The 56,607-nt window shown below is 60.2% G+C and carries 52 protein-coding genes and 1 riboswitch (2 of these 53 running past the window's edge); of the genes, 24 read left to right on the top strand and 28 right to left on the bottom strand.

Annotated features, from left to right (window positions below):
* The 3 genes from AGR13A_RS16490 to AGR13A_RS16500 all read right to left on the bottom strand — a co-directional run.
* Positions 1-443: the 5' portion of a FecCD family ABC transporter permease gene (locus AGR13A_RS16490; RefSeq protein WP_080837628.1), read on the bottom strand. The gene continues 625 nt to the left of window position 1, outside the view; the window shows 443 of its 1,068 coding nt (coding positions 1-443); its start codon is at positions 441-443; the stop codon falls past the left edge of the window.
* Entirely contained in the window at positions 440-1,579 is a 1,140-nt protein-coding gene (locus tag AGR13A_RS16495; RefSeq protein WP_080840250.1) for an ABC transporter substrate-binding protein, read from the bottom strand. The genes AGR13A_RS16490 and AGR13A_RS16495 overlap by 4 nt, the downstream gene beginning before the upstream one ends.
* A 94-nt stretch (positions 1,580-1,673) precedes the next feature.
* Positions 1,674-2,807, bottom strand: a complete 1,134-nt coding sequence (locus tag AGR13A_RS16500) for an ABC transporter substrate-binding protein (protein WP_080837630.1) — start codon at positions 2,805-2,807, stop codon at positions 1,674-1,676.
* 113 nt (positions 2,808-2,920) lie between these two features.
* Here AGR13A_RS16500 and AGR13A_RS16505 point away from each other — a divergent pair, with 113 nt between their 5' ends.
* Positions 2,921-3,745: a class I SAM-dependent methyltransferase gene (locus AGR13A_RS16505; RefSeq protein ID WP_080837633.1), complete on the top strand. Its 825-nt coding sequence runs from the start codon at positions 2,921-2,923 to the stop codon at positions 3,743-3,745.
* Positions 3,746-3,943: 198 nt separating this feature from the next.
* Here the strand turns inward: AGR13A_RS16505 and AGR13A_RS16510 are convergent, their stop codons facing one another.
* The 5 genes from AGR13A_RS16510 to AGR13A_RS16530 form a co-directional block, all read right to left on the bottom strand.
* Positions 3,944-4,438: a pseudoazurin gene (locus AGR13A_RS16510; protein ID WP_139786081.1), complete on the bottom strand. Its 495-nt coding sequence runs from the start codon at positions 4,436-4,438 to the stop codon at positions 3,944-3,946.
* Entirely contained in the window at positions 4,435-5,235 is an 801-nt protein-coding gene (locus tag AGR13A_RS16515; protein WP_035221116.1) for an ABC transporter ATP-binding protein, read from the bottom strand. The genes AGR13A_RS16510 and AGR13A_RS16515 overlap by 4 nt, the downstream gene beginning before the upstream one ends.
* On the bottom strand, positions 5,232-6,260 hold the full coding sequence (locus tag AGR13A_RS16520; protein WP_080837636.1) for a FecCD family ABC transporter permease: 1,029 nt from the start codon (positions 6,258-6,260) through the stop codon (positions 5,232-5,234). The genes AGR13A_RS16515 and AGR13A_RS16520 overlap by 4 nt, the downstream gene beginning before the upstream one ends.
* A complete protein-coding gene (locus tag AGR13A_RS16525; protein WP_080837640.1) occupies positions 6,257-7,285 on the bottom strand; it encodes an ABC transporter substrate-binding protein in 1,029 nt (342 codons plus the stop codon). The genes AGR13A_RS16520 and AGR13A_RS16525 overlap by 4 nt, the downstream gene beginning before the upstream one ends.
* A gap of 160 nt (positions 7,286-7,445) precedes the next feature.
* Positions 7,446-7,680, bottom strand: a riboswitch (cobalamin riboswitch).
* Positions 7,681-7,799: 119 nt separating this feature from the next.
* On the bottom strand, positions 7,800-8,678 hold the full coding sequence (locus tag AGR13A_RS16530; RefSeq protein ID WP_080837645.1) for a GNAT family N-acetyltransferase: 879 nt from the start codon (positions 8,676-8,678) through the stop codon (positions 7,800-7,802).
* 226 nt (positions 8,679-8,904) lie between these two features.
* Between AGR13A_RS16530 and argE the strand changes: the two genes are divergently transcribed.
* The 6 genes from argE to AGR13A_RS16560 all read left to right on the top strand — a co-directional run bounded on the left by argE (position 8,905) and on the right by AGR13A_RS16560 (position 15,613).
* Positions 8,905-10,029, top strand: coding sequence for an acetylornithine deacetylase (gene argE, locus AGR13A_RS16535; RefSeq protein ID WP_080837648.1), 1,125 nt, complete (start codon positions 8,905-8,907; stop codon positions 10,027-10,029).
* Positions 10,030-10,053: 24 nt separating this feature from the next.
* The gene (locus AGR13A_RS16540) at positions 10,054-10,977 is read left to right on the top strand and encodes a 2-hydroxyacid dehydrogenase (protein ID WP_080837650.1); all 924 of its coding nucleotides are present in this window, start codon (positions 10,054-10,056) and stop codon (positions 10,975-10,977) included.
* 26 nt (positions 10,978-11,003) lie between these two features.
* Positions 11,004-11,360 carry a cupin domain-containing protein gene (locus AGR13A_RS16545; protein WP_035221138.1) on the top strand — a complete coding sequence of 119 codons (357 nt, stop codon included), beginning with the start codon at positions 11,004-11,006 and terminating at the stop codon, positions 11,358-11,360.
* Positions 11,361-11,619: 259 nt separating this feature from the next.
* Complete coding sequence (locus AGR13A_RS16550) at positions 11,620-13,083, top strand: aldehyde dehydrogenase family protein (RefSeq protein ID WP_080837652.1); 1,464 nt, start codon at positions 11,620-11,622, stop codon at positions 13,081-13,083.
* Positions 13,084-13,096: 13 nt separating this feature from the next.
* Positions 13,097-14,140: a tartrate dehydrogenase gene (locus AGR13A_RS16555; protein WP_080837654.1), complete on the top strand. Its 1,044-nt coding sequence runs from the start codon at positions 13,097-13,099 to the stop codon at positions 14,138-14,140.
* A 15-nt stretch (positions 14,141-14,155) separates the two neighbouring features.
* Positions 14,156-15,613 carry an NAD-dependent succinate-semialdehyde dehydrogenase gene (locus AGR13A_RS16560; protein WP_080837656.1) on the top strand — a complete coding sequence of 486 codons (1,458 nt, stop codon included), beginning with the start codon at positions 14,156-14,158 and terminating at the stop codon, positions 15,611-15,613.
* A 224-nt stretch (positions 15,614-15,837) separates the two neighbouring features.
* Here AGR13A_RS16560 and AGR13A_RS16565 read toward each other — a convergent pair whose 3' ends face one another.
* A complete protein-coding gene (locus tag AGR13A_RS16565; RefSeq protein ID WP_080837659.1) occupies positions 15,838-17,112 on the bottom strand; it encodes an NAD(P)/FAD-dependent oxidoreductase in 1,275 nt (424 codons plus the stop codon).
* A gap of 15 nt (positions 17,113-17,127) precedes the next feature.
* Complete coding sequence (locus AGR13A_RS16570; protein WP_035221404.1) at positions 17,128-17,796, bottom strand: haloacid dehalogenase type II; 669 nt, start codon at positions 17,794-17,796, stop codon at positions 17,128-17,130.
* 322 nt (positions 17,797-18,118) lie between these two features.
* Here AGR13A_RS16570 and AGR13A_RS16575 point away from each other — a divergent pair, with 322 nt between their 5' ends.
* From AGR13A_RS16575 to AGR13A_RS16605, 7 genes are all read left to right on the top strand, one after another.
* Positions 18,119-18,955 carry a GNAT family N-acetyltransferase gene (locus tag AGR13A_RS16575; RefSeq protein WP_080837662.1) on the top strand — a complete coding sequence of 279 codons (837 nt, stop codon included), beginning with the start codon at positions 18,119-18,121 and terminating at the stop codon, positions 18,953-18,955.
* Positions 18,956-18,982: 27 nt separating this feature from the next.
* Positions 18,983-20,356, top strand: coding sequence for an aspartate aminotransferase family protein (locus AGR13A_RS16580; RefSeq protein ID WP_080837665.1), 1,374 nt, complete (start codon positions 18,983-18,985; stop codon positions 20,354-20,356).
* Positions 20,357-20,611: 255 nt separating this feature from the next.
* Positions 20,612-21,325, top strand: coding sequence for an HAD-IA family hydrolase (locus AGR13A_RS16585; protein WP_080837668.1), 714 nt, complete (start codon positions 20,612-20,614; stop codon positions 21,323-21,325).
* A gap of 94 nt (positions 21,326-21,419) precedes the next feature.
* Complete coding sequence (locus AGR13A_RS16590; RefSeq protein ID WP_080837672.1) at positions 21,420-23,030, top strand: ABC transporter substrate-binding protein; 1,611 nt, start codon at positions 21,420-21,422, stop codon at positions 23,028-23,030.
* A gap of 92 nt (positions 23,031-23,122) precedes the next feature.
* Complete coding sequence (locus tag AGR13A_RS16595; RefSeq protein ID WP_035221158.1) at positions 23,123-24,073, top strand: ABC transporter permease; 951 nt, start codon at positions 23,123-23,125, stop codon at positions 24,071-24,073.
* Complete coding sequence (locus AGR13A_RS16600; protein ID WP_035221160.1) at positions 24,073-24,924, top strand: ABC transporter permease; 852 nt, start codon at positions 24,073-24,075, stop codon at positions 24,922-24,924. The genes AGR13A_RS16595 and AGR13A_RS16600 overlap by 1 nt, the downstream gene beginning before the upstream one ends.
* On the top strand, positions 24,924-26,579 hold the full coding sequence (locus AGR13A_RS16605) for an ABC transporter ATP-binding protein (protein ID WP_080837674.1): 1,656 nt from the start codon (positions 24,924-24,926) through the stop codon (positions 26,577-26,579). The genes AGR13A_RS16600 and AGR13A_RS16605 overlap by 1 nt, the downstream gene beginning before the upstream one ends.
* A gap of 171 nt (positions 26,580-26,750) precedes the next feature.
* Here the strand turns inward: AGR13A_RS16605 and AGR13A_RS16610 are convergent, their stop codons facing one another.
* A complete protein-coding gene (locus tag AGR13A_RS16610) occupies positions 26,751-27,227 on the bottom strand; it encodes an Lrp/AsnC family transcriptional regulator (protein WP_035221162.1) in 477 nt (158 codons plus the stop codon).
* Positions 27,228-27,454: 227 nt separating this feature from the next.
* Between AGR13A_RS16610 and AGR13A_RS16615 the strand changes: the two genes are divergently transcribed.
* Entirely contained in the window at positions 27,455-28,780 is a 1,326-nt protein-coding gene (locus AGR13A_RS16615) for an NAD(P)/FAD-dependent oxidoreductase (protein ID WP_080837676.1), read from the top strand.
* A gap of 89 nt (positions 28,781-28,869) precedes the next feature.
* On the opposite strand, the gene AGR13A_RS16620 is transcribed toward AGR13A_RS16615, so the two are convergent.
* The 7 genes from AGR13A_RS16620 to AGR13A_RS16650 form a co-directional block, all read right to left on the bottom strand.
* Complete coding sequence (locus AGR13A_RS16620) at positions 28,870-29,805, bottom strand: ABC transporter substrate-binding protein (RefSeq protein ID WP_080837679.1); 936 nt, start codon at positions 29,803-29,805, stop codon at positions 28,870-28,872.
* Positions 29,806-29,949: 144 nt separating this feature from the next.
* Complete coding sequence (locus AGR13A_RS16625; protein WP_035221167.1) at positions 29,950-30,888, bottom strand: ABC transporter substrate-binding protein; 939 nt, start codon at positions 30,886-30,888, stop codon at positions 29,950-29,952.
* Between the two features lie 24 nt (positions 30,889-30,912).
* Positions 30,913-32,718 carry an amino acid ABC transporter permease/ATP-binding protein gene (locus AGR13A_RS16630; RefSeq protein ID WP_080837681.1) on the bottom strand — a complete coding sequence of 602 codons (1,806 nt, stop codon included), beginning with the start codon at positions 32,716-32,718 and terminating at the stop codon, positions 30,913-30,915.
* Between the two features lie 13 nt (positions 32,719-32,731).
* Positions 32,732-33,289: a GNAT family N-acetyltransferase gene (locus AGR13A_RS16635; protein ID WP_080837684.1), complete on the bottom strand. Its 558-nt coding sequence runs from the start codon at positions 33,287-33,289 to the stop codon at positions 32,732-32,734.
* Between the two features lie 23 nt (positions 33,290-33,312).
* Positions 33,313-34,500 carry a M20 aminoacylase family protein gene (locus tag AGR13A_RS16640; RefSeq protein WP_080837687.1) on the bottom strand — a complete coding sequence of 396 codons (1,188 nt, stop codon included), beginning with the start codon at positions 34,498-34,500 and terminating at the stop codon, positions 33,313-33,315.
* Positions 34,501-34,584: 84 nt separating this feature from the next.
* Positions 34,585-35,925 carry an LLM class flavin-dependent oxidoreductase gene (locus tag AGR13A_RS16645; protein ID WP_035221172.1) on the bottom strand — a complete coding sequence of 447 codons (1,341 nt, stop codon included), beginning with the start codon at positions 35,923-35,925 and terminating at the stop codon, positions 34,585-34,587.
* A 23-nt stretch (positions 35,926-35,948) separates the two neighbouring features.
* On the bottom strand, positions 35,949-36,953 hold the full coding sequence (locus AGR13A_RS16650) for an LLM class flavin-dependent oxidoreductase (RefSeq protein WP_035221175.1): 1,005 nt from the start codon (positions 36,951-36,953) through the stop codon (positions 35,949-35,951).
* A 305-nt stretch (positions 36,954-37,258) separates the two neighbouring features.
* Here AGR13A_RS16650 and AGR13A_RS16655 point away from each other — a divergent pair, with 305 nt between their 5' ends.
* Entirely contained in the window at positions 37,259-37,708 is a 450-nt protein-coding gene (locus AGR13A_RS16655) for an RrF2 family transcriptional regulator (RefSeq protein WP_003506886.1), read from the top strand.
* Between the two features lie 7 nt (positions 37,709-37,715).
* On the opposite strand, the gene AGR13A_RS16660 is transcribed toward AGR13A_RS16655, so the two are convergent.
* The 7 genes from AGR13A_RS16660 to AGR13A_RS16690 form a co-directional block, all read right to left on the bottom strand.
* A complete protein-coding gene (locus tag AGR13A_RS16660) occupies positions 37,716-38,660 on the bottom strand; it encodes an acyl-CoA dehydrogenase family protein (RefSeq protein ID WP_035221176.1) in 945 nt (314 codons plus the stop codon).
* 51 nt (positions 38,661-38,711) lie between these two features.
* Positions 38,712-39,257, bottom strand: coding sequence for a flavin reductase family protein (locus AGR13A_RS16665; protein ID WP_035221177.1), 546 nt, complete (start codon positions 39,255-39,257; stop codon positions 38,712-38,714).
* A 203-nt stretch (positions 39,258-39,460) separates the two neighbouring features.
* Positions 39,461-40,630 (bottom strand): FMNH2-dependent alkanesulfonate monooxygenase, encoded by a 1,170-nt coding sequence (gene ssuD, locus AGR13A_RS16670; RefSeq protein ID WP_035221178.1) that lies wholly within the window; start codon positions 40,628-40,630, stop codon positions 39,461-39,463.
* Positions 40,631-40,799: 169 nt separating this feature from the next.
* The gene (locus AGR13A_RS16675; RefSeq protein WP_035221180.1) at positions 40,800-40,997 is read right to left on the bottom strand and encodes a hypothetical protein; all 198 of its coding nucleotides are present in this window, start codon (positions 40,995-40,997) and stop codon (positions 40,800-40,802) included.
* A gap of 207 nt (positions 40,998-41,204) precedes the next feature.
* On the bottom strand, positions 41,205-42,386 hold the full coding sequence (locus tag AGR13A_RS16680) for a YeeE/YedE family protein (protein WP_080837691.1): 1,182 nt from the start codon (positions 42,384-42,386) through the stop codon (positions 41,205-41,207).
* 78 nt (positions 42,387-42,464) lie between these two features.
* Complete coding sequence (locus AGR13A_RS16685) at positions 42,465-43,394, bottom strand: sulfurtransferase (RefSeq protein WP_080837694.1); 930 nt, start codon at positions 43,392-43,394, stop codon at positions 42,465-42,467.
* 231 nt (positions 43,395-43,625) lie between these two features.
* Positions 43,626-44,243, bottom strand: a complete 618-nt coding sequence (locus tag AGR13A_RS16690; RefSeq protein WP_080837699.1) for an alpha/beta hydrolase — start codon at positions 44,241-44,243, stop codon at positions 43,626-43,628.
* Positions 44,244-44,641: 398 nt separating this feature from the next.
* Between AGR13A_RS16690 and AGR13A_RS16695 the strand changes: the two genes are divergently transcribed.
* Positions 44,642-45,712: an LLM class flavin-dependent oxidoreductase gene (locus AGR13A_RS16695; RefSeq protein WP_080837703.1), complete on the top strand. Its 1,071-nt coding sequence runs from the start codon at positions 44,642-44,644 to the stop codon at positions 45,710-45,712.
* A gap of 56 nt (positions 45,713-45,768) precedes the next feature.
* Here AGR13A_RS16695 and AGR13A_RS16700 read toward each other — a convergent pair whose 3' ends face one another.
* The 3 genes from AGR13A_RS16700 to AGR13A_RS16710 all read right to left on the bottom strand — a co-directional run bounded on the left by AGR13A_RS16700 (position 45,769) and on the right by AGR13A_RS16710 (position 49,648).
* Positions 45,769-46,944, bottom strand: coding sequence for an acyl-CoA dehydrogenase family protein (locus AGR13A_RS16700; protein ID WP_080837707.1), 1,176 nt, complete (start codon positions 46,942-46,944; stop codon positions 45,769-45,771).
* Positions 46,941-47,972: an ABC transporter substrate-binding protein gene (locus AGR13A_RS16705; RefSeq protein ID WP_080837710.1), complete on the bottom strand. Its 1,032-nt coding sequence runs from the start codon at positions 47,970-47,972 to the stop codon at positions 46,941-46,943. Before AGR13A_RS16705 ends, AGR13A_RS16700 begins: the two co-directional genes overlap by 4 nt.
* A 68-nt stretch (positions 47,973-48,040) precedes the next feature.
* Positions 48,041-49,648, bottom strand: coding sequence for an ABC transporter substrate-binding protein (locus AGR13A_RS16710; RefSeq protein ID WP_080837713.1), 1,608 nt, complete (start codon positions 49,646-49,648; stop codon positions 48,041-48,043).
* A 269-nt stretch (positions 49,649-49,917) separates the two neighbouring features.
* Here AGR13A_RS16710 and AGR13A_RS16715 point away from each other — a divergent pair, with 269 nt between their 5' ends.
* The 7 genes from AGR13A_RS16715 to AGR13A_RS16745 form a co-directional block, all read left to right on the top strand.
* Positions 49,918-50,907 carry an ABC transporter permease gene (locus tag AGR13A_RS16715; protein ID WP_080837719.1) on the top strand — a complete coding sequence of 330 codons (990 nt, stop codon included), beginning with the start codon at positions 49,918-49,920 and terminating at the stop codon, positions 50,905-50,907.
* Positions 50,904-51,899 (top strand): ABC transporter permease, encoded by a 996-nt coding sequence (locus AGR13A_RS16720; RefSeq protein WP_080837722.1) that lies wholly within the window; start codon positions 50,904-50,906, stop codon positions 51,897-51,899. The genes AGR13A_RS16715 and AGR13A_RS16720 overlap by 4 nt, the downstream gene beginning before the upstream one ends.
* Entirely contained in the window at positions 51,896-52,894 is a 999-nt protein-coding gene (locus AGR13A_RS16725; protein ID WP_080837727.1) for an ABC transporter ATP-binding protein, read from the top strand. Before AGR13A_RS16720 ends, AGR13A_RS16725 begins: the two co-directional genes overlap by 4 nt.
* Positions 52,872-53,807 carry an ABC transporter ATP-binding protein gene (locus AGR13A_RS16730; protein ID WP_080837731.1) on the top strand — a complete coding sequence of 312 codons (936 nt, stop codon included), beginning with the start codon at positions 52,872-52,874 and terminating at the stop codon, positions 53,805-53,807. Before AGR13A_RS16725 ends, AGR13A_RS16730 begins: the two co-directional genes overlap by 23 nt.
* Before the next feature lie 18 nt (positions 53,808-53,825).
* Positions 53,826-54,881 carry an aldo/keto reductase gene (locus AGR13A_RS16735; protein WP_080837734.1) on the top strand — a complete coding sequence of 352 codons (1,056 nt, stop codon included), beginning with the start codon at positions 53,826-53,828 and terminating at the stop codon, positions 54,879-54,881.
* Between the two features lie 68 nt (positions 54,882-54,949).
* Positions 54,950-56,188 carry an acyl-CoA dehydrogenase family protein gene (locus AGR13A_RS16740; RefSeq protein WP_080837737.1) on the top strand — a complete coding sequence of 413 codons (1,239 nt, stop codon included), beginning with the start codon at positions 54,950-54,952 and terminating at the stop codon, positions 56,186-56,188.
* A 37-nt stretch (positions 56,189-56,225) separates the two neighbouring features.
* A protein-coding gene (locus AGR13A_RS16745) for a LysR substrate-binding domain-containing protein (RefSeq protein ID WP_080837740.1) crosses the window boundary here: on the top strand, positions 56,226-56,607 show its 5' end (the start). The gene runs 590 nt beyond the window's last position; 382 of the gene's 972 nt are visible here — the first part of the coding sequence; the start codon lies at positions 56,226-56,228; its stop codon lies beyond the right edge, outside the window.

The following is a 56,607-nucleotide window of genomic DNA, read 5'->3' on the forward strand; positions in this document are numbered from 1 at the left end:
ATGATGAAGGCGTTGATCGGCACCATGTAATGCACGGCGCCTGGAAAGATCGCCACGCCGCCGACAAGGGCAAGTGCGGCACCGAAACTTGCCGCCGCCGAAATGCCAAGCGTGAAAGGGCTCGCAAGCGGGTTGGACAGGATGGTCTGCATCTGCGCGCCCGCAACCGACAGGGATGCACCGACGGTGACCGCCATCAGCGCGATGGGCATGCGGATATCCCAGATCACCACCCGCAGCTGGTTTGCGGCAGCAGCCGGATCGGCAATGGTGGCCAGAACGTCGGAGATCGTATAGCGCGCCGGGCCGAGCGCCATGTCGGCGGCCATGCTGAAACACAGGGCGATAAAAAGCCCGAAGAGAATGATGATCCTGCGAGCGGCAAGGGCGCGATATTGATCGCGCCCACTCACGCCAACGGCGCTTTCATTCAACGAACTCATTGGCTCGAACCTTTTTCGAGAGAGGCAAAATAGCCCGGTCTGTAGGTGACGGGGAGGAATTTCCGGTAAAATTCCTCAAAGTTCTTTTCCGGGTCGAGATCGGCAAAAAGATCGGGATGGAACCACTTGGCGAATTGCTGGATCGGCAGGAACTCGTAGGGAGCGCCATAGAACTGGTGCCAGACGGCGTGGACATTGCCCTGCTTTACAGCCTTCAGTTCCGGAAACGGCGTGCGCGTCATGAGACCGGCCAGCCGCTCGCGCGAGAGCGCCATATCTGCGCCTAGCCCAAGGGGGACGAACTGGTTGATGTCGGATTCCGCCGCCCAGTTGGAACCGGTCACGATGACATGATCGGGATCGGCGACAACCAGCTGCTCGGGATTGAGATCGCCGAAGGTCGTCTTGATGATGCCATCAGCAATATTGTGACCGCCGGCGAGATCGACCATGGCGCCGAAATTGGCCGGGCCGAAGGTGCGGCAGCAATTGTTCTCACCGGAAATGCCGGGCGAGCGCTCGATGAAGACATTCGGACGCTTCAAATCCTTGACGCTCGTTATCCGGTCGGTCACGCGGGCGATTTCCGCGCGGCGATAGGCGATGAATTCCCTGGCGCGCTCTTCAGCGCCGAACAGTTTTCCAAGGATTTCAATCGAAGCTTCGCTGTTCTTGTCGGGATCGATGCGGAAATCGAGATAGACGATCTTGATGCCGGCGGCGGCGGCCTTTTCTTCGAAACCGCTTTCCTTGGCGGTTTTTTCCGTTTCCAGATTGAGGGTAATGACATCAGGCGAAAGGGTGATCGCCGTTTCCAGGCTGAAGTCGCCCTGCGGCAGATAACCGAAACGCGGCAGTTTTTCGATCTGCGGAAAACGTTTCACATAGGCCGTGTAGCTGTCGGGGTCTTTCTTCAGAAGATCGTCACGCCAGCCGACGATATTGTCGAAAGTCTGGTCGCCCTTGAGGGCTGCAATGACATGAATCTGGCGTGCCTCGCCGACGAGGACACGTTTGGCCGGCAGATCCAGCTCGATCTTGCGTCCAGTGACGTCAGTGATCTCCGCTGCCAGGGCGGGCACGGCGAGAAGAGAGAAAACCAGCATCGCAAGATGCCTGAGAGCGTTGAGCCGCATGAGAAGTCCTCTTGGTTCCAAAAGAAAATGATGAAGCCGCATGGCTGCGGCTTCACCCATGGATCAGACGGCGCTCCTCTTCACCGTCCCTGTCTTATTTCGCGTCTTTCAGCGAAACGAAGTAGCCGGGCTTGTAATCGAGCGGCAGGAAGCGGGCATGCAATTCCTTGAAAGTTGCCTCGGGATCGAGATCCTTAAACAGGTCCGGATGCAGCCACTTGGCAATTTCCTGAATGGCCACGAACTGGTAGGGATTGTTGTAGAACTGGTGCCAGATGGCATGGACATTGCCGTCCTTCACCGCCTGCACGCCGGTAAAGGCCGGGCGCTTGGTCAGGTTTTCCAGCTTCCGGTGTGCTTCCTTCACATCCGCGCCATAACCGACGCCAACCCAGTTGCCGCCCGGAACATAACCGTTCCAGTTACCGCCGGTGATGATGATCTGCTCCGGATTGGACGCGATGATCTGTTCCGGATTAACGGTGCCGAAGGTGCCGGGAATGATGCCCTTGGCCATGTTGACGCCACCGGCAAGTTCCACCATCTTGCCGAAATTCTCATTGCCGAAGGACATGCAGCAATCGTCGGAATAACCGCCGGCGCGCTCGATGAACACGACAGTTTTCTTCGGATTGGCCTTTTCAAGCGTATCGGTAACTCTTGCGATGGAATCGGCGCGGAACTTGATGAAGTCCTCGGCAACCTTTTCCTTGCCGGTCAGCTTGCCCATCAGGCGCATGCTCGGCTCGGTATTTTCCATCGGCTTTTCACGGAAATCGACATAGACCAACGGAATGCCGACCTTGGCGAGCTTTTCAATGTATCCCGCCTCTTCCGTCGCCGTCTTGGCGTCGATATTCATCAGGATTACGTCCGGCTTCAGCGAAACCGCCTGTTCGATGTCGAAAGTGCCATCCTTCATGCCGCCGAAGGTCGGCAGCTTGGCGATTTCTGGATATTTGGAGATATAGGCGTCATAGGTTTCCGGATCGGCTTTCGCCAGATCGTCCCGCCAGCCGACCACGTGCTGGAAAGGGTTGTCCTTGTCGAGCGCCGCCAGGAAATAGATCTGCCGACCTTCGCCGAGGATAATATGCGAAACAGGGACGTTGACTTCGACATCCCGGCCCGTCACATCCTTGACGGTGACCTTTTCGGCAAATGCCGGCCAGGCGGCGGAGACGAGAAGGCCAAGGGCAAGTGCCGCAGATTTGGCTGAGATGCGCATCGGATATTGCTCTCCAGTGTTGACTGGCGCGGCTGTATTATTTTCTGACTATACTAGTCAAGTTTTATGTTTTAGAGCCGTTCTCAACTGACCGGCGCATGAGTTGAAGTCTAATGATCGACACTATCCAGTATGGCAAAAACGACAGCCTGAGAGACGAAATCAAGGCTTATTGGTCCGGCCGCGCCGCAACCTTCGACCTTTCGCCAGGGCATGAAATTTTCTCGGAAGAGGAGCGCGCCGCCTGGCACGCGCTGGTTTTGAAGCATCTGGGACAGGGTGAAGGCCGCAAGGCACTCGATCTCGCCAGCGGAACCGGCGTCATCTCGCATCTGATGGACGATCTCGGTTTTCAGGTCACCGGCATGGACTGGTCGGAAACCATGCTGGCGCTTGCAAGGGAAAAAGCGAAAAGCCGTGGACGCAACATTCGCTTTTTCGTCGGAGATGCCGAAAACACGATGGAGCCGGACGAAAGCGCCGACGTCATCATCACGCGCCATCTGGTGTGGACGCTGGTGGACCCGCAGGCGAGTTTTGCTGAATGGTTCCGCGTATTGAAACCGGGCGGGCGGCTTCTGATCGTCGACGGTGATTTCGTCAATACCGGCTGGCGCGAAAAACTGGTCAAGAAACTGGCTGCCGGTCTGGAAAATATCGGCCTTGTGAAACCCGACCAGCCGCACAGGCCGGCGGATCCGGACAATACATTCAACAGTATTCTCTCGCGGGTCTATTTTTCAAAGGGCGCAAGAGCCGGCGATGTCGCAGCACTTCTGCGCAAAACGGGATTCGAGCCCGTCGCAATCGATCAGGAGCTTCAGGCGATTCATCGCGCCCAGGCGAAGAATTTCACCCTGCTGAAGGGCATCCTGCGCGGGCTGCAGCACCGTTATGCGGTCTGTGCGGTGAAGCCGGATGTTTCCGAAAAGATCTGAGGAACGCCGCAGCCACCTTCACTATCCGCGTGCACGACGTCATCCTCGGGCCTGTCCCGAGGATCCAAGCACCTATCGCAAAATCAATGCATTGCAGATGCTCGGGACAGGCCCGAGCATGACGGAGGAGAGGTTTTCGGACTTTGCCTGCACCCTCCCGGACGATCCAAACCGCCATTCAAGACTTCCGCCCGCGCCTCATTTTTCCGCCCGTTCGAAGAATTCCTCGAAGCGGGGCTTCGCGCGACCGGGCACATCCACCGTCTTATAGCTGTCCGGCAAGGTGGCCTCACCCACCTTGATCAGCATGACCATGCCCATGCCGTAATGCGGTGAGCATTTGATGCCATAAAAGCCCGGCTGCTCGAAGCCGGTCTCGAATTCTTCATTGATCCGGCTTTTGAACCCCTCGACACCTTCGGGAACCATGCCCTCGATGGTCGCGGCATTGTGGCTCTTGTGGGTCGGCACGAAGCGAACGCGATCACCGGGAGCGATCTCGAGGAAATCGGGTTCGAACACCATCGGGCCTTTTTCGCCCCGGTTCAGCATCTTCACCTCGAAAGTTTCCGCCATGGCGTGAAGGGGAAAACCAGTGATCGCAGCAAAGGCAATTCCAGCAACAACGCGAAGCGTTTTCATGTTTGGAATTACGCCAAAACCAATATTTTCGAGCGTCATCAATTTCATCATCGTGCCAGTACTTTCCTTGCGTGATCGGCTGCCCCGTGGGCCGGCAGAAAACGAATGTGGGAAAAGCCACCCTCATCCGTGGTGACAACCGCCTGCACCCCGAAAACGGAAGCGATGGTCGCCGAAGTCAGAACCTCCTGCGGTGAACCGACCGCGATCAATTCGCCCCGGTGCAAGATGGCGACACGGTCGCAGAACATGGCGGCATGGTTGAGATCGTGCAGCGCCGCCACGACGGTCAGGCCCTGCCTGCGCACCAGATCGAGCAGGCCGATCTGGTGGCCGATGTCGAGATGGTTGGTCGGCTCGTCCAGAAGCAGGATATGCGGCTCCTGCGCCAGCGCCCGGGCGATGTGCAGCCTCTGGCGTTCGCCGCCGGAAAGGTGATGCCAGCTGCGATCCGCCTTGTCCGCCATGTCGACATTTTCAAGCGCCGCATCGACAATGGCATCATCCTTTGACGACCATGCGGAAAGCGGGCCGAGATAGGGTGTGCGTCCAAGTTCGACAGCCTGTCGCGCGCTGATACGTTCGGTGGTTTCGGCCTGCTGCTCCACAAAGGCGAGCCTGCGGGCAAGCTCGCGCCGCCCGAATGAGGCAAGCGGCTCCTCGCCAAGCGTGACGTGACCTCTGCGCGGTTTGCGGATGCCGGCCAGCATGGAAAGAAGCGTGCTTTTACCCGAACCGTTCGGCCCGATAATGCCGAGGAACTCGCCGGAACCGACATCCAGTGAAACGCCGCGCACGATTTCGATGTTGCCGGCATGGAAATGCAGATCTTGGGCGGACAATCTCATGACCGACCCCTTTTCTGCCCGAGGATGAAGGCAAAGGCGGGCGCACCGACGAGCGCGGTGATGACCCCGATGGGCAGGACCTGCCCGGGAATGACGATGCGGGAGAGAATATCGGCGACGATCATGAAAATCGCCCCGGTCAGCGCCGTCACCGGCAGCAACAGCCCATGGCGAACGCCGACAAAGATACGTGCCGCATGGGGGATTACGAGGCCGACGAAGCCGATGGAACCGACCAGCGACACCATGACCGCCGTCATGATCGCCGAAACCGAGATCAGCACCGCATAGACCCAGCGCACGGGGATGCCGAGCGAGGCTGCGGCCTGGCCACCGAAGGCGAAGGCATCCAGCGCGCGGGCATACCAGAGGCATACCGCAAGACCGGCGAGGCAGACCGGCAGGGCCTGCCAGACATCCGGCCAGCGCACGCCCGAAAGATTGCCCAGAAGCCAGAACATGATGCCGCGCGCCTGTTCGGCATTGGCGGATTTTGTGACAATAAACGAGGTCATGGCGTTGAAGAGCTGCGAACCGGCGACCCCCGCCAGAATGATGGCGCTGTTGCCGTGCCCGGCCCTGACCGCCAGAAGGCTGACCAGCGAAAAAGCAACAAAAGCCCCGATCAGGGCGCCCGCCGGCATCGTCAGGAACCCGGCACCGAAGCCCAGAAGCGCCACGGCGACTGCCCCCGTTGAGGCGCCTGCGGAAATGCCGAGAATATACGGATCGGCAAGCGGATTGCGCAAAAGCGATTGCAACACCGCACCGGCGAGCGCCAGCGAGGCGCCGCAACAGGCGGCGACGACGGCGCGGCTGAGACGGTAGCTCCACACGATGCCCTCATCCAGCGGCTCCAGCGGATAACCCGCGTGGAAGACACGGTTGGCGATGGTTTTCGCCACCACATCGAAGGGAATGGCAGTCTCACCGATGGCCGCTCCGGCCATCAGCGCGACGAGCAGCAGGGCGAGCGCGGCAAAAGCCAGACCAGCCCTGCCGAGATGGACGGAAAAACCGTTCACTTGGCGAGGCCGGCGGCGGAAATCGCCTCGGCCAGCGTTTCGATGCCCTCAATCGTGCGGATTGTCGGGTTCATCGCCTGTGCGTCCATGTCAAAGACGTGTTTGTCCTTGACCGCGGGCATGATGCTGGCAACCGGATCGCTCGCGAGGAACTTGTGTTTGACGGCAACATCGTCAGCGGGGAAACGGCGACGGTCCATCTTGCCGGCGACGATCACGGTCGGATTGGCCTTGGCGATGGTTTCCCAGCCGACGGTTGGCCATTCCTCATCGCTTTCAATGACATTTTTCAGCCCGAGCGCAGACATGATGTAACCCGGCGCACCCTTGCGGCCGGCTACATAGGGATCGATATCGAGTTCGGCGCTGGAGAACCAGAAGACGGCGGAAAGCTTGCCATTCACCGAGGCAATCTTGGCGCGGGCCGCCTCTTCGCGCTTCTTCAGGTCAGCAACGACGTCTTCGCCGCGCTCCTGTACGTTGAAGATCTTGGCGAGATCGCGGACCTCCTGATAGATCAGGTCCATGGTAAAAACGGTGTTGCGCACGCCATCGCCACCGCCGGAATTGTCCTTGCCCAGGCAATCGGCGGGCGATGTATAAACGGGAATACCGAGCTCGGCGAATTGCGCCGGCGTTCCGACAACACCCTCAGGGCCGATCTGCCACTGGAACTGCGTCGTTACAAGGTCCGGCTTCTTGCCGACCACGGCCTCAAAACTCGGATCGTTGTCGGCCAGCCGCTCCACCTTGGCATTGGCCTCCTCGTAACCCTTCAGAACCGGACCGATCCACAGCGCCGTGCCCACCACCCTGTCGGCAACGCCGAGCAGATAAAGAACCTCGGTCGTGCTCTGCCCCACGGATACGGTGCGGGCAGGCGCCTGTTTGAAGGTGATCTCCTGACCGCAGCTGTTGATCGTCAGGGGATAGACCGTTTCGGCAGCCTTGGCGGAAACGGGCAAAGCCGCAAGGGCAGCGGCCAGAAAGCCGGCATAGGCCGGCAGGCGTCTAGAATGCAACATATGTTCTCCAGTCGAAATTAGATCGCTTGTTCCAGAGCAGCAGGCGTTAAAACGCGCAGCAACAGCGGAACGTCTTGTACGGAGAACAACGACGGGACGCAAACCAAATGTTATGAAATAACATTACAATCTCCTCCTCCGGGCTTCCCCGCCCGTAACGATGGTTCATATTTTGACGGCAGGTCTCCTGGCTCACGAATTTGCGCCGTTCATCTGCCTTCCCGCATTCCGCAGAACACAGTGGCATGACGCGTTGAGGCGTCACGAGGATGAGCGGCAATCCGCTTACAGTTGCGGGGGCAGCCACGGCATTGGGTCATAATAATCACCCGCACCATGTTCCCTATTAATCCCTTCGCCTTTCGGCCTCAGGAACCGTCGCTTTCTCACATAAGGGGCAAGAGGCGGGGCGTCAATTGCCAAAGCATGTATCCCGAAAGTGTGAGGGCGGACCTGGGGCAAAGACGTGGATCGAACAAATCCTGAAGCGCAACGCGTGCGTCGGCGCCGCCGTTCAACACAATGAAGGGCCTGCCAGCGCGAAAACTCTGGCAGCACCGGTGCTCACCGGTTGCGGCACGTTTTTCGACATGGTGGTGAGCGTCTCGATCACGACAAGCCCGGATTGCGTTAGAAAATCGGTGAAGGGGCCACCGCTACAGCTATTATCGAGGCGCACCAGCTGATCCTCCAGATCGGCAAAATGCCGTCTCACAAGAGCTATGGCATCCGTCTCTTCACTCGCGACCACCGGGCCAACGATGTGCCCCCGCCCCGCAGCACGGCGCAGCGCAAAAGCGATGAGACGGTCCGCCTCGAACAGACCATAGCCCGTATTCTCCCGCAGAAGTCGCTGCAAGACGCCATGGCGGGAAACACCGAAGGCCGCCCGGTCCATCGCCGCCACCGCCGGCAGATGTTCTTCCGACAGCGACTCTATCCTTCGTTTTTTGCCAGATGGCGGCGTCTCGGCAAGGCACCGTGCCTTTCCGCGAAAAAGATGCACCTTTTCCGTATCGCCGGCAAAACCAAGTCTGGAAAACAGCCGCCGCGACACATCCGTGGCGTTCAACCGAAGGGAGATGGCGGGAAACTTTCCGATCAGTTGCCGCACCAGCCACGGCGCAACGCCCTGCCCCTGCAAGCGTGGAGAGACAATGACCATGCCGAGCGTCGCAAAGCCCTGATCATAGGGAAACAGCATGGCGGTTGCGACAACGCGGTCGATCTCGTCCAGCGCCGCAAGGCCAACGCCGCACTGGCGCAGAAAACACCATTCATTGGCGTGATATCGCCACCCGACAGCCATGGAGAGCGCATGCAGATGATCGGCATCCACATCGGCAATATCTACCGTCCGCAACTCGAAACTATCGACTTTGAGCAGGTCCATGACAAGCGGCCCTCATCCCCTCCGATACGGAACCTCCGGCCCTGCAGCCCGGTCCACGACATCCGAAGATAACCAGCCACACCAGCAGGAATTTTCTGAAAGCACTGGAAGGACACAACAATCTACCGAAATCACCCGCATTTCAGCAGATAAAGGCCGCAGACCATTTTAAGCTTTTGCGATGACAATCCGGTCAAGCGCAAGCGGCCGGCCAGCGGAGACGGCCATGAACGCAATCGAAATCCTTGAGCGTCTTGTCGGTTTCCCGTCGGTGGTCGGAACCGCCAATGGCGACATTGCCGGATGGATCGCCGATTATCTGGAGAGCCACGGCGCGAAAGTATCGCTGCTTCCGGGACCGGAGGGTGACCGGGCCAATCTGTTCGCCACTTTCGGCCCGGCCGATGTCGCCGGCTATATCCTGTCCGGCCATATGGACGTCGTCCCTGCGGCAGAACCTGAATGGTCTTCCGACCCCTTTACGCTGAGAACCGAAGGCGACCGTCTTTACGGACGCGGCAGCACCGATATGAAGGGCTTTCTGGCCACGGTTCTCGCTGCCGCACCGGCATTTTCGCGTCTGGCGTTGAAACGGCCCATACACATCGCCTTTTCCTATGACGAGGAAGCGGGCTGCCGTGGCGTTCCCCACCTCATTGCCAGATTGCCGGCGCTGTGCGCACCACCGGCGGGCGCCATCATCGGTGAGCCAAGCAATATGCGGGCGGTTCGCGCACATAAAGGCAAGGCTGCGGCACGCATCACCATCCACGGACGGTCCGGCCATTCGTCGCGTCCCGATCAGGGCGTAAACGCCATCCACCTGATGACCGGCATCATGGCGAGAGCGGTTGAAACAGCGGATGCGCTGATGCAGGGGCCATTCGAAGCGACATTTGAACCGCCCTACTCCTCGTTGCAGGTGGGCACCGTCAAAGGCGGACAGGCGATCAACATCATTCCCGACCTCTGCGCAATCGAACTGGAAGCGCGGGCGATTTCAGGCGTCTCGCCGCTCGAACTTTTAGAACCGGTGCGCGGGAGCGTCGAAGCGCTTGCCACAAAGGGCGTCGATATAGAATGGACGCCGATGAGCGATTATCCGGCGCTTTCACTGGAAGCCGACGCGCCGCTCGTTCTGCTTCTGGAGGAACTGACCGGTACTCCCTGCCTTGCAGCCGTCAGCTACGGTACGGAGGCAGGCTTGTTCCAGGCGGCGGGCATTGACGCCATCATCTGTGGCCCGGGCGATATCGGCCGCGCCCACAAGCCGGACGAGTTCATAACGGCAGGCGAACTTTCGGCTTGCCAGTCGATGCTGGAAACGCTTGGTCGCCGCTGCGCGGAATAAACCTTCGGGAAGTATGGATTTCAGATGACGTTTCTCTTCAATTCCGACGCAAAACGCGGCGAGATTTTCCGACAGGCCCTGGTCGCAGAGCTGCCTGATCTGCCCTTTTCGATGGATGCGTCCAGTGTCGACCCAGATGCAGTCCGCTATCTGATTACCTGGACGGTTCCGCAGGATATCGACCGGTATCGCAATCTAGAAGTGCTGTTTTCGATCGGTGCGGGCGTCGACCAGTTTCATATCGAAGCCATCCCTCAAACGGTGAAGGTCGTGCGCATGGTGGATGAGGGCATCATTCGCATGATGCAGGAGTATGTCTGCCTCGGCGTACTTGCCCTTCACCGCAACCTGCCGGTCTATCTGAAGCAGCAGCGCCAGCAACTGTGGAAAGCCCTGCCCCAGCGGCAGGCGGAAGAGTGCCGGGTGGGCGTTCTCGGCCTTGGCATGCTGGGCATCGCGGCGCTGGAGCGACTGAAACCCTTCGGTTTCCCGCTGTCCGGCTGGAGCCGCTCGCCACGCGAGATCGAAGGCGTCACCTGCCACCATGGTGACGACGGGCTGACCACCATCCTCTCCACCAGCGATATTCTCGTCTGCCTGCTGCCGCTGACCGGCGAGACCACGGGCCTTCTGAATGCCGGGCGTCTGGCGATGCTTCCCGAAGGCGCCGCTCTGGTTCACGCCGGGCGCGGCAGGCAGCTCGACCATGACGCCCTCATCGATGCGCTGGATGGCGGCAGGCTTTCAGGCGCTGTCGTCGATGTCACCGATCCGGAGCCCCTGCCGGAAAACCATCGTTTCTGGACACACCCGAAAATTCTCCTGACGCCGCATATCGCCAGCGTCACCCAGCCCCATTCCGCCGCCCGCACCGTTGTCGAAAACATCAAACGATACCAATCCGGCCTCGACCCGCTCGGCCTCGTCGACCGCAGCCGTGGATATTGATCACACCGTTCCAAGAAAGGACACCCATGCCGCTCCTCAAGACAATCGACACTCACCCCGCCTTCGAACCGAAGACTGCCAAGGTCGCGCCTGAACGCCTTGTCTCCGGCGATCCGACAACCAGGGTCTGGGCGCTGGACGAAGCCCGCGACGGTACCGTGCGCACCGGCATCTTCGAAGCAACCCCCGGTGAAAACCGCTCGATCAAGGGCGAGACCTTCGAGTTCTGCCATATCGTTGAAGGCGTTATCGAAATCACCCCGGAAGGTGGCGAACCGCAGCGTTATACCGCAGGCGACAGCTTCGTCATGAAGCCCGGTTTCGTCGGCGTCTGGAAGACCATCGAAACGGTTCGCAAGATCTACGTTACCGTTAACGGATGATCCGGAACTCGGCCGTTTTCGAAAGGCTGTGATCTTCCGCGCAAGTCGTGCGGAAATTGAGCACCGGGTGTTTGAAACGGTCGATTTCGAGCGGACAAGCACCCGTTACTGCCTGTGACCGGCGACCCAAATCCGCCGCCGAAGATTGCGCTGTCTGCCGCCTGTAAAACAGGATTTTCGTTCACCACCCCCATCGCAGTCGGTCGATGCTGCTTGCCTTCAGGGGGTAGCGTTAAGGCATATCCAAAGAGGATTCCCCATGACGCTCAGCTTCGATCCAGACAGCCTGTCCCTGCCGATCGGCCACTTCATCGGCAACCGGCTGATCCCGGCTAAAAACGGCATCGACATGCACCGCCCTTCGGACGGCATCGAATATGCCGGTTGCCCCAAGGCGGATGCGGCGTTGGTCGATGAAGCGGTGCAAACCGCCAAGGCCGCATTGAAGAGCAGCAACTGGGGCGGCGTGCGGCCGCGCGAGCGCACAAAGGTCTTGCAACGCTGGGCCGACCTGATCGAGCAGGAAGCCGAGACGCTGGCGAAGATCGAGGCGCTGTCCTCGACGCGGCCGGTGGGCCAGCTGATTTCAGGCGATATCGCCGTTACCGCCGAACAGATCCGTTTCTTTGCCGAGTTTGCCGACAAGGAAGGCGGCGATCTGGTGCCGACCGACGATGCGAGCCTCGGCATGATCATGACCGAGCCCTATGGCGTCGTCGGCGCCATCACACCGTGGAATTTCCCCGTCTCCATGGCCGGCTGGAAGCTCGGCCCGGCGCTCGCGGCAGGCAATGCCGTCGTGCTGAAACCATCGGAAATGACGCCTTTCTCCAGCATCTTCATGGCGCAGCTGGCGATCAAGGCAGGACTGCCCGCCGGCCTCATCAACATCGTACTGGGCGACGGGCCCGTGACCGGTAATGCCATCACCGGACACCCTGACATCTCCAAGGTCAGCTTCACCGGCTCCACCGCCGCGGGCGCCGCCATCATGGCCAATATCGCCCGCACCGGCATCAAGCCCATGACGCTGGAACTCGGCGGCAAGAGCCCGCAACTGGTCTTTGCCGATGCCGATATAGAGAAGGCGGCAGCGGCCATCGCCGGCAATATCCTCTCCAATGCCGGGCAGGCCTGCGTTGCGGGCTCGCGCATCATCGTCGAGGAAAGTGCGGCGGATGCCCTTTCCACGGCCATCATCGCCCGCATGAAGGCAGTGAAACCCGGCCCGACCTGGGACGAGACGACGCAATATTCGCCGATCATCTCCGAGGTGCAGCGCAAGCGCATCGACGGCATCGTGCAGGCAGCGGTCGCCCATGGCGGCGAATGCCTGACGGGCGGCGCAGTGATGGATGGTCCCGGCTATTTCTATCAGCCGACGCTGATCGCCAATGTCGACCAGACCTCCCCTGCCGTCACCGAGGAAATCTTTGGCCCGGTGCTGACGCTGCAGACCTTCCGCACGGAAGAAGAGGCTCTGGCGCTTTCCGACCATCCGACCTACGGTTTGGCGGCCGGGCTTTTCAGCCGGGATATCTCGCGTGTCATGCGCCTGTCGCGCGCCATTCAGGCAGGCACGATCTGGGTCAACCGTTATGGCCGTTCGCGCGACCATATATTGCCGACCGGCGGTTACAAACGTTCCGGTATCGGCAAGGATCTCGGACGGGAGGCCTATCTCGCCAACCGCAAGAGCAAAAGCGTCCTTATCGGACTGTAACAGGGGTAATGTCTTGAAAACGCATCGCATCGCACTCATTCCCGGAGACGGCATCGGCAAAAGCGTGACGGACGCCGCATGGCAGGTGCTCAACGCCGCTGCCGAAGGCTCCGGTTTTGCGCTCGAAGGAACGGAATTCCCCTGGTCCTGCGCCTTCTACAAGGAAACCGGCGCGATGATGCCGAAGGACGGCATCGAAACCCTGCGCGGCTTCGACGCCATTCTGCTCGGCGCCGTCGGCTGGCCGGCGGAAGTGCCGGACTCCGTCTCGCTGCACGGCCTGCTGCTGCCGATCCGCAAGGCCTTCGTGCAATATGCCAACATCCGCCCGCACCGGCTTCTGCCCGGTGTGCAGGGACCTTTGAAGGCCGATGGCTTCGACATTCTCTGCATCCGTGAAAATACCGAGGGCGAATATTCCGGCGCCGGCGGCCGCGTGCACCAGGGCACCGACGATGAAGTTGCCGTCGAAACCTCGATCTTCACCCGCAAGGGTGTGGAGCGCATCCTGCGTTTCGGCTTCGAACAGGCGCAGAAACGTCGCGGCAAGCTCGCCTCCATCACCAAGTCCAATGCCCAGAAATATTCGATGGTGTTCTGGGACGAGGTGACCCACAAGCTCACCGCTGAATATCCCGATGTCGAGGTTTCCAGCTATCATATCGACGCCATGGCGGCCCGCATGGTTATGGCCCCGGAAAGCCTCGATGTCGTGGTCGCCTCCAACCTCTTCGGCGATATTCTGACCGATCTCGGCGCAGCCATTCAGGGCGGCCTCGGCTTTGCCGCCTCCGCCAATATCAATCCCGACCGCAGCGCGCCTTCCATGTTCGAGCCGGTGCACGGTTCGGCCCCGGATATCGCCCATCTCGGCATCGCCAACCCCATCGCCGCCATCTGGTCCGGCGCGATGATGTTAGAGCATCTCGGCGAAAAGGACGCGGCCGTCAGGATCATGGCAGCGCTGGAAAAGGCGACCGGCCGGGGTATCGGCACCGTGCCGGGCAAGGACAAGACGGACGCCATTACCGCTGCGGTTCTCGCGGCGCTCGACTGATTTCGGAGAATTATGATGCAGGGCTTGAAGGACAAGGAACTTTTTCGCCAGACGGGCTTGATCGGCGGCGCGTGGAAGGCCGCGGCATCGGGCAAGGCGGTCGACGTGATCGACCCGGCGACGCAGGCGGTGATTGGCACCGTGCCGGATATGGACGGCGGGGAAACCCGCGCGGCAATCGAAGCCGCCAATGCCGCCTTCGGTTCGTGGAAAAAGAAAACCCACGCGGAGCGCGCAGCGCTTCTCGAAAAATGGTTCGCGCTGATGATCGACAATGTCGACGATCTCGGCCTGATCCTGACCACCGAACAGGGCAAGCCGCTCGATGAGGCAAAGGGCGAAATCCGCTATGGCGCGTCCTTCGTCAAATGGTTTGCTGAAGAGGCCCGGCGTATCAGTGGCGGCACCATCCCCTCACCGACGCCGGATCGCCGCATCGTGGTGCTGAAAGAAGCAGTCGGCGTCTGCGGCATCATCACGCCGTGGAACTTCCCGAACGCCATGATCACCCGAAAGGTCGCGCCCGCACTTGCGGCCGGCTGCACCGTGGTGATCAAACCTTCGGAATTCACGCCCTATTCGGCCCTGGCGCTCGGCGTGCTCGCCGAACGGGCCGGCATTCCCGCGGGCGTCATCAACATCGTCACCGGTATGCCAACGGAAATCGGCAACGAAATCATGGCCAACGAGACGGTTCGGAAAATTTCCTTCACCGGCTCCACCCGTGTCGGCTCGCTTTTGATGCGGGGGGCTGCCGACAGCGTCAAGCGCCTGTCGCTGGAACTGGGCGGCAATGCGCCCTTCATCGTGTTCGACGATGCCGATCTCGATCTCGCCATCGAAGGCGCTCTGGTTTCGAAATTCCGCAACGGCGGCCAGACCTGCGTCTGCGCCAACCGTATTCTCGTGCAGTCGAGCGTTTATGACGCGTTTGCGAAAAAACTGGCGGATCGCGTCGATGCCATGCGGGTCGGACCCGGAACGGAAGCAGGCGTTTCCATCGGCCCGATGATCAACGAGCCGGCCATCGCCAAGATCCGCGCCCATATCGATGACGCCGTTTCCAAGGGCGCAAAGATCATCACGAGGCCGCACGATCTGCCGGAAGGTCCGCAATATACCGCCCCCGTGGTGCTGACCGGCGCCACGACCGGGATGCGGCTGGCAAGCGAAGAAACCTTCGGACCGGTGGCACCGCTCTTCCGTTTCGAGACGGAAGAAGAAGCCATCGCCATCGCCAACGGCACGCCCTTCGGCCTCGCCGCTTATTTCTATACCGAAAGCCTGAAACGCGCCTGGCGTGTGGGCGAGGCGCTGGAATTCGGCATGGTCGGCCTCAACACCGGCGCGATCTCCACCGAAGTCGCCCCCTTTGGCGGCGTCAAGCAATCCGGCCTCGGCCGTGAGGGCGCACAGGTCGGCATCGAGGAATATCTGGAGATCAAGACGTTTCATATTGGCGGGCTTGCCTGACGCCTGTTTTTCTCCCCGCCTAAAGGGCCGCTCCGCGGCCCTTCTTTTTGTGTGGAGGCAACAAAAAAGCGGCCTGGAGGCCGCTGGAATATGGAGATGCCCCTCTCCTCCGTCATCCTCGGGCTTGACCCGAGGATCCATTCTTCCGCGGCCGTGGATCCTCGGGTCAAGCCCGAGGATGACGTCGAGTGTGGAAGCGGCCTCTCAGCGTCGACCCCCGACTTCTACTGAATCTTGTCCAGCATCTTGTAATAGAGGCCCACGATCGGCAGGAACCACGGCTTGCCGAAATGACCCGGCACCGCTGGCCATTCCAGCCCCTTCAGGGGATTGTTATCCGGCCGTCCGAGAATGGCGTCGGCCATGATCATGCCGAGATGGGTGGAAAGCTGCGCACCGTGGCCGGAATAGCCCATGGCGTACCAGACGCCGTCATGGAAACCGGCGCGCGGATAACGGTCCTTGGTCATGTCCACCAGACCGCCCCAGCAATAATCGATCGGCACATGCGAAAGCTGCGGGAAGATGCGATGCAGGCTTTCCGTCAGGATCGCACCGCTTTTGGCGTCCGAACGCTGGTCCGACGTGGCGGAAAAGCGTGCACGGCCGCCGAAGATCAGCCGGTTATCCGGCGCGAGCCGGAAATAATTGCCGATATTCATGGAGTTGACATAGGTGCGGTTGCCCGGAACCGAGGCCTGAACCTCGGCATCCGTCAGCGGCCGCGTGGCGATGATGAAGCTACCGACGGCGATGATGCGGCGACGGAAATAGCTAAAACCAGAGGGTGTGTAGGCGCCGGTCGCCACAAGAACATTGTTGGCCGTCACCTTGCCGCGCGGGGTTTCCAGTTCATGGGTCCTGCCGTTCTGGATGTGCTTCGTCACCGCCGCATTTTCGAAGATCACCGCGCCATGACGGCTGGCGGCTTCGGCAAGGCCGGCCACATAGCGGCCCATATGCATCATCGCGCTCTTCTTCGAGAGCATCGCGCCATAAAAGGGCGAGCCTATCTCCGCCTTGAGATCGGCGGCGGACAGAAGCGCCGTATCGGGATCGACCTCGGCATGCAGCGCCTCGAAATTCTTCGCCAGACCTTCGAAATGCTGCGGTTTGGAGGCGAGCTTCAGCTTGCCCGAGCGGCGGAAGTTGCAATCGATGCCTTCCTCCGCGATCAGCGCCTCCAGCGTATCGATGGAGGAATCGAGCGCCCTGTAGAGGGCGATCGCGCGTTCCTTGCCGAGTTCGGCCTTGGCGGAGAGATAGGAATGGGCGAGACCATTGTTGAGATGCCCGCCATTGCGGCCGGAAGCGCCCCAGCCGACCCGCTCCCCTTCAAGAACGACCACCCGCGCGCCGGCCTTGGCCAGCTGGCGCGCGGCCCCGAGACCGGTGAAACCTCCACCGATGACGGCGACATCATAGTGACCTTCGACGGGACCTTGCGCGGCACCTGAAAATTGCGGCGCGGTATCGTGCCAATAGGAGACGAACTTCATGGTCCCGACCTTTCCTTACAATCCAACCACGCCTGCCAGGCCGGAAATATCGGCGATTTCGACATAACCGTAATAGGGATTGGCGGGCTCGTGACCACGATTGACCCAGACCTTGTTCTTGATACCGAGATCATGGGCCGACATCAGATCGTAACGGAACGAGGAGGAAACATGCAGCATGTCTTCCGGACCGCAACCCAGCATGTCGAACATGTATTCGAAAGCCTTGAAGCGCGGCTTGTAGGCCTGCGCCTGCTCGGCGGTGTAAACCGCGTGGAAGGGCGCGCCAAGCTTTTCGACATTCGACATGATCTGCGAATTCATGGCGTTGGACAGGATGACGAGAGGAATTTCCTTCGCAACCTTGGCAAGCCCGGCCGGAACATCGGCATGCGGGCCCCAGGTCGGAACGCGCTCGTAAACGAAGGTGGCATCTTCATCCTTGAAGGCCACGCCATTGCGCTTGCAGCTGCGCGAAAGCGAATTGTGAACCACCTGGGCATAGGGCTTCCAGTCGCCCATGATCTCATCCAGACGATAGGCCGCAAAATTCTTGATGAACTGTTGCATCTGCGCTTCGTCGAGACGATCGCCATAAAGATCGCGGGCGGCCTCTGCCATCTGGAAATTGATCAGCGTGCCGTAGCAATCGAAGGAGATGTATTTCGGGCGGAAGATGGTCATGTCGTCGTCATCCTTGCTTGGGGATCGGCCGTGCCGGAATGAATTGATCATAGAAAGCCTTTACCCGGTCGGCGCACCGCAATTGCCATCAGCGGAAGCAGATTGTTGCGTATGCAGCCGCCAGTTTGGCAGAGAGTTGCGTTGAGGCAAACCGGAAGTAATCGTCGGTCCCCGGTTTAAGCCCGGATGCGGATAAGATGCGGCATAAGATGCGGCGGCGGATAAAAGTAACAGCGAAACATATCGAACCTTCCCATTTGTCGGGACAATCTTCTTCCCGCCTCGGTCTATCAATGAATAAGCAGAAAAATGGAGTTCCGGCATGCAAGCGAGCCTGATCGATATCCAAACATTTCAACCGGACCACCTCGATGCGGCCGTTGAACTTTCCCGTCAGGCCGGCTGGCCGCACCGGAAGGAAGACTGGGCGCTGGTTCTTTCCCTGAGCAAGGGTTTTATCGCCGTGGAAAATGGACGCGTCGTCGGAACCGCCATGGCGACGATGCTCGGGGATACCTGCGCCACCGTCAATATGGTGATCGTGGACGAGAGCATGCGCGGCCGCGGTCTCGGGCGTCAGCTGATGAAAGCTGCGATGGATGCAGCAGAAAATCGCGAGTGCCGTCTGGTGGCCACGGCTGATGGCCTGCCTCTCTACGAAAAAATGGGCTTCGCCGCCTGCGGTGAAGTACTTCAGCATCAGGGCACTCCCGTAGAGACAAACAGGCCGCAGGGTGTGGCCTGGGCGGAAACCATTGATCCCGCCGAACTTGCCGCACTCGATGCGCAGGCTTTTGGCGCGGACCGCACCGCGCTCTTTGCAGTGCTTGCCGAAAGGGCGCGTTTCGCACTTGTGCAGGAACAGGGCGTCATCAGGGGCTTTGCCGCCCTTCGCGCTTTCGGGCGTGGCGAAGTCATCGGCCCGGTAGTGGCGGAAAATGCTGAAATCGCTAAAAAACTGATCGCATTCGTGTTTTCGCAACGTCCCGGCGCTTTTCTTCGTGTGGACACCACGGCCGACACGGGCCTTGCCCCCTGGCTTACCGAACACGGTCTTGGCCATGTCGGCGGCGGCATCGCCATGCGCCGGCCGAAGGCCGAAATCTCCGCTGACAAAAAACTGAAAACATTCGCATTGACCAGCCAGGCGCTGGGCTGACCTGCAGGGCTGAATCTGGAGAGACCCATGTTAAGCAATTCACTGATCGAACTGGACCGCGCCCATCTGGTGCACCCCGTCTCCTCCTTCCGCGGCCATGAAAAGCTGGGCGTGCGGGTGCTGCAATCGGCAAAGGGCGCCACGGTCACCGACATGACTGGCCACCAGCTCATCGACGGTTTTGCCGGCCTCTGGTGCGTCAATGCCGGTTATGGCCATGACAGTATTGTCGAAGCGGCGGCAAAGCAGATGCGGGAACTGCCCTATGCGACTGCCTATTTCGACATTGGCAGCGAACCGGCGATCCGGCTGGCCTCCGAGCTTGCGGACCGCGCGCCAGGCGATCTCAACCACGTTTATTTCACCCTTGGCGGTTCCGATGCGGTCGATAGCACCATTCGCTTCATCCGCTATTACTGGCACGCCAAGGGCCAACCGCAGCGCGACCAGTTCATTTCCATCGAACAGGGTTATCACGGCTCCACCACCGCCGGCTCGGGCCTCACCGCCCTGCCCGCCTTCCATGCCGGTTTCGGCGTGCCTTACGACTGGCAGCATAAAATCCCGTCGCATTACGCCTATCGCAATCCGGTCGGCAACGATCCGGCCGCCATCATCGCCTCCTCCCTGCAAATTCTGAAAGACAAGATCGAAGCCATCGGCCCTGATCGGGTCGCCGCTTTTTATGCCGAGCCCATTCAGGGGTCAGGCGGTGTTCTCGTCCCGCCGCCAGGCTGGATCAAGGCGATGCGTGAGCTCTGCCGTTCCTATGGCATCCTCTTCGTCGCCGATGAAGTCATCACCGGCTTTGGCCGCACGGGACCACTGTTTGCCTGTGCCGACGAGGATATCGTTCCGGACTTCATCACCGCCGCCAAGGGCCTCACCTCCGGCTATGTGCCGATGGGCGCCGTCTTCATGGCCGACCATGTTTATGATACAATAGCCGACTTTGCCGGCGATGCGGCCGTCGGGCACGGTTATACCTATTCCGCCCACCCCGTCAGCGCCGCCGTTGGTCTCGAAGTGCTGAAACTTTATGAGGGCGGGCTGCTGGAAAACGGCCGCCGTGCCGGTCAGCGGCTGATGGCCGGACTGGAAAGCCTCAGAAGCCACCCGCTGGTTGGTGACGTCCGTGGTCGCGGCATGCTCGCCGCCATCGAGCTTGTAACCGACAAGGAAAGGAAAACCCCGCTGCCGGCAGCGGCGGCCCCTGCACGCAAGGTTTTCGATCGCGCCTGGGAAAACGGTTTGATCGTGCGCGCCTTCGCAAATGGCATCCTCGGTTATGCGCCGCCACTCTGCTGCACCGATAGCGAGATCGACGCCATTGTAGAGCGCACCCTGAAAACCCTAGACCAGACGCTCGAGGACCCGGCCGTGCGGGCAGTGGTCGCCTGAGGCGAAAGACGGAAATCGTTGCGGCACCTTCTCGAAATGTCGCAACGCCGCACATATTCGCAATATTCTGCTAAAGAGCCGATCCTTTTCGGCGAATCCGGCGTGCTGGAAGTGCCAAACTAACCCTAGAAAAAGCACTAAACACCACGAAAACAGGTGTTTTCAAGAATGGGAACGGGGCAAGGATCCCGTCCGGGAACAGAATAAAATGCCGCAACCTCCCCAAGAGACGAGGCGGCACAGCGGAGACCGACATTGTCAAAAAAACTGAGTGACTTCAAATATATGAGCTTCGACGTGGTGGGAACCCTCATCGATTTCGAAGGCGGCCTGAAATCAACCCTGACACAGATTGGCGCCGAACACGGCGTTGAGGTCGATGGTGAAAAAGCGCTCGGTCTTTACCGCGCGGCGCGTTACTCCGATGCGACCGACCTGTTTCCGGACGATCTCGTCCGTGTCTACCTGATCATTGCTCCAGAACTGGGCTTGCCGGCGGAGCGCGCCCTTGGCGAACGTCTGCGCGATGCGGCAAAGACCTGGAAAGGTTTCGAAGACAGCCGTGCCGCCATGGCAGAGCTTGCAAAGACGCATCGTCTGATCGCCATGACCAATGCCCAGCGCTGGGCTTTCGAATATTTCTCAAAGGAACTCGGCAATCCCTTTTATGCGGCGTTCACGGCGGATGATACCGGCACTGAAAAACCGGACCCCGCCTTCTTCGAAAAGGTTTTTGCCTTTGTTGAGAGCGAAGGCGCATCGAAGGACGACATCCTGCATGTGGCACAAAGCCAGTACCACGATATCGGCATTTCCCGGAAGCTCGGCATGACCAATTGCTGGATCGAGCGTCGTCACGCCCAGAAGGGATATGGCGGCACGATCGAGCCGGAAAACTTTACCCAGCCGGACTATCACTTCACATCCATGGCCGGCCTGGCCGAGGCCGCGAAACAGACAGGCGGCTGAACCGCCTTTGCCTATCGCATGGCGCGAACTGGGACGCGACGTGCCGGAAATTTCTCAAGACGCATTTTAACAAATCATACAAAAGGGGAAGACCATGAGTGACAGGATTACAAACTGGACCCGCTCCGACGATGCCGCCGTTGAACAGGCGATCCGACGCGGTGCAACGCGGCGCGAACTGCTTCACATGATGCTGGCGGGCGGCGTGGCGCTTTCCGCCGGTTCGGCCATTCTGGGCCGTGCCTCGCAGGCCGTGGCGGCCACGCCCGTTTCCGGCGGTTCGCTGAAGGCGGCGGGCTGGTCGTCGTCGACGGCCGATACGCTCGACCCGGCGAAAGCCTCGCTATCCACGGACTATGTCCGCTGCTGCGCGCTCTACAACCGGCTGAGCTTCCTTGATGTTTCCGGCACGCCGCAGATGGAACTGGCCGAATCCATCGAATCGAAAGATGCCAAGACCTGGACGGTAAAACTGCGTTCCGGCGTTACCTTCCATGACGGCAAGGCGCTGACCGCCGACGACGTGGTCTACTCGCTGAAACGCCATCTTGATCCGGCAGTCGGCTCCAAGGTCGCCAAGATCGCCGCCCAGATGACTGGCTTCAAGGCTGTCGACAAGAGCACCGTGGAAATCACGCTTTCAAATGCGAATGCCGACCTACCATCGATTCTGGCCCTGCACCATTTCATGATCGTCGCCGATGGCACCACGGATTTCTCCAAGGGCAACGGCACCGGCGCCTTCAAGCTTGAAAAATTCGAGCCGGGCGTGCGTTCGATCATGGCCAAGAATACCAATTACTGGAAGTCCGGCGGCCCGCACATCGACAGTTTCGAATTCATGGCGATCTCCGACGACAATGCCCGCGTCAACGCCCTTCTTTCCGGCGATATCCAGCTTGCTGCCGCCATCAATCCGCGTGCGCTTCGCCTGCTGGACAAGCAGGAAGGCGTCGTTCTGTCAAAGACGACATCCGGCAACTATACGAACCTCAACATGAGGTTGGACCAGGCGCCCGGCAACAATGCCGATTTCGTTGCCGGCATGAAGTCGATCGTCAATCGCGAACAGATCGTCAAGGCGGCCCTGCGCGGCCTCGGCGAAGTCGGCAACGACCAGCCGGTGCCGCCGATGAACCCCTATCACAATCCGGACCTGAAGCCGAAAGCCTTCGACCCGGATAAGGCGAAGTTCCACTTCGAAAAGGCAGGTCTTATCGGCCAGTCCATTCCGGTGATCGCGTCGGATGCGGCAGCCTCTTCCGTCGACATGGCGATGATCATCCAGGCGTCCGCCGCCGAAATCGGCGTCAAGCTCGACGTACAGCGTGTTCCCTCGGATGGCTACTGGAGCAATTACTGGCTGAAGGCGCCAGTTCACTTCGGCAACATCAATCCGCGCCCCACGCCGGACATCCTCTTCTCCCTGCTCTACGCCTCCGACGCGCCGTGGAACGAAAGCCAGTACAAGTCGCCCAAGTTCGACAAGATGATGCTCGAAGCACGCGGCATGCTGGACCTTGAAAAGCGCAAGCAGATCTACTTCGAACTGGAAACGATGATCGCCGACGAAGCCGGCACCATCATTCCGGCCTATATTTCGAATGTCGACGCCATCAGCTCCAAGCTGAAGGGGCTGGAAGCCAATCCCCTCGGCGGCATGATGGGTTACGCCTTTGCGGAATACGTCTGGCTCGAAGCCTGATAGACCATGGGGCCGGGCGTGGAAGCGCCCGGCAACCTTTCCGCTGGTGCGGAAAGCCTATTTGTCAGGCGGGTCGCAGCAGGAGCATGTGAATGAACAGCCGGATACTATCCCTTATCGCCAGGCGGCTGGTCGTCATGCTGACGACCCTGCTTATCGTGTCATTTATCGTCTTTTCCGCCACCAGCCTGCTGCCCGGCGATACGGCGACGATCCTTCTTGGCCAGGCGGCAACGCCGGAGGCCGTGGCTGGCCTGCGCACCGCCATGCATCTTGATGACCCGGCGCTGTTGCGTTTCGTCCGCTGGCTGTTCGGCCTGCTGCAGGGCGAACTTGGCACGTCCTACGCCAACAATATGGCGATCGCCGACCTTATCGGTCCGCGTTTCGTCAATTCCATGAAACTTGCGGGCATAACCACGGTCATTGCCGTGCCACTGGCGCTGACGCTCGGCATCAGCGCCGCCATGCTGCGCGGAACGCTTTATGACCGGGCGGTCACCGTGCTGACCATCGGCGTGATTTCCGTGCCTGAATTCATGATCGCGACGCTCGCCGTTCTGCTTTTCGCCGTTTATCTGAAATGGCTACCGGCCCTGTCGCTGGTCACAGAGGTCAACACCCTGTTCGATGTGCTGCGTGTTTACGCCATGCCGGTCATCACTCTTACCTTTGTCGTATCGGCACAGATGATCCGCATGAGCCGTGCCGCCGTCATCGAGACGCTCGATACGCCCTATGTGGAAATGGCGCTTTTGAAGGGTGCGCCGCGCATGCGCATCGTGCTTCGCCATGCGCTTCCCAACGCCCTTGGCCCCATCGTCAACGCGGTCGCGCTGTCGCTTTCCTATCTCGTTGGCGGCGTCATCATCGTCGAGACGATCTTCAATTATCCCGGTATCGCCAAGCTGATGGTCGATGGCGTCGCAACCCGCGACCTGCCTTTGATCCAGAGCTGCGCGATGATCTTCTGCGTGGGCTATCTCCTGCTCATCACCACGGCGGATATCATCGCCATCATGTCCAATCCGAGGCTGCGCTGATGGCCGACAATATCAAAACAACTTCGGGGACTTCGCGTTTGGGTTACAAGATCAACGCAGTCGGCGTTTTCGGCTTTCTCGTCATCTTCCTCTGGGCGATGGTCGCCATCTTCGCGCCCTATCTCATTCCGCATCCGGTCGGTGAAATCATCGATCTCGATTATTTCGGGCCCATGACCTCCGATCTCTGGCTCGGCTCCGACTATCTTGGCCGCGACGTCTTTTCCCGCATTCTCATGGGCGCGCGTTTCACGGTCGGCATCTCGCTTGCGGCCGTCACCATCGCCTGCACCTCCGGCGTCGTGCTCGGCATGTGCGCCGCCGTGGTTGGCGGCTGGTTCGATGCGGTGCTCAGCCGGTTTCTCGATGCCGTGAATTCAATTCCGAGCAAGCTTTTCGGCCTTGTGGTCGTCGCCGCCGTCGGCTCCTCCATACCCGTACTAATCATCACGCTCTCTGTCATCTATACGCCGGGCGCTTATCGTTTCGCCCGGGCACTCGCCGTCAATGTCAACACCATGGATTTTGTCACCGTCGCCCGCGTGCGCGGCGAGAGCCTGCTTTACCTCATCGGCTCGGAAATCCTGCCGAACATCATCCGCCCCGTGCTTGCCGATCTTGGCGTGCGCTTCGTCTTCATCGTGCTGCTTTTGTCGGGCCTCTCCTTCCTCGGCCTCGGCCTGCAGCCGCCCAACGCCGACTGGGGCGCGCTGGTGCGCGAAAATATCGGCGGCCTGCCCTTTGCCGCACCGGCCGTGATCTTCCCGTCGCTGGCGATTGCCAGCCTGACGATCAGCGTCAATCTGCTGATCGACAATCTGCCGCAGAAAATCCGCGACAGGAGCGAATAATGACCAATCTCGTTGAAATCCGTGGACTGAAAGTCGAGGCCACCACCGATTCCGGCCGCCGTGTCCAGATCATCAAGGGCGTCGACATCGATATCGCCGAAGGCGAGATCGTTGCGCTGATCGGTGAAAGCGGCTCCGGCAAGACCACCATCGCACTGACGCTGATGGGCTATGCCCGCCCCGGTTGCCGCATTTCCGGCGGCAGCGTCACGGTGGCGGGCCGGGACATGGTGCAGCTGTCCGAAGCCGAGCGTGCCAGGATTCGCGGCACGAAAATCTCCTATGTCCCGCAGAGCGCCGCCGCCGCCTTCAACCCGGCGCAAAAGATCATCGATCAGGTCATCGAAGTCACGCGCATCCATCATCTGATGCCGCCGCAGGAGGCACGCGTCAAAGCGGTGGAACTGTTCAAGGCATTGTCGCTGCCCAATCCGGAAACCATCGGCGAGCGTTACCCGCACCAGGTCTCCGGCGGCCAGCTGCAGCGTCTTTCCGCCGCCATGGCGCTGATCGGCAATCCGGAACTGGTCATCTTCGATGAACCGACCACGGCGCTCGACGTGACGACACAGATCGAGGTCCTGCGCGCCTTCAAATCGGCGATGCGCAAAGGCGGCATTGGCGGCGTCTATGTTTCCCACGATCTTGCGGTCGTCGCCCAGATCGCCGACCGGATTGTTGTTCTGAAAGGCGGCGAGGTCCAGGAAACCGGTACGACCACCGAGATTCTGGAGAATGCGCAGCATCCCTATACGCGCGAATTGCTGACGGCCTTTAACGACAAGGTGCGTGCAGTCAGCCCGCTCAAACGAAATGACGCAACACCGCTCCTCGATATCGAGAAACTGATCGCGGGCTACGGTACCAAGGGTGAAGACCGGATGCCGCTGGTGCGCGCGGTGGATTCCGTCAGCCTCTCGGTCTATCCCGGCCGCAATCTCGGCATTATCGGCGAGTCCGGCTGCGGAAAATCGACGCTGGCGCGTGCCATTGCCGGCATTCTGCCCGCTGCAAGCGGCCATGTCATCTTCGAAGGCCGCGAACTGGATACCGACGCAAGACGACGCACGAGCGATCAACTGCGCCGCATGCAGATCGTTTTCCAATATGCCGATACCGCGCTCAACCCGTCGAAGCCCATTGAGGATATTCTCGGCCGGCCTCTGACCTTCTATCATGGCATGAAGGGCAAGGCGCGCGATGCGCGGATCGACCAGCTTCTCGATATGGTGAAGTTGCCGCGCTCCGTCCGCCACCGCCATCCCTCAGGCCTGTCAGGCGGACAGAAACAGCGCGTCAATTTCGCCCGTGCACTCGCGGCCGAACCATCGCTCATCATCTGCGATGAAATCACCTCGGCGCTGGATACGGTTGTCGCAGCCGCGATCATCGACCTGCTCGGCGAATTGCAACGCGAACTCGGCCTCTCCTACATCTTCATCAGCCACGATCTTTCAGTGGTGGAAACCATCTGCGACGAGATCGTCGTGATGTATGGCGGGAAGCAGGTGGAACATCTGGAGACCGAGGCGATCAAGGCGCCGACGCATCCCTATTCGAAGCTGCTCTTCTCCTCGGTGCCGAAACTGGACCCGAAATGGCTCGATAATCTTCAGCAGGATGCGGAGCTGGTGCGGGCGTTTTCGAAAAGGTGAGAGGCTTGAAGATAGCCGGACTGACGAGATAGACACACTGCATTCATCTCGACGTCATCCTCGCCCTTGAGGCGAGGAACCATCCATTTCGACAGGCTATGGATCCTCGGGACAGGCCCGAGGGATGACGTAGGGATTAGGAATATCCTGCTGAGGAAACACCCTTTTATTTCAAAGCGGAAACAGGCTGGTCAGCGGCATATGGGATTTGACGATCGGCGATTTCAGCACCACGAAGCTGAAATATTTGTCGATACCGACATCCATATCGATCAGGCGTTCCATGATCGACTGATATTCGACAATGCCTGAAGTCATGAATTTCAGCAGATAATCGTAACCGCCTGAAACGAGGTGACATTCCACCACCTGGTCGATCTTTTCGATGACGCCGAGGAAGCGGGCGAAATCGATCTGGCGGTGGTTTTTGAGCGTGATCTCAGTGAAGACGGTCAGCGTCTGGCCGAGCTTGTTGATGTTGATCTGCGCCGAATACCCTTCGATATAACCTTCGGCCTGAAGCTTCTTGACCCGCATCAGGCAGGGGCTTGGCGAAAGATTGACAAGCTCCGCCAACTCCACATTGGTGATGCGTCCATTTTTCTGGAGTTCGTAGAGGATCTTGATATCGATCCGATCAAGTTTCATCACGTGAGGAACCCCTTTTTGTTTTTCTACTCGCGGCATAAAATTCTGACGCGGCATTGGAAATCTTATCACATGCGCCAGCTCTGTCGACGCGGGGATATTTTTTTCATGCAGCATAAAGAGTTGCAGACATGGCCCTGAACAGCAGGAGATTCCGGCAATCGGCCCAGTCTGGCAGCGTTTACCCGGTGACCAAGGTAAATTAGTAGGAAGATAAGGAGTCCGACATGCCTGCGCCGCTGCAACAGATCACGACCTCGCCGGAACTGCCGAAATCCGCGGACGCCGTCATTATCGGCGGCGGCATCGTCGGCGTTTTCGCTGCCTATTATCTCGCCCGGCGCGGCCTGAAAGTGGCTCTTGTCGAAAAAGGCCTGATCGGCGCGGAGCAATCCAGCCGCAACTGGGGCTGGTGCCGGCAGCAGAACCGCGACGCCCGCGAATTGCCGATCTCAACACAGAGCCTGACGCTCTGGGATCAATTTGCTGCCGAGAGCGGTGAGGACACCGGTTTTCGCCGCTGCGGATTGTTTTACCTGAGCGACAATGAGGCCGAACTTGCAGGCTGGGCGCGCTGGCGCGATTTTGCCATCACCGCAGGCGTGACGACACATATGCTGAGCGCGGACGAGGCCAGCGAACGTGGACGCAGCACCGGAAAACGCTGGAAGGGCGGCGTCTTTTCGCCGACGGACGGCACGGCCGATCCTTCGATGGCGGCCCCGGCCGTCGCACGCGCCATCATGAAGCTGGGCGGCACGGTGCATCAGAACTGCGCGGCACGGGGTCTGGAAACGGAAAGCGGCCGCGTCAGCGCCGTCGTCACTGAAAAAGGCACGATCCGCACCAAGACGGCCATCATGTCCGGTGGCGCCTGGGCTTCGTCCTTCTGCCGCCAGCTCGGCATCCGGTTTCCGCAGGCCTCCGTCCGCTCTTCCATCCTGTCGGTCACACCAGGTGCGGAAGGTCTGCCGGATGCGCTGCACACCGCTGCCGTTTCCGCCACCCGGCGCAAAAATGGTGGTTATACCCTCGCCATCAGCGGCCTTGGACGCATCGATCCGACAGCACAGCAGATGCGGTTCGCACGCGAATTCATTCCGATGTTCCTCAAGCGCTGGCGCAGCCTGCGGCCGGGCGGGCTTGAAGGTATTCGTGGCGGCCATGAAACGCTGAAACGCTGGCGGCTCGATGCGCCAACGCCGATGGAGCGGGTTCGCATTCTCGATCCGAAACCCAATGCCGCCGCTATCCGCGAGACCCATAGAAGGGCACAGGAACTTCTGCCAGCGCTCCGCAGAACCCAGATTTCCGCCGCCTGGGCCGGTTTCATCGACAGCACGCCGGATGGCGTGCCCGCAATTGGCGAGACCAGTGAATTGCCCGGTTTCATCCTCGCCGCCGGTTTCAGCGGCCACGGTTTCGGCATCGGCCCAGGCGCCGGCCATCTGATCGCCGATATCGTGACGGGTTCGAACCCGATCGTCGATCCCGCTCCCTATCACCCCAGCCGTTTCCTTGGCTCGTCATGGGGCAAGGTCGCGGATTTCTGATTCTTCTGCTTGAAGCGGCTGGCGGACAGAACAATACCCGCAAAGCGTAGCCTGCGGGTATTGCCGTCCGCCGCATTTTTTTCGACCGGTCAGCTCTTCGGCAGGCCGGGTGGGTTGGTTCGCGATTCCGGCAAGGCCTCTTCCGCCAGTTGCCAGCGGTCCAATATCTTCGCGTAAGCGCCGCTCTTGATCAGATCGTTGGTGGCAAGTGTCAAAGCATCGGCGAGTCCCGAACCCTTGCGGGTGGTGATGGCAACATCCGAACGCTCCGGCCAGCCGGCGGACAGGGTTCCGACACGCTTGATGGTCTTGTCGCGCGCGGCGATGAAGACAAGCTGCGCATGCGGCTGGACGATCACATCCGCCCGCCCGGCGGAAAGCGCGACAAGCCGGGTGGCCTCGTCGTCGTAATATTGCAGCTCGAGCGGCTTCAGCCCGGCGGCGACATTCTCGTCGTTCCATTTCAGCAGGATACGCTCCTGATTGGTGCCGGCGCCGACGATGATCCTCAGACCGGCCGCATCCTTCGGTTCCCTGATGGCGGTAATGCCGCTGTCGGACTTGACGAAGAAACCATGCAAGCCCTGACGATAGGTGGAGAAATCGAACTTCTCCTTGCGCTGCTCTGTCACCCCGACATTGGAGATGACGGCATCGTATTTACCGGAAGCAAGCCCCAGCGGCCAGTCGGCCCAGGCGACAGCCACCAGCTCCAGTTCAAGTCCAAGGCTGTCGGCTACAGCCAGGGCATAATCCGGATCGGCACCCACCACCGTCTTCGCATCCGTCGCATAGGTCGCGAGCGGCGGTCCTCCGGGGGCAACCGCGACGGTGAATTTGCCCGGTGTGATGAATTTGAAATCTTTCGGAACGGCAGCAATCGCGCCGGGGTCTTTTTCAACCCTGATCCGGCCGGGCTGGTCCGGCGACAGATCGAAAACATCCGTTGCAAAAGCCGATCCAAAACCGGCGACGGAAAGAAAAGCACCGAGCGTGGCCGAAGCGAGACGAGAGGTGAAGGTCATTCTGGTTTCCCGATAAAATCACTGCGGGACGGAGGTAGCGCGGGCGGGAGGAGCCCGCGCTACCGGCTGAGTGATGTCCCACCTTCAACTCAGCGTGTTGGCAACCCAGCCGCTGGGCGATTGAGCCCGCTGGAAAGTCGACCATCAGCTCTTGGGCAGGCCGGGCGGATTGGTGCGGGATTCGGTGACGGCCTCAGAGCCAAGGTTCCAGCGGGCAAGGACCTTGCCGTAATTGCCGTTCTTGATCTGGGCGTTCAGCGCCGCCGTGATGGCTTCGGCAATGCCGGCATCCTTTTTGGAGGCGACGGCGATTTCCGCCGCTTCCGGCCAGCCGCCGGAGAAGGTGCCAACGAGCCTGGTCTTCTTCTGGCTTGCCGCCTGGAAGGCCGATGTTGCGTTGGGGCCGAGATAGGCGTCCGCGCGGCCGGATTGCAGGGCGACATCAAGCACGGCCTGATCGTCGTAATATTGCACCTCGGTGTCGGCCAAGCCCTTGGCCTTGTTATCCTTTATCCATTTCAGCAGGATCTGTTCCTGATTGGTGGCCGCACCGACGATGACCTTCAGCCCGGCCACGTCCTCGGGCTTGCTGACGGTCGTCACCTTGCTGTTATTGCCCACGTAAAAGCCGAGCAAGTCGTTGCGGTAGCTGGAGAAATCGAACTTTTCCTTGCGCGCTTCCGTCACCGTGATGTTGGAAGTGACGGCATCGTATTTGCCGGATGTCAGACCCAGCGGCCAATCGGCCCAGGCAATCGGAACGAGCTGAAGTTCAAGGCCGAGGCTGTCGGCAACCAGCTGGGCGATATCGGGCTCCACGCCAATCGGCGTTTTCGTGTCGCTCGCATAATCGACCAGCGGCAGGCGGAACGGTACGGTCGCGACCGTCAGCTTTCCATCCGCGATGAACTTGTGGCTGGCCGGAAGAAGCTTGATCGCCTCCTCCACTTTCTCGGCGCGCACCCGTCCCTTCTGTTCCGGAGAAAGATCGACCTCCTGAGCGTGTGCGGCCGGGATGAGCGCGGTGGTGGCGGAGAAAAGACCGCCGGCAAGCAATGATAATAGTTTCGATGAAAATGCCATGTGAGTGTTTCCCTTGTTTTTTGGTTAGAGAACTTTTGCGAGGAATTCAGCGGTGCGGGGGTGATCCGGGCTGCCGAACACCTTTTCCGGCGTACCCGTTTCGATGATGCGGCCCTGCTCCATGAAGACGACCCTGTCGGAGACTTCCCGGGCAAAACCGATTTCATGGGTAACGATGATGAGCGTGACACCGGAGCGCGAAAGCTCCTTGATGACGTCAAGCACCTCGTTGACGAGTTCAGGATCGAGCGCGGATGTCGGCTCGTCGAACAGCAGCACCTTCGGCCGCAATGCCAGCGCCCGGGCAATCGCCACGCGCTGCTGCTGCCCGCCGGAAAGCTGGCGAGGATAGGCGCCGGCTTTTTCGGCAAGGCCGACACGCGCCAGAAGATCGCGCGCCTCAGCTTCGGCCTGCTCTTTCGAAATGCCTCGAACGGCGATGGGCGCTTCGATGATGTTTTCAAGCGTAGTCAGATGCGGGAACAGGTTGAAGCTCTGGAACACCATTCCCACTTCGGCGCGGCGCTTGAGGATTTCGCGTTCCTTCAGTTCATAAAGCGTGTCGCCCTTTTGGCGATAGCCGACCAGTTCGCCGTCTATGGCGATGAAACCGTCATCGACGCGCTCCAGATGGTTGATGGAGCGCAGCAAGGTGGACTTGCCGGAGCCGGACTGACCGAGAATGGTGGTGACGCTGCCCGCCAGAATGGAAAGGCTGATATCATCCAGCACCTTGAGCGACCCGAAGGATTTTGAAACACCGTGAATATTGACCGACCCGCCGCGATTTCCGAGCTGGAAGCTGGCGGCAGGGGTGGACACCGCGCGCTCGGGTCTGGTCGCAACCGACACCGCCGTTTCCACGGTTTCAGGCAAAAGCTTGCGCGGCAGGAAGGTACGGTAGATCGTGGCGAACAGGGACGGCGGCGGGTTGCGCAGCGCACCGCGTGAAAAATGCCGCTCGATATGGTGCTGAACGATCGAAAGTGCAGTCAGGATCACCAGATACCAGACGGTCGCGACCATCAGCAGCGGGATCACTTCCAGATTGCGGCGATAGATGATCTGGATCGTATAGAACAGCTCCGGCAGGGCTAGGATATAGACCTGCGACGTGCCCTTGGCGAGACCGATGATATCGTTGAAGGCGGTGGGCAGGATGGAGCGCATCGCCTGCGGCAGAACGATGCGGGACGCCTGCCGCCGCCGGGGAAGACCAAGTGCTGCGGCAGCTTCCAGCTGCCCCTGATCGACCGAAAGGATGCCGCCACGCACGATTTCGGATGCGAAGGCGGCCTGATTGAGCGTCAGCCCCAGAACGGCCGCCGCAAAAGGCGTCATCAGCTGCGTCGTATTCCAGCTGAAGAAATTGATGCCGGTATAGGGAACGCCGATCGTCACCGTTTCATAGAGATAACCGAGATTGTTGAGGATCAGCAGCAGCACGATCAAAGGGATCGACCGGAAAATCCAGATATAGGTCCAGGAGACGGCAACCAGCAGCGGCGAACGCGAAACGCGGGCAAGCGCCAGAAGCGTTCCGAGCACAAAACCGAACAGCGCACCGAGCGCGGTGAGCAGCAGCGTCCTGCCAAGACCGACCAGCACCGGTTCGGCGAAAAACCACTCCGCAAAGACATCCCAGCCCCAGCGCGGGTTGCCGAAGATGGAATGCAGAACGGCCGCTATGATGAGAACGGAGAAGACCGTGCCCACCGTTCGTAAGGGATAACGGGCCGGAACGATGCGAAAATGGGCATAACCGCCCTTGATCGGTTCACCCTTCTGCTCGCTCACCGCCACATGCGGAAAATCAGAGGCTATCGTCATCGGGAAAAACCTTTCACGGGTGGGCCGGGGAAGATTGCGGCCGGGCGGCCGGTATCGGCGTGCCCTCCGCGCCAGAGGCGGAGGCGGCATCGGAAAGCCATTTTTCGAAAGGCAGCGTCTTGATCGTCTCGGGATCGGCAGTTGTGTCGAACAAAGCGCGATAGCCGTTGGTCAGATAAAGGCCCACCGCTTCCGGCTGACGGAAGCCCGTAGTCAGATAGGCGCGGGCATAACCCTGCCGGATCGCCTGCTGCTCCAACTCCTGAAGCACAATCTTCGCAAGCCCTTGCCGGCGGTAGGCCGAGTGGGTCCAGACCCGCTTGAACTCGGCGCTCTCTTCATCGTAGCGCATGAAGGCGCCGCCAGCGATCGCCTTGCCGTCGCGCAGCAACAACAGGAAGTTGCCCGACGGTGGGCTGAAGGCCTCCGACGGATATTTGTTCATTTCCGCCTTCGCGCCTTCCGCACTGAAATATGTGCCGTAGCGGCTGTCATATTCGAACAGCAGCTCATCCAGAAGCGGGGCTGCGAGCGGATCCTTGACCGATGTGTAGAGAAAACTGTCGCTCATCTCGTTGTCCTAAATTCGTTGCATCAGGAGAGATACGCTTCCGCCAGGCGCACCCAGAAGCGCGCCGCAGGCGCGATGATGGCATCGTTGAAATCGTAATGGGGGCTGTGCAGCGGCGCGCTGTCGCCATTGCCGACGAAGAGATAGGAGCCTGGCCGCTCGAGCAGCATGAAGGCGAAATCTTCGCTCGCCGTTCGCGGCTGAAAGCCTTCGGCAACCTGTTCGGCGGGGAAATGCCGCTTGGCGACATCGCGGGCGAAGACTGTCTGCCTGACGTGATTGATGACGGGCGGGAAACCACGGGAATAGGCGACATCGGCGGTTGCGCCGAAGCTTTCGGCCTGCGCTTTCGCAAGGGCGGGAAGCCGCTCCTCCAGCCGGTCGCGAACGGCGGGCGAAAAGGCCCGGGCGGTGATCTGGAGTTCCACACTCTCGGGAATGACATTGGAGGCCGTGCCGCCATGAATGGAGCCCACCGTCAGCACTGCCATTTCCCGCGGATCGACATTGCGCGAGACGATGCTCTGCAAGGCGGTGACAAAACTTGCCGAGGCGAGGACCGGATCGACCGTTTCATGCGGCGCCGCCCCGTGCCCGCCCTTGCCGATGATGCGCACCTTGGCCTTGTCCACGGAGGCCATGGCGGGCCCTTCGACGAAGCCGAATTGTCCGGTTTCGACACTCGGCCAATTGTGCAACCCGAACACCGCATCGACGGGAAACCGCTCGAACAGCCGGTCCTTTATCATCGCTCTCGCGCCTGCACCGATTTCCTCGGCGGGCTGGAAAATCAGCGTCAGCGTACCGGAAAAACTCGATGTTTCGGCAAGGTACCGGGCGGCGGCGAGCAGGATCGTCGTGTGGCCGTCATGACCGCAGGCATGCATCACACCCTGCGTCTGGCTGGCATAGGCAAGGCCGGTCTCCTCGACGATGGGCAGGGCGTCGATATCGGCGCGAATGCCCAGACGTTTGTCACCGTGTCCGCGTTTCAGGGTGGCGACGACACCATGGCCGCCGACGCCCTCCGTCACCTCATATCCGAAAGACAGAAGATACCGGGCAACTAGCGCCGCCGTGCGTTTTTCCCCCAGCGAAAGCTCCGGATGCCGGTGGAGATCATGCCGGATGGCGATGCTCTCCTCGATAAAGGCAAGGATTCCCCGTTCGGCGTCGTCCTGCGGACGCGCGCCGTCAATGCGGATATTCATGGTTCTGGTCTCCTGCGCCGCGCTTCACCCGCACAGCACGTTTAATTTTTTTTCGGGCGACAACAGCTGCCGCCCGGCGCTACTTCATGCGATAGCCTTGTCGGGGCCGCTTTCGGCGCGGGAATAGATGCTTTCCTTGAAAGGCAGGCCCAGATGCTCACGCAGCGTTGCGCCTTCCAGATGCGGTTCGAAATAACCACGACGCTGAAGCACCGGAATGACGAGGCGGATGAAATCGTCCAGCCCCTCGGCAATGACCGGGAAGCCCAGAATGAAACCATCAGCCGCATCGTGCTCCACCCAGCGGATGATCTCGTCCGCCACCTTGTCCGGGGTTCCGATGAAGCCTTCGCGCGGGGTTGCGGCTTCGAGCGCCGCCTCGCGCAGCGTCTGGTTCTTTTCCTTCGCACGGCGCTTGATGCGGTCGGTCGTCGAACGGAAGCTGTTCTTGCCGATATCTCCGAGTTCGGGGAAAGGCTCATCCAGCGGATAGACGCTGAAATCGTGATGGTCGAAGAAGCGGCCGAGATAAGCAAGCGCATCCTCGATGGTGATGAGGTTGCGGATGATGTCGTATTTCGCTTCCGCTTCCTCCTGCGTTTCACCGACAATGGGCCCGATACCGGGGAAAATCTTCACGTCGGAAGCGGACCGGCCCTGCGCGACAGCGCTCTGCTTCACACGTTTCAGGAATGTCTGGTTTTCCTCGAGCGAGGCGGAATTGGTAAAGACGGCATCGGCATGTTTGCCTGCAAGGCCGATACCGGCATCGGAAGAACCGGCCTGGAATACCACCGGTTGGCCCTGCGGCGAACGCTGGATGTTCAGCGGGCCTTCCACCTGGAAGAAACGGCCCTTGTGGCCGAGCGTGTGGAGTTTTTGCCTGTCGAAAAATTGCCCCGTCTCGCGGTTGCGCACGAAGGCATCATCGTCCCAGCTGTCCCACAGCCCCTTGATCACTTCCAGATATTCATCGGCGATCTCGTAGCGCAGGGCATGTTCGGGATGGTTGCGGCTGTAGTTTTTCGCCGTGCCCTCGAGCGGCGTCGTCACGGCATTCCAGCCGGCCCTGCCGCCGCTCAGAAGATCGAGCGAGGCAAACTGGCGCGCGATGGTGAAAGGGTCGCTGTAGGAGGTTGAAACCGTGCCGGCGAGGCCGATCTTCGACGTGACGGAAGCCAGTGCCGAAAGGACGGTCAAAGGCTCGAACCGATTGAGGAAATGCGGGATGGACTTGTCATTGATATAAAGCCCGTCGGCCACGAAGGCGAAGGCGATACCGGCTGCTTCCGCCTTCAGCGCTGTTTTCCTGAAAAAATCGAAATTGACGCTGGCATTGACCGGGCTTTTCGGGTGCCGCCAGGCGTTCATATGCCCGCCCGGGCCCTGGAGCATGATGCCGAAACGGACTGTCTTTTTCGTCATGTCATTTCCTCCTGAGGACAAGTTCACGCCGCCCTGGAAAGGCGGTGTGTGGCCAGCAATTCGATCGAGGCAAGCCGCTGATCGGCTCCGACATGCGGCGGTTCAATGATGAATTCCTCGATACCGTGCTCATCGGAAAGCGCGCGCAGCGCCTTGTGAATATCCTCCGGCCCGCCATGCAGGACGTTGGGCTTGCGCTCCTCGATGCGATAATCGGTATCGCCGGACTGGCGGGCAAATTCTTCGGCCTGCTCACGGCGGCCAAGATTGAACGCCTTGCCGTCACTGAGGAACACACGATAGATGCGCTGCCCCTCAACCTGCCTTGCCGCATGCTCTGGATCGCTGGCGGCAAAGACCGAGAGGGCAAGGATCGGCGCTTTCCCGCCGCTTTCCTCGCGGAAAGCCGAGAGGCTGCTGCGAAGAACGTCCGGATCACCATTAAGATGACCGGCAAAGACAAAACTCCATCCTCTGGACGCCGCAAGCCTTGCGCTTTCAGGGCTGGCGCCGAGCAGAAATCTGTCCACCGCAACCGGCGGCACCGGTCTCGCCTGCAACCCGGCCTGCGCATGATCCTGCGGTGCAGCGCCCGAGAGGAACGTGGTGAGTTCACTGAGTGCCGTTTCGAAATCCGGCTTGCGGGCGGGGTCATAGGCCTGCTGCAAGGCGGACGTCGCAAGCGGCAGTCCGCCCGGCGTCTTGCCGATACCAAGATCGACCCGACCGGGCGCGAGAGAGGACAAAACATTGAAAACTTCAGCAACCTTGTATGGGCTGTAATGCTGCAGCATCACGCCTCCCGAGCCGACGCGGATACGGGAGGTCTTCGCCAGAATCCACGCAACCAGCGCCTCAGGCGCGGAACCGGCAAGCTCCGGCGAATTGTGATGTTCGGCGACCCAGAAACGGCGGTAACCCAGTTCTTCGGCGCGTCTGGCGAGATTGATCGTGTCGCGGAACGCGCTTGCCGCGTTCTCACCCGTCGGAACCGGGCTCTTGTCCAGCAAACTGAGCGTATACATCATCACCTCGCACGTCTTTTGATGCATACTTTGTCTACTGATTTTATATGCTAATAAAGGACGTTCGTTCCACGTTGCGATGCGATCAGAGAAAATATTGTTTCCCGCGATGTTTTCAGCAGTTGTCTTTGGCAAAGCAATCCACAACCATGAATACACTGGCGCAAAAAGGCAGGCAAAGAGGCGTTTCCGGTACCGAGCCCGGACGAAACGGGCTTGCGCCGGAATTCGGTAAAAACTACTTAGTAAGTTGAGAACAACATGATCCGGCATTCCAGACTATGCCGGCTCTCTTTTCGGATCATGCAATGCTGACCAAAAAAGGCAAATATGGGTTGAAGGCTCTTGTCGATCTGGCGCGGTTGCCCCAGGGCGAGACCGCTTTCGTGACCGAGATTGCGACCCGTAACAATATTCCGAAAAAATTTCTGGATACGATCCTTCTCGAGCTGCGCAACAGCGGTATCCTGCGCTCCAAGAAGGGACCGAATGGCGGCTATTCGCTCTCGAAAATGCCATCGGAAATCATGATCGGCCAGGTCATCCGCACGCTCGACGGGCCGCTGGCCCCCATTCGCTGTGCCAGCCGCACCGCGTTTGAAGCCTGCGACGACTGTGACGATCCCGAGACCTGTCAGGTCAGGGTTTCGATGACGGACGTGCGCGACGCCATCGCAACAATCCTGGACAATATGACGCTCGCACAATTCGTCGCCAAGGACGGCCAGGACGCACGGTCCATTCCTGCGGGCGAATAGGCTCTGCCTATTGCCGGCGCAGATCGTCCCCCAGAGACGCAATCAACCCGGATTCGCTTACGCCATCGATAAGGCCGAGACGCGCCATCAGGATTTCCAGCGTGATGGCATTGTTCCGGACCGACCGAAAGGTGACGTTTTCCGCGCCCACCTGCGCTGCATCGATATTGGCCGCAAGCCGGGAGATTTGCGCTTTCAGCAATTCAATGGCGAGAAAGACTTCGCCGATGACCGGCCGTGTTTCGCCTTCGTCGGCCAGCCTGTCGATCAGGAGTGCGGAAAGCTCACGCTGCTTTTCACCCAGAGCCACGGCCGCCTTCAAGAGGGTGGAAACGGAGGCGGCCAGATTTCCAGCCCCCTGGGCAAGGAACGCGACCTGATCGGCGCGCAGCAGGCCATCCCATGATGTATTGGGCCGATTGCGCAAAACGACGAGCAGCGTCTGCCCGGCCGCATTGACGGCCGGAACGACGATCCAGTCCGCATCGGCAGTGACCGATCGCATGGCATCATCAGGAAGCCGCAAGGCGTAGTCATCGCCAGTCACCAGCACCGCCTGGTCCACACCAGCGTCAGACGATGCAAGCGCAAATGTCTCACCAAGATCGAGGCGGGCAAAAAGAGCCTTGCGCTGCTCTTCGCTTCCCGCATTCCGGATGAATTCAAGCGCGGTGAAATGCTCGACGAGATCATGCGCCGCTGCCGCATCGGCCGCCGAAATAATCGAAAGCGCCTGCGAAAGAACGTCATTGGTTATATCCGCCCCGCCCAGCTCATTCGGAACGGAGAGGGCGAGGAGACCGGAACGGGCGATCCGCGCATGGATTTGCCCCGGACTTTCCACGGCGCATTTTTCAGCGATCGTACGGGCGACGGTCAGGACATCGCCATCCGCGCCGAGACGCGGGGGCACGAAACGAATTCTTTCGCCGAGTGGCGTGACGGATCCCATGCTCAACTCCCTCAAAGAATGACCAAGTGAAAGCGCCGGAAAGGACGGCGCTCAGTCCAGCGAATGATACCGGCCGTTTTGATAGACCAGCGAATGCCCGGAGCCGAGGCGAATCGCCTCGACCTTGCCGATGACGATGACGTGGCTGTGCCGCTCGATTGCCTCCTCGATGGTGCAGTCGATTGCGGCAACGGCATCCTCGAGAATAGGCGCGCCGCTCGCCAGACGGGTCCATTCCGCGCCGCGATAACGCTCTTCCCCTTTCAGGCCGCCGATGCCGGCAAACTGATTGGCGACGAACTGATGGCTCGGGCCGATAATATTCACCGCGAAATGACCGAAACGTTCCACCACGGGCCATGTGGACGAGGAGCGGTTGAGCGCAACCAGAATTCTCGGCGGATCGACCGACAGGGCGGTGGCGGATGTCACCGTGGCGCCTGTGCGCGCATCACCCTCGCCTGCCGTGATGACGCTGACGCCGCCGCCCAGCGTTCTGAGCGCGGCCTTCAGGCTGTCGGCATCCGGCGCCTTGCCGGAAACGGGATCGCGGAGATTGATGAATTGTTGATCCTTGGCCGCATATTGCAATGTCATCGGTGGCTCCTGAAAACAGCTGATTTGTTCAATAGCTAACAGCGGCGGCGGGGTGTGAAATAGACATCGTTTTCCATAATCGTAATATTCTATAGAAATAATGTTTTATGTAGCCTTTCCCTTTGCCTTCGGGCATCCCGCCGCGTGGGTGTTGCCGGAGACAGCAAAGGAAAGACGGCAGAAACCGCCGTCCCCGTGATGGATCAGGACCCGGACACCAGCTTGACGTTGCCGCCGTGGCCACCACCACCGAAAACCTGTTTCGAACCGAAGGAGGAGCGGATCTGGTTGCGCGGACCATCAAGCCCGATTTCCGGGAACAGCAGTTCGGATATGCGATAGGCTTCCTCCAGATGCGGATAGCCCGAGGCGATGACGGTATCGATGCCCAGAGCCTGATATTCCCGCAGCCGTGCCGCGACGGTCTTCGGCGAACCGACCAGCGCCGTGCCCGCACCCGAACGGACGAGACCGATGCCCGCCCACAAATTCGGGGAGACTTCCAGCCTGTCACGACGGCCATTGTGCAGCGCCTGCATTCTGGCCTGCCCAACGGAATCCGAAGCCTTGGAGAAGGCCTCCTGCGCCGAAGCGATGGTTTCGTCGGAAAGCTTTGAAATCAGCTTTTCGGCATCGGCCCAGGCTTCCTCGTCGGTTTCGCGCACGATGAAATGCAGGCGAATGCCGAAGGTTACCTCCCGCCCCTTTTTCGCAGCGGCGGCGCGAACCTTGGCGATTTTTTCCGCCACCTGTGCGGGCGGCTCGCCCCAGGTCAGATATTTGTCGGTGATACCCGCCGAGAAATCGATACCGGCATCGGAAGAGCCGCCGAAGTAAAGCGGCGGACGCGGTTCCTGCACCGGCGGCAGGCCTAGCTTCGCGCCCTGCGCCTTGATGTATTTGCCGTCGAGATCCCCCTTGCCGGTTTCGATCAGCGAGTTGAAGACCTGGAAGAATTCGTCGGCGTGATCGTAACGCTCGTCATGCGGCAGGAAGATGCCGTCACCGGCCAGTTCCTGCGCGCTGCCGCCAACCACGATGTTGAGAAGCAGCCGTCCATGGGAAACACGGTCAAGCGTGGAGGCCAAGCGCGCATAATAGGCCGGCGAGGCGACGCCCGGACGGATGGCGACGAGAAATTTCAGCCTCTCGGTATAGGCTGCGAGATTGGCCGCAAGGATGAAGGATTCTTCGCAGGCGACGCCGGTCGGAATAAGCACGCCGGAGTAACCCAGACGATCAGCAGCCTGCGCTATCTCGCGGAAATAGCCGGGATCTGCCGGACGTGACAGATCGTCGGATCCCAGATAACTGCCATCGCCTGAGGTCGGTATGAACCACAGGAAATCGAGTGGTTTTTCAGCTTTGCTCATCGACAGGTCCTTTGCAATCCGCCCATCGGGCAATGCGGCTTGATGATAAAAGGGTAGCCAATTCCCCGGCGCGTTTAAGAAATTTTGTTCCAATTTCCCGACGGTGAGGAGAGTTTATCTCCAAGAAAACAGGGCGATTCGATTGGAAAGCGAACAATGTTCCCTGATGTCACAGGACCGGATAAAGGCCGAGCATCGCGAAATTCATTTCGCAGATCTCTTCCCGTTCGAGTTCGAGATCACTTTTTTCCTGCCGGAAGCGCCCGGAATGATCCAGCGGATGAAGGTTGCCCTGCTCATCCTGGCGCGGTCGCCACCACGTCAAACCAAACAGATTAAGAGTAAACGCATGAAATCCCTGCGGCATGTGCGCCTCCTTTGGTCAGCCCCTCTATCCTCCGGCGAGCGCCGAAAATGGTCAATATTTTCCATAAAATTACTATTCTATAATTGGCGGATCGCCGACAAATGTGGACTAAGGCTGTGGCGGCGGGAAAAATTCCGTTCCTAACCCAGAAAGAGGGTGATTGCGCCGGCGTCCGGCACGCTGGTTGCGAATTTCGAAAAATGACCGTTACGGCCAGGCAAAACGGCGCTTGAAAAGGAGCCCTACAAAGGCGCCGAAGCCGCAAAAAAACAGGAACACCCAGCCTGACAGCGCACCCGCATGGATGCCCGACAACAGGACACCGATGGTGCAGCCAAGTGCCGTCATGCCGCCCCATCCCATCAATACACCACCGGCAAAACGTGTCGCCAAACCACCGGCTGAAGGCCAGGATGGCTGGAATTTTCCGGCAGATAGGGCAGATGCAAAACTCGCAACAATCAATCCGCCGACGAAGACGCCGTTCGGCGACAGGATCGTCGTTTTGATGGCGCTGATGCACCCCCTGACCGTATCGAGGCCTGCAAGCGTTTCCGGCACCCAGCCTGCCGAAGCCCCGGCCGTTCTGACAAGACTGCCAAGTTCGGCGGTCACCCCAAGAGGTGCCACGCGGAAATAGGAAAAGGCGCTGATGGCCGCGACAAGAACCCCGGTTACGACAGGTGGCCAGCGTTCGACGAAAACGCTTCGAAGCGCCTGATGCAGCCGGCTTGCCGGGATCGTGGCTGAAGGAGCCGGAGGTGTCTTATCGAAAAAAAGAACGATGAAGATCAGGGCGGCCAACAGAGCACAGGTGATCAGCAGCGCCGGGCCATATCCCAGATGGTGCGGTAACCAGACGGGAAGATCGTCGAAAATGCTCAGCGTGTAGAGGAAATTCCAGCTGAGAAATGCCAGCAGAAAACCGAAGCCGGCGCCGACTATGGCAAGCACCGACCCAAAAGCCCCCTCGCCCAGCCGGTAGAAATGTCCAGACAGGCAGGAACCGGACAGGGCCGCGCCCACGCCAAAGACAGTCGACGCAGCCGCCAGAAGCCAGCCAACCGGGCCAATATGTGCATTTGGCGGCAGGCGTCCGGGTTGCGGAACCGGCATCCAGGCCATGGTGACGATCTGGTAGAACACCACGCCTGCCAGAAGTGCCACGAGAATTGAAACAACACCGTCCGAGCGCCTGTTGTCGATGAAATCGCGAAAATTGCAGAGAAAGCAGAAGCGCCCGCGCTGCATCACAATGCCGAAAGCGGCACCGGCCAGAAGCGAGAACGCAAGCTGCCTGCCATTTTCAAACGCCCCGAGCGGATAGGCCGCGACGGCCAGTGCAGATAAAATGGTTAGTGCCGCGAGGCGGAGTATGATCGAACGCATGAAATACCGGAGATGTCTGAAGAACAAATGCCGGCGCACCTTGTCAGCGCACCGGCCTGAAGGTGAAGCGTCTTCGGCTTATTTGCCTGTCCACACCGTGCCGGTGGGATTGCTGATCGGAACGCCGACCGCATTTCCGTATTCGGTCCAGGAGCCGTCATAGTTGCGGACGTCGTAGCCAAGTATCTTCTTCAGCGCGAACCAGGTGTGGCTGGAGCGTTCGCCGATGCGGCAATAGGTGATAACGGGCGCCGAACCGTCGATACCCTTTTCGGTGTAGATCGCCTTGATCTCGTCTGCCGATTTGAAGGTTCCGTCCTTGTTGACGATGGTACCCCATGGAACATTGACGGCACCGGGAATATGGCCAGCGCGGACGGACAGCTCCTTGACGCCATCGGGAGCGAAAATCTTGCCCGAATATTCATCCGCCGAGCGAATATCCACCAGCTTGATATTGTGCTTGCCCTCGGCCACCGCCACCACATCGATGAACCGCGCCCGGACCGAAGTGTCCGGTTCGCCGAGCTTCAGCTTCGTTTCAGCCGTTGCCGGCGCGGATGTATCCAAAGGCAGGCCCTGCGCTTCCCAGAGTTTGCGGCCACCATCGAGAAGCTTTACCCGGTCGCCCAGGCCATAAGTCTCGAAAATCCACGCGCCCCAGGCGGCAAACCAGTTGTTGTTGTCGCCATAAAGAACAATGGTGGTATCGTCACCCACACCGGCCTTCTGCAACAGGGACTGGAAATTTTCCCGCGCCGCGATATCGCGCCGCTCCTTGTCGACGAGATCCGTGTGCCAGTTGAGGTTCACCGCGCCGGGAATATGCCCGCGCTCGTAGACGCCGGTGTCGACGCTCACCTCAAAGACCCGTACCTTCGGATTATCGAGATTTTCCTTCAGCCAGTCCGCCGTAACCAGCGCGTCCGAAGCCCCGGCCGTGGCCAACGATACCGTCGACAACAACAATCCGCCGAGAGCCGACATTGCAAGCTTGATCCTGGACATTTCCTTACCCCTTCCTGATTTGATGACCGATGAAAGGTGACAACAAAACCCGATGGAGCGAAGAAACGCTTTTTCATATTTTCTGTAGAAAATAAATGCAGTCACTCAAAAACAATCAAAAGGTGAGATTCAAAATTTTTTGAGGAAATTTTGAGGTAAAAACCCCCAAAGGTTGTAGTGCGCAGCAAATTGGAGCTGACGCCTGAAGCGCATGCATGGCGAATGGAAAAACTATAGAGCTCCGGCATCTCCCTGCAGCAGCGCACCGTGCAGGGTAGGCAATCCGCCCTTCCTCGATCTTGTCGTCGAGATGTCGGACGCCGTTTTCAGGCGTTCGAAAAGAGCATAGCCCTCAGGCCACCGGCCGAAACCGGCAGCAATATTGATGTGCCCAACGGCACCAAGGTTGACGAGATCGCTTCCCCAGTCGGCAGCGGTGCTGGCCAGCTCATCCGGGCTCATATAGGGGTCGTTCATGCTGCCCACGACAAGGCTTGGAAAGGCGAGCGGCGCTTGAGGAAATGCGCCGAAGCGGACGATGCAGGGATGCATTGCCTCCACCCGGTCAAGATGAGCGGGCGCCACCAGAAGCGCACCCTTGATCCTGCTGGCTATGGGTCGCGACGCCATGTTCGCGACCAGCAGGCAACCGAGACTGTGAGCGACAATATAGGCGCTTTCAGTTGTGGCAAGCGCCGCTTCGAGGCGACCGAGCCAGTCTGCAAGAACCGGGCACTCCCAATTCTCCTGATCGACCAGCCGCGCCTCAGGATCATCCAACAGCCAATGTCTCTGCCAATGTCCCTCGTCCGAACCATTGAGACCGGGGACAATCAAGGTGGTACACATGCCTACTCCGTTGTTTGCGGGCGGTGTGCGCCAAGAATGGTGACTTTCCCCATTTTAGTCGACTATTGCCTTGCTCAGCTTTTCCGACCTCAGGAAAAATCGAACCAGACAATGTCTCGTGAAAAGAAAATGCTTTCTCTGTTGCCGGTTCAACGCCACTTAACGGGAATCATTTCCTCAAATATTTTCTATGGAAAATATGTGCATATTAAAGCGTGGACACGGAAAGCTTTTCCTCTGCCTCACCCCAAAAGAAACGCCGCTGCTTGGCCCACCGGCCGTCGGTTTGCCATTCTCACGCGATCGGAGGCTCTCGCCTCCCGAACCTGAAATGGCGAAGGCCGAAGCCCGGCATCGTCATTTCACCGCGACATAAAACGAAAATACAGGCGGATAATGTGAGCAGCACGAGCGAATTTCTCTGGTACATCCCCAATGATGTCAAACCCGGCCATCGCGGCGATGCCGTCAGCGAAAACCATAACAGCCTCGATACATTGACCAGCCACGCGACGGCGCTGGAAAACCATGGCTGGAAAGGCGCATTGCTTGGCACCGGCTGGGGCCGGCCAGATACGTTCACGGTGGCGGCAGCGCTTGCGGCGCGTACCACCACATTCGAGCCGCTGATCGCCATTCGCCCCGGATACTGGAAGCCGGCAAATCTCGCATCCGCCGCCGCGACGCTCGACCAGCTTTCCGGTGGCCGGGTGCGGATCAATGTCGTCTCGGGTCGGGACGAGCTTGCAGCCTATGGCGATGAGGAAGGCGATCAGGCGCAGCGTTATGCGCGCACCAAAGAGTTCATGCGGCTGGTACGACGGCTCTGGACCGAGGAAGACGTGACTTTCGAGGGTGACCACTTCCGGGTCAGGAACTCCACCGTGTCACCGCGCATCAGAGAGCGCGCCGGCCGGCCGCATCCGAAGCTGTATTTCGGCGGTGCCTCCGAGGCCGCCGAGCAGGTCGCGGCAACCGAGGCCGATGTGCAGCTCTTCTGGGGCGAACCGCTTGCCGGCGTGGGCGAACGGATCGAGCGGCTCAAACATTTCAGCGAGACGCTTGGCCGCGACCTGCCGCCGCTGCAGTTCGGCCTGCGGATCACCACGCTGGTGCGCGAAACGACAGCCGAGGCGTGGCGTGATGCGGAGGCGAAGGTCGCCGAAATGGCAGCAAACAACGGCGTGCGCTGGAATGACCATCTTCAGGGGGTGGCAGTCGGCCAGCGCCGGTTGCTGGACTTGCACAGGCAGAGTGATGTGCTGGACGACAATCTTTACACCGCGCCGGGCAAATTCGGCGGCGGCGGCGCCGCAACGACATGGCTGGTGGGTTCAGCGGAAGATGTTGCCGCATCGCTGCGCAAATACCGTGCGCTTGGCATCACCCATTTCGTGCTTTCAGACACGCCCTATCTTCAGGAGATTGAACGGCAGGGCGACAAGCTTTTGCCGCTGCTCCAGAACTGATGCGCGCGGCTTGGTCATGGGCGGCCTGCAAACAAAGCCGCCCATATGGTCGCCGGTCAGCCGCCGGCCGCCTTGATGCTCTGACGGCCGAGGATAGTTCGGATCATATGGCTCTGCGGCGCATGCGCCCTCGCCGTTATGGCGTCGCGATGATGGCGCTCAAGGTTGTAATCCCGGCGAAGGCCGCGATTGCCGCCAAGCTCCAGCGCCAGATCCGTCACCGCCACCGCATTGTCGATCACCACATGACGGACAGCCAGTGCATCCGTTCCCACCCTTTCTCCCGCATCGATATCGCGGGCGACGGAGAGAAGCAGACGCCGGTTCGCCGCAAGCAGAACCTCGATCTGGCCGAGACCTTCCTGAATGCGCGGAATGGAGGATAGCGGCGCACCGAGGCTGGCCGGGACATGGCCCGTGAGGTGCCGCAACAAGGCGTCACGCGCCGAAAGCGCAACACCGTGATAGACGGAAGCCAAAAGCACGAAGAAATTATAACCGTCGGCCTCATCGCGTCGCAGCGGCTCGTCCGCCGGCTGTTCGGCAACCAGATCGGCAAGCGGCACCCTTACCTCCTCAAGCACCAGATCGTCGCTTGCGGTCGCATACATGCCGGTCGCTTCCCATGCCTTTTCCTGCGTGATACCAGGTGCATCAAGCGGGACCAGAAGCTGGATGAGGCGCGGCTTCTCCTCTGTCGTCAGAGCAAGCACGATCGCCCATTTCAACCCCGGCAGGCCAGTGACGAAGCTCTTGCGGCCATTGACCACCCAGACATCACCCTCTATCCGCGCCGTCGTTTCCGGCAGGCCGCCATGGGCCGGCGAACCGATCCCCGGCTCCGCCTGTGCATTGTTCAGAAGCGCCGGCTCGCTATTATTGGCGGCCAGCACCTTTGCCGCGAGAGCTGCTGGCCACTTGCCGCGCCGGATCGCGGCGTGGACGCTGTAATGCATGGCAAGGATGAGGGCGGTCGACGGGTCGCCCTTGGCGATGGCCGCAATGACGGCATGGGCCGTTTCCATACCCTCTCCCGAGCCGCCATCCTTTTCAGCCGTCACCAGTCCGAGCAGTCCCGACTTGAAAAGCGCCTCGAAATTGGCGGCGGCGAATTCGCCGCTTTTGTCATGGTCCGCCGCGGTCAGGCTGAAATCGTCGGCAAGGGCGGCTGCGATGCCAACGGGGTTTGAGGGCTGCTCCGGGCGGGGAATGGCCGATAATGCGCCACTCATGCAACCGCCCTTTCATTTGCCGTGACAAAACGGTTATCGATCCACGCATCGAGATCGAAGTCATTTTCAAGGAAGCCCCATTGATGCAGGAAATCCTTGTAATGGCCGACAGCGGCGACGAGCTCCGCATCGAGGCCGAGGCCAAGATGGCGGTGAACATCCGGCCCGTTGGCGGCCAGAACCTGCTCTTCAGTCGCACCCGCCTCGCGCGCGATGAAACGGCGGGTTTCTTCCGGATGCTGTTCGGCCCAGAGTGAGGCCCTGGCGATTGAACCAACCAGCCGCTCCACCAGATCGGGGCGCTCATCGGCAAGCCGTCCGTCAACCGTCAGCACGCGCGGAGAACCGGAATTGATGCGGATTTTCGGGTCGGGGTGAAAACCGAACTCGGCCACCTGCACCGCACCGATCAGGTTCGCGGCGGCAATACCGGCCGTTCCCTTCACGAAAATCGCATCGACCTCACCCCGCAGCAGTGCGATAATTTCCTCACCGAAGGACTGCCGGCGCTTCAGGCCGAACAGCGATGGCCCTTCCTGCGAGGCCAGCACCGAATCCTTGATGACGATATCCTTGAGCTCCACATCCTCGACCTTCAGCCCTTCCAGCGAAAGCGCCGAAACGATGCCCTTCAGCGCCGTCGCGCGCATGAAATCGACGATGCCTTCCGGTCTGCTCGGCACGCCGAAACGGCGGCCGACAAGATCGGCAAGCGAGCGGATACCGGTTTCCGGCAGGGTGATGATTGCCTGAAACTCATCCGTCCAGGTCACCCCGATAAGGCGCGTATTGCGCCCCTCCGAACGGGCTCGAATGGGCGGCACATTGCCGCCATGGCGGAAGGACCATTCCAGCGTGTGGTTGAAATGGCTCTGCCGGACGGAACGGTCAGGCGAATCGATGATGGATTTCAACGCTATGCCGACCTCCTCGAAGGTCTGCTCGAGATAACCGAGCTGTGCCGCCAGCCCCACCGGCGTGGGCACCGGGCAGCGTGTGTACCAGATTTCAGAAAGTGTCGTGCTCATGGCTTTGGCCTCGATGAAAGGGAAAGGTCCCGGCCCGCACCAAAGGGCGAGCCGGTCTGGCGAGACGATCAGGATGCGGCGATATGCGCGAAGGCGAGGCTTCCCGCCACACCCTCCGCGCCGATGGTGTGATCGGCAATGCGCTTGTTGTAGATGGTGATCTCCGGTGCTGCGACGATATCGATTGCCGGCACATCATCGACGAGAATCTGCTGGATTTCCTTCCATTGCGCGACGCGCCTGTCCGGATCGATCTCGATGGCGGCGGCCTCCAGCAGTGCATCCACCTTCGGATTGCTATAGGCAGCGCCATTGGAGAAGGGCACGCCCTTCTTGAAGTTCTTCGACCAGTAAAGCCGCTGCACGCCGACGGTCGGATCGAAGAGATTGCTCATGCCCTCATAGGCAAAATCGAAATCGCGATCCGTGTAGATGCGTTTGGTATAGGTGGCGAAATCCTGCGTCCGCACCGTCACATCCACGCCGACCTTCGCCAGCGCCTGACGAATATAGTCCGCACCGCGCGGATAGGCCTCGGTGCTCGGCACATAGTCCAGATTGAGCTTGAAACGGATGCCATCCGCACCGCGCTTGTATCCGGCCTCATCCAGCAGCGCTTCGGCGGCCTTCAGATCGATCGGATAGGTCTTCAGATCGTCCACGAACCATTTCGTCAGCTTCGGATTGATCGGCCCGGTAATCGTCGCGCCATAACCGAAATTGACGGTGTTGAAGATGACGTTGCGGTCAATCACATGCGCGAAGGCACGGCGGACGCGAACATCCTTGAACACGTCCTTTTCGAGGTTGAATTCCACGCGGCTGATCGAATTGGTATATTGATAGCCGTTGGTCTCGAAGCCAAGGCTCGGCAGTTCCTTCAGCCGGTCGAGATCGCTATAGGCGACCGGCGTGCTGGGCGCGAGATCGATCTCGCCGGTTTCGATGGCAATAGCGCGAGCCGAAGCGTCCGGAATGAAGCGGACGATGAGCTTGTCGAGATAGGGGCGCGGCGCATCCCAATAATTGGCATTGCGCTCAAAAACGATATGGCTGCCGCGCACCCATTCCTTGAACTTGAACGGGCCGGTGCCGATGGGTGCGAGATTGACCGGATTTTCGGTCACCTTCGTACCCTCGTAGAGATGTTTCGGCACGATGGGCGTTTCGGCGGCGGCGAGCGCCGTGATCAGATAGGGCGCTGGTTTGGAAAGAACCAGAACCGCCGTCAGTTCGTCCGGCGTCTCGACAGCAGTGAGGTTCAGGAATGTATTGCGGCCGCGCGGATGCACTTCCTTGATGGCATTGATGGAGAAAGCCACGTCGGCGGATGTGAAAGGCTTGCCGTCATGCCACTTCACGCCGGGCCTCAGATTGAAGGTGTAACGCAGACCATCCGCGCTCACATTCCATGATTTGGCCAGCAGCGGCTTGGGATTGAGGTCAAAATCATAGGTCAGCAGCCCTTCGGTGACCTTGGGCGATATATAGACGGAATTATAGGCTGTGTGTGCGATCGTCGTCAGTACCGGCGGCTCCGATGAGATGAGCAGGGTGGCCGTGCCACCGCTTGCCGGCTCCGCCGCGTTGAGCTTCAGCCCCGGCAACGACACCACGCCAAGCGCCACGGACGCCAGCAGAAATCCACGCCGCGTCGTCTGGTTGAAAATAGTCATGCGATACCCTCTCCTTGATTGAACCGGCGAAAAACCGGCAAACTGAACGGCCGCGCTTAGGAAGAAGTTTGTTCCGCAGACGAGAGCGAGCTTGGCATGAAGAACCAACCATTCTCATAAACAGGAATTATCTTTTCTTTATGGCGCATATTTCCGTAAATTTCAGAAAATAATTCTATTACTCTTTGACAAATTCCATAAAATTAGTCAACTAATACCAGCGCCTTCAGGGGCCGATTTCATATTTCCACGCTTACGGACTGGAGCCGATGTCGAATTCGAAAAGGATTTTATCGCAGGCAAGGCGGGTTGCCATTCAGGCCATTCCGACGGTTCTCGGTATCGTCATCCTGAACTTCTTCCTGCTGCAGCTGGCGCCCGGCGATGCCGCCGATGTGCTGGCCGCGGAAGCGGGTTCAGCGACCGTCGAGACCATGGCCGAAATCCGCAACCGCTTTGGGCTGGATCTGCCCGTCGTGCATCAGCTGATGAACTATCTCGGCAATCTCGCGCAATTCAGCCTTGGCTTTTCGCCGCGTTACGGCATGCCGGTGGCAGACCTCATCGGCCAGCGTCTGCCCGGCACACTCGCCCTGATGGGCGCGGCACTCGGCATTGCGATTTTCGTCGGCGTGTTTCTCGGCTCGATCATGGCGCTTTTCTCCGGCAAGCTGCCGGACCGGATCATTTCCATCGGCTCGCTGATCTTTTATTCCGTACCGGGTTTCTGGATCGGCCTGATGTTGATCCTGACCTTCTCAGTGAAGCTCGGCTGGCTTCCCTCGGGCGGCGACAGCACCATCGGCAGCAGCCTCACCGGTCTCGACGCCCTGCTGGACAGGCTGCGTTATATCGTTCTCCCTGCCCTTTCGCTGGCGCTTTATTTTCTGGCCATCTACGCTCGCCTTACCCGCGCGGCGATGCTGGAAGTGAAATCCCAGGACTATGTGCGCACGGCGCGCGCCAAGGGCGTCTCTCCGCTCCGGCTCACGACGCGCCATATCCTGCGCAATGCGCTCATCCCAATCACCACTATGGCCGGCATGCATATCGGCGGCCTGCTCGGCGGCGCTGTCGTGGTCGAAACGGTCTTCAGCTGGCCGGGCCTTGGCCGTCTCGCTTTCGAAGCCGTCATGGCGCGGGATTTCAGCGTGCTGCTCGGCATTCTGCTTCTCTCCTCCCTCGTCGTCATCATCGTCAATGCAGCCGTGGACCTGTTGCAGGCATGGCTTGACCCCCGCATCGGAGAAAGCCGATGAATTCATCTCAGACCACCGCTGTCCTCGGCGCAGCCGAACTCAGCGCCGAAGACAACAATCCCAAACCGAAGAAACCGGAAGAAAAAGTCTGGCCCTATATCCATGCGCCGGATGCGCTTTCGGCCCGTTCCGTCTCCGTGCCACGGCGCGGCCTGCGGCGGGAACTGAAAATCTTCCTCACCAATCCCAACGCCATCGTCGGGTTGCTGTTTCTCGCAACCGTCATCGTCACCGCACTGATCGCCCCCTTGATCTATCCCGGCGACCCTCTGGAAATGGTGGCCCGCCCGTTCCTGTGGCCCGGCCAGAATGCCGCCTATCCGCTCGGAACAGATTCCATGGGCCGGGATGTTCTGGCCGGCATCGTGCATGGCGCACGCATCTCGCTCACCGTCGGGGTCGTCGCGACGCTGATCGGGCTCACGATCGGCATCGCGGTTGGCGCTTTCGCCGGTTATTTCGGCGGCGTCATTGACGATATCCTCGTGAAGCTGATCGAAATTTTCCAGACCCTGCCGAATTTCGTGCTCTTGGTGGTGCTCGTCGCCATCGCCCAGCCATCCGTCACCACGGTCACGTCAGCAATCGGCATTATCACCTGGCCGCTCGTTGCACGTCTTACCCGTGCGGAATTCCGCGCCATCCGCGAAAAAGACTATGTGCTCGCCGCCCGGAGCCTCGGTTACGGCCATGCGCGCATCGTCTTTCAGGAAATTCTGCCCAATGCCCTGCCCCCGATCATCGTGACCTCCTCGGTCATGGTGGCGGGTGCGATCCTCATGGAGGCGGCACTGTCCTTCATGGGGCTTGGCGATCCCAACCGTGTCTCATGGGGATCGATGATCGGTTCGGGTCGCGATGTCATCCGCACCGCATGGTATCTGACCGCCCTTCCCGGCCTTGCCATCGTCTTCACCGTCATTTCGCTGAACCTTATCAGCGATGGTCTCAACGATGCGCTCAACCCCCGTTTTTCGGAGGAACGCCGATGAGCAAACTGATCGAAGTCCATGATCTCTCCGTCAGCTTCGGCTCCGCCCAACCGGTCAAAGGCGTCAGTTTCGATGTCAGCCCCGGCGAAATGCTGGCCATCGTCGGCGAAAGCGGCTCCGGCAAATCCCTGACCGCGCTCGGTCTCATCGGTCTTTTGCCCTCGCACGCCAAGACCGGCGGCCGGGTTCTGCTCGAGGGCCGCGACCTGCTGCCGCTTTCCGAACGGCAGTGGCGCGGCGTTCGCGGCCGGGATATCGGCATGATCTTTCAGGAGCCGATGACCTCGCTGAACCCGGTGCTGACGGTTGGCGAGCAGATCATCGAGGTGCTGCGCATCCATGAGAAGATCGACCGGCATCAGGCCCGCAAACGCGCCATCGAGCTTCTGGAACTGGTCAATATTCCAGACGCCCGCCGCCGGGTGGACGATTATCCGCACCAGCTTTCCGGCGGCATGCGCCAGCGCGTGATGATCGCCATCGGCGTCGCCTGCAACCCGAAACTGCTGATCGCCGACGAGGCGACGACAGCGCTCGACGTGACGATACAGGCGCAGATCCTGCAGCTGCTCGATAATCTGCGCCGCGATCTCAACATGGCCGTCATCCTCATCACCCACGATCTCGGCATCGTGGCGCAATGGGCGGACCGGGTGATGGTGATGTATGCCGGCCGCAAGGTGGAAGAGGGATTGCCGGAACCGGTTTTCTCCAACCCCTACCATCCCTATACGCGCGGCCTGCTCGCCGCCTCGCCGCGTGCGGAAGACGGGCAGCATTATCGCGATGGGCCGCTCATCGAGATTCCGGGCTCCATCGTTTCCGCCACGGGGGAACGCGGCTGCGCATTCCGGCCGCGCTGTCCGAGCGCCCGCGGCTTCTGCGGGCAGTTCGTGCCGCCGCTGCGGCAAATCTCGCAAGGCCGTTACGCCGCCTGCCCCTTCGTTGCTCCCACATCCCAGGAGGTACCCGATGGCGCTCTTGTCAGTGCATAGTCTTTCCACCCATTATTCGGGCGGACGCGGTACCGTGCGCGCCGTCGACGACGTTTCCCTCGATATCGAAGCGGGCGAGACCGTGGCGCTGGTGGGCGAATCCGGCTGCGGCAAATCCTCGCTCGGCAAATCGCTGATGCGGCTGGTCGAGCCGTCTTCCGGCCGGATCACCTTCAAGGGCGCCGACGTCACGGCAATGACATCGTCCGAACTGCGCGGCATCCGCCGCCGCATCCAGATGATCTTTCAAGACCCCTTCGCCTCGCTCAACCCGCGCCAGACGGTGCGCACCATCCTCACCGGCCCGCTGAAAGTGCATGGCATCGGTGACCGGGCGCGCCAGCGGGAGATCGTCGAGGCCATCGTCGCGCAGGTCGGCCTACCGGCGGATTCGCTCGACCGTTATCCGCATGAATTTTCCGGCGGCCAGCGCCAGCGCATCGGCATTGCCCGCGCTCTGGTTCTGGAACCGGAACTGGTCGTCTGCGACGAGCCGGTTTCGGCGCTCGATCTTTCGATACAGGCGCAAATCCTCAATCTTCTGGTGGAGATGAAGAAGCGGCTTTCGCTCTCCTATCTCTTCGTCTCCCACGACCTTTCCGTGGTGCGTTATTTCTCCGACCGCGTGCTGGTCATGTATCTCGGCAAGATCGTGGAAAGCGCGCCGACATCGGAACTCTGGGCGTCGCCAAAGCACCCCTATACGCGCGCGCTTCTCGCCGCCGTTCCCGATCCCGCCCGCCGCAAGCAGGCAGCACCGATCTCCGGCGACCTGCCGAGCCCGCATAACCCGCCATCCGGCTGCCGGTTTCACACCCGCTGCCCGCTCGCCACCGATCTCTGTCGCGAAAAAGCGCCGGATTACACCCTTTTCGGCAAGAACCACGCCGTGGCCTGCCACCATGCCCAATAAACTGAAGGAGCAACCATAATGGTCGACTATCGCTATCTCGGACGCAGCGCGCTGAAAGTTTCACCGCTGAGCCTCGGCACGATGATGTTCGGAGGCCCGACGCCGGATGACGTGGCCTTCCGCATCATCGACAAGGCGCGTGAGCAGGGTATCAATTTCATCGACACGGCCGATGTCTATCACGACGGCAAGTCCGAAGAGGTCGTCGGTCGCGGCATCAAGTCCAGCCGCGATCACTGGGTGCTGGCGACGAAATTCGTCAATTCCCACACCAAGGGTCCGAACCTCGGCGGCCATTCGCGCAAATGGGTGATTGAGACCGTGGAAAATTCGCTGCGCCGCCTCAACACCGATTATATCGACATTCTCTATTTCCACCGCGCCGTCTTCGATGCGCCGCTGGAAGAGCCGGTGCGCGCCATCGCCGATCTCATCCGCGCCGGCAAGCTGCGCTATTTCGGCGTGTCGAACTTCCGTGGCTGGCGTATCGCCGAAATTTCGCATCTGGCCGACCAGCTCGGCATCGACCGGCCCATTGCCAGCCAGCCGCTCTACAATATCGTCAACCGCACCGCCGAAGCCGAGCAGCTGCCGGCGGCCAATCATTATGGCCTTGGCGTGGTCTCCTATTCGCCGCTCGCACGCGGTGTGCTGACCGGCAAATATCAGCCGGGCGAACAGCCGGGCGCCGATACCCGTGTCGGCCGTGGCGACAAGCGCGTTCTGGAAACGGAATGGCGTCCGGAATCGGTCGAAATCGCCCAGAAGGTCGCAGCCCATGCCGCTTCGAAGGGTGTTTCGGCGGCGGATTTCGCGCTCGCCTGGGTGCTGAACAACAGGTTCGTCACCGCCGCCATCACCGGCCCGCGCACCGAAGAGCACTGGGACGGCTATATTCGCGCGCTCGATGTGAAGATCGATGCGGAAGATGAAGCGCTGGTCGACAGCCTCGTTACCACCGGCCATCCCTCGACAGCCGGCTTCAACGATCCGAGCCATCCCGTCGAAGGCCGCGTGCCGCGCAATCTCGAATCCGCACACCGCCCGGCGCTCAAGCCGCGCGCGGTCGCCTGATCGTCCAGAAGACCATGCCTGCGGCGCGCCGTGCCGTGGGCCCTCACATCCGCTCAGGGAAAACCGCAATGTCCACTCCGAAACTACAGACAACCACCACCGACAATGCCGGCGTACCGAGCCGTGACGAGATTTTGGCCCGGGCAAAGGACATTGCGGCCATCGCGGCCAAGGATGCCGCCCGTCGCGAACGCCAGCGGGAACTTCCCTTCGATATCTTCGCCCTTATCAAGGAGGCGAAGATCGGCACACTGCGCGTTCCCGAAGCCAAGGGCGGACCGGGCGGCTCGATTGCCGACTATATCGAAGTGCTGATGATCCTCGGCGAAGCCGACAGCAATATTCCACACGCGCTTCGCAGCCATTTCAATTTCACCGAAAACCTCGCTCTGGCACCCATCGAGCTGGAGGACCGGCGGCATCTCGAACATGTGCTTGCCGGCAAGCTCTTCGCAGGCGCCAGCACTGAACAGGGCACCAAGCGCCCCGGCGAAATCACCACGCGGCTGAGTGCCGATGGCGACCGCTACCGGCTGAACGGCCGCAAATGGTATGCGACCGGCACGGCCTTTGCCGATTTCGGCACCTTCAGCGCCATTGGCGATGACGAACAACCGATCGGCGTTCTCATTCCGCTCGACCGCGCCGGCATCACCATTCTCGACGACTGGGACAGCATGGGCCAGCGCATGACGGCAAGCGGCGGTGTTCTGCTGGAAAATGTCGAGGTGCTGCCGCATGAATTGACGACGCGCAAGCTCGGCAGCCAGATCGGCCGCCACAGCTCGGCCATGCGGCAGCTGCATCTCGCCGCCTCGGCCGCCGGCGCCGTTCAGGGCGCGCTGAAGGACGGCGTGGAGTATGTGTTGCGCCAGGCGCGCACCACGCTTCACAGCAGCGCCGAAACCGCCAATCAGGACCCCTTCGTGCAGAAGATGCTCGGCGAAATCAGCGCCGGCGCTTTCGCTGTGCAGACCCTGATCCGCGAAGCGGCGAGAACGCTCGACCGCACCGCCGCCGCCTTCGCCACCGGGGACGAAGAGGCGATCGAGGCAGCCCTGCTGGAAGGCTCACTCGCCACCGCCCGTACCCAGATCATCGCATCGCAGCTGTCGCTCACGGTCGCCACCAATCTCTATGAACTCGGCGGCGGCTCGGCGACATCGAGCGAGCGGAATTTCGACCGCCACTGGCGCAATATCCGCACTGTCTACAATCACAATCCGCTCGCCCACAAGGCGCGGGTGATCGGGGACTATTATCTCAACGGCACCACGACGCATCTCCGGGAAGGCCGGGTGTTCTGACCATGTGGAAGATGCAGGCGGCAAAGGAGGAACAGCAATGAGACCGGAGTTTATCGCTCCCGCCGGGAGCCGGGCGGCTTTTCGCCTGCCGACACTTTCCCGGCTGCCACCGCTGACCGCCTTGCGCGCCTTTGTCGTCGCCGCTCGCCATGCGAGCTTCTCGCGGGCGGCAGAGGAGCTGCATGTCTCGACCGCTGCCATCGGCCAGCAGGTGCGAATTCTCGAAACCCATCTCGGCCAGCCGCTCTTCAGCCGCCAGCGCGGAGAATTGCTGCTGACGGATGCCGGCAGCGCGCTTTATCCCGGCCTTGCCGATGCTTTCGAAACCATGATCGGCAGTCTTTCCGACCTGATGGTTTCAAACGCCCGGCCGCAGCTGAAGGTTCTGGCGGAAGGTTGCTTTGCCGCCCGCTGGCTGG

This window comes from Agrobacterium genomosp. 13 str. CFBP 6927, from assembly GCA_900012615.1.
Lineage (GTDB): Bacteria > Pseudomonadota > Alphaproteobacteria > Rhizobiales > Rhizobiaceae > Agrobacterium.

What these genes read in the sequence shown, in the direction of transcription:
- AGR13A_RS16495 (WP_080840250.1), bottom strand. Translation starts at nt 1,579, where the DNA reads ATGCGGCTCAACGCTCTCAGGCATCTTGCGATGCTGGTTTTCTCTCTT.
- AGR13A_RS16500 (WP_080837630.1), bottom strand. Translation starts at nt 2,807, where the DNA reads ATGCGCATCTCAGCCAAATCTGCGGCACTTGCCCTTGGCCTTCTCGTC.
- AGR13A_RS16505 (WP_080837633.1), top strand. Translation starts at nt 2,921, where the DNA reads ATGATCGACACTATCCAGTATGGCAAAAACGACAGCCTGAGAGACGAA.
- AGR13A_RS16510 (WP_139786081.1), bottom strand. Translation starts at nt 4,438, where the DNA reads ATGATGAAATTGATGACGCTCGAAAATATTGGTTTTGGCGTAATTCCA.
- AGR13A_RS16515 (WP_035221116.1), bottom strand. Translation starts at nt 5,235, where the DNA reads ATGAGATTGTCCGCCCAAGATCTGCATTTCCATGCCGGCAACATCGAA.
- AGR13A_RS16525 (WP_080837640.1), bottom strand. Translation starts at nt 7,285, where the DNA reads ATGTTGCATTCTAGACGCCTGCCGGCCTATGCCGGCTTTCTGGCCGCT.
- AGR13A_RS16530 (WP_080837645.1), bottom strand. Translation starts at nt 8,678, where the DNA reads ATGGACCTGCTCAAAGTCGATAGTTTCGAGTTGCGGACGGTAGATATT.
- argE (WP_080837648.1), top strand. Translation starts at nt 8,905, where the DNA reads ATGAACGCAATCGAAATCCTTGAGCGTCTTGTCGGTTTCCCGTCGGTG.
- AGR13A_RS16540 (WP_080837650.1), top strand. Translation starts at nt 10,054, where the DNA reads ATGACGTTTCTCTTCAATTCCGACGCAAAACGCGGCGAGATTTTCCGA.
- AGR13A_RS16545 (WP_035221138.1), top strand. Translation starts at nt 11,004, where the DNA reads ATGCCGCTCCTCAAGACAATCGACACTCACCCCGCCTTCGAACCGAAG.
- AGR13A_RS16550 (WP_080837652.1), top strand. Translation starts at nt 11,620, where the DNA reads ATGACGCTCAGCTTCGATCCAGACAGCCTGTCCCTGCCGATCGGCCAC.
- AGR13A_RS16560 (WP_080837656.1), top strand. Translation starts at nt 14,156, where the DNA reads ATGCAGGGCTTGAAGGACAAGGAACTTTTTCGCCAGACGGGCTTGATC.
- AGR13A_RS16565 (WP_080837659.1), bottom strand. Translation starts at nt 17,112, where the DNA reads ATGAAGTTCGTCTCCTATTGGCACGATACCGCGCCGCAATTTTCAGGT.
- AGR13A_RS16570 (WP_035221404.1), bottom strand. Translation starts at nt 17,796, where the DNA reads ATGACCATCTTCCGCCCGAAATACATCTCCTTCGATTGCTACGGCACG.
- AGR13A_RS16575 (WP_080837662.1), top strand. Translation starts at nt 18,119, where the DNA reads ATGCAAGCGAGCCTGATCGATATCCAAACATTTCAACCGGACCACCTC.
- AGR13A_RS16580 (WP_080837665.1), top strand. Translation starts at nt 18,983, where the DNA reads ATGTTAAGCAATTCACTGATCGAACTGGACCGCGCCCATCTGGTGCAC.
- AGR13A_RS16590 (WP_080837672.1), top strand. Translation starts at nt 21,420, where the DNA reads ATGAGTGACAGGATTACAAACTGGACCCGCTCCGACGATGCCGCCGTT.
- AGR13A_RS16595 (WP_035221158.1), top strand. Translation starts at nt 23,123, where the DNA reads ATGAACAGCCGGATACTATCCCTTATCGCCAGGCGGCTGGTCGTCATG.
- AGR13A_RS16600 (WP_035221160.1), top strand. Translation starts at nt 24,073, where the DNA reads ATGGCCGACAATATCAAAACAACTTCGGGGACTTCGCGTTTGGGTTAC.
- AGR13A_RS16605 (WP_080837674.1), top strand. Translation starts at nt 24,924, where the DNA reads ATGACCAATCTCGTTGAAATCCGTGGACTGAAAGTCGAGGCCACCACC.
- AGR13A_RS16610 (WP_035221162.1), bottom strand. Translation starts at nt 27,227, where the DNA reads ATGAAACTTGATCGGATCGATATCAAGATCCTCTACGAACTCCAGAAA.
- AGR13A_RS16615 (WP_080837676.1), top strand. Translation starts at nt 27,455, where the DNA reads ATGCCTGCGCCGCTGCAACAGATCACGACCTCGCCGGAACTGCCGAAA.
- AGR13A_RS16620 (WP_080837679.1), bottom strand. Translation starts at nt 29,805, where the DNA reads ATGACCTTCACCTCTCGTCTCGCTTCGGCCACGCTCGGTGCTTTTCTT.
- AGR13A_RS16625 (WP_035221167.1), bottom strand. Translation starts at nt 30,888, where the DNA reads ATGGCATTTTCATCGAAACTATTATCATTGCTTGCCGGCGGTCTTTTC.
- AGR13A_RS16630 (WP_080837681.1), bottom strand. Translation starts at nt 32,718, where the DNA reads ATGACGATAGCCTCTGATTTTCCGCATGTGGCGGTGAGCGAGCAGAAG.
- AGR13A_RS16635 (WP_080837684.1), bottom strand. Translation starts at nt 33,289, where the DNA reads ATGAGCGACAGTTTTCTCTACACATCGGTCAAGGATCCGCTCGCAGCC.
- AGR13A_RS16640 (WP_080837687.1), bottom strand. Translation starts at nt 34,500, where the DNA reads ATGAATATCCGCATTGACGGCGCGCGTCCGCAGGACGACGCCGAACGG.
- AGR13A_RS16645 (WP_035221172.1), bottom strand. Translation starts at nt 35,925, where the DNA reads ATGACGAAAAAGACAGTCCGTTTCGGCATCATGCTCCAGGGCCCGGGC.
- AGR13A_RS16650 (WP_035221175.1), bottom strand. Translation starts at nt 36,953, where the DNA reads ATGATGTATACGCTCAGTTTGCTGGACAAGAGCCCGGTTCCGACGGGT.
- AGR13A_RS16655 (WP_003506886.1), top strand. Translation starts at nt 37,259, where the DNA reads ATGCTGACCAAAAAAGGCAAATATGGGTTGAAGGCTCTTGTCGATCTG.
- AGR13A_RS16660 (WP_035221176.1), bottom strand. Translation starts at nt 38,660, where the DNA reads ATGGGATCCGTCACGCCACTCGGCGAAAGAATTCGTTTCGTGCCCCCG.
- AGR13A_RS16665 (WP_035221177.1), bottom strand. Translation starts at nt 39,257, where the DNA reads ATGACATTGCAATATGCGGCCAAGGATCAACAATTCATCAATCTCCGC.
- ssuD (WP_035221178.1), bottom strand. Translation starts at nt 40,630, where the DNA reads ATGAGCAAAGCTGAAAAACCACTCGATTTCCTGTGGTTCATACCGACC.
- AGR13A_RS16675 (WP_035221180.1), bottom strand. Translation starts at nt 40,997, where the DNA reads ATGCCGCAGGGATTTCATGCGTTTACTCTTAATCTGTTTGGTTTGACG.
- AGR13A_RS16680 (WP_080837691.1), bottom strand. Translation starts at nt 42,386, where the DNA reads ATGCGTTCGATCATACTCCGCCTCGCGGCACTAACCATTTTATCTGCA.
- AGR13A_RS16685 (WP_080837694.1), bottom strand. Translation starts at nt 43,394, where the DNA reads ATGTCCAGGATCAAGCTTGCAATGTCGGCTCTCGGCGGATTGTTGTTG.
- AGR13A_RS16690 (WP_080837699.1), bottom strand. Translation starts at nt 44,243, where the DNA reads ATGTGTACCACCTTGATTGTCCCCGGTCTCAATGGTTCGGACGAGGGA.
- AGR13A_RS16700 (WP_080837707.1), bottom strand. Translation starts at nt 46,944, where the DNA reads ATGAGTGGCGCATTATCGGCCATTCCCCGCCCGGAGCAGCCCTCAAAC.
- AGR13A_RS16705 (WP_080837710.1), bottom strand. Translation starts at nt 47,972, where the DNA reads ATGAGCACGACACTTTCTGAAATCTGGTACACACGCTGCCCGGTGCCC.
- AGR13A_RS16710 (WP_080837713.1), bottom strand. Translation starts at nt 49,648, where the DNA reads ATGACTATTTTCAACCAGACGACGCGGCGTGGATTTCTGCTGGCGTCC.
- AGR13A_RS16715 (WP_080837719.1), top strand. Translation starts at nt 49,918, where the DNA reads ATGTCGAATTCGAAAAGGATTTTATCGCAGGCAAGGCGGGTTGCCATT.
- AGR13A_RS16720 (WP_080837722.1), top strand. Translation starts at nt 50,904, where the DNA reads ATGAATTCATCTCAGACCACCGCTGTCCTCGGCGCAGCCGAACTCAGC.
- AGR13A_RS16725 (WP_080837727.1), top strand. Translation starts at nt 51,896, where the DNA reads ATGAGCAAACTGATCGAAGTCCATGATCTCTCCGTCAGCTTCGGCTCC.
- AGR13A_RS16730 (WP_080837731.1), top strand. Translation starts at nt 52,872, where the DNA reads ATGGCGCTCTTGTCAGTGCATAGTCTTTCCACCCATTATTCGGGCGGA.
- AGR13A_RS16735 (WP_080837734.1), top strand. Translation starts at nt 53,826, where the DNA reads ATGGTCGACTATCGCTATCTCGGACGCAGCGCGCTGAAAGTTTCACCG.
- AGR13A_RS16740 (WP_080837737.1), top strand. Translation starts at nt 54,950, where the DNA reads ATGTCCACTCCGAAACTACAGACAACCACCACCGACAATGCCGGCGTA.